The sequence below is a fragment of the Kocuria turfanensis genome (assembly GCF_001580365.1).
In the GTDB taxonomy this organism is placed as follows: Bacteria; Actinomycetota; Actinomycetes; order Actinomycetales; family Micrococcaceae; genus Kocuria; species Kocuria turfanensis.
The window spans coordinates 2,753,612-2,808,797 of record NZ_CP014480.1 but is presented as its reverse complement, the minus strand read 5'-3'; the positions used below and the strand labels follow the sequence as shown (position 1 = coordinate 2,808,797).

The window sequence follows — 55,186 nt, the reverse complement described above, 5'->3', positions numbered from 1 at the left end:
CGTCTGACCGCGGAAGTCCCAGATCGCCTTGTAGGCGTCCGGGAACCGGTCGGTGAGGAAGCCGCCGCCGTTGGTGCGGGCGAAGATCCCGGTGTAGCCCCAGCCCTGTCCGGCCAGCGGCCCGGAGTCCTCCTGCGGGATCGGCCCGACGTCGAGGATGTCGACGACGAGCAGGTCGCCCGGCCTGGCCCCCTCCACCGCGAACGGGCCGGAGAGCTTGTGCACGGTCCGCAGCGGAGCGTTGAGGATGTCGTCCGCGGAGTCGTCGTTGACGATCGCGCCGTCGAACCACTCCCGGCAGTGCACCCGGAAGGTGTCCCCGGGCCGCACGGTCGCCACCGGAGGGATCTCGGGGTGCCAGCGGTTGTGCCCGACGAGCTGCTGGTCCTCGAAGGGCCGTGAGGAGTCGAGGGGAAAGATGAGTTCCGGCATGACGTGCCTCCTGGTGTGCGTGGCGGACGGTGCGGTGCCCCCTCAGGGGCGGGGAAGTCTGCGGTGCAGGGGGTTCGTGCTGTGCCGGGCGGGCCGCCGGGGCCCGGACGGCAGGGCGGCGACGACGTCCGGCTCGCTCGCGGTGGCCTCGGTGCGCTCGATCAGCCGTGCCTCGGGGGATCCGGCCCGGGAGAGCCCGGGCGCGCCCAGCAGCCGGCGCGCCGCGGTCCCGCACTCGGGACAGGACGCTTCGCGCCCGGCCGTGCCCATGCCCAGCAGGAGTTCGAACACCCCGCACGCGGGGCAGCGGTACTCGTAGAGCGGCATGCGCGTCACCTCTCGGCGCGGGGACCGGATGCCCCCGACCGTAGTGCCCGGCCGGGTCGCACGGAAGGGTGCGGAGCGAGTTGCCGCGGAAGATGACGCGGCCGCGCCCGGGCCCGCCGGCGACTCAGCGGGAGCTCAGCGGCGGCTCGGCGCGACGTTGAGGTTGAGCCGGAAGAGGTTGCCCGGGTCGTATCGGTCCTTGAGCCGGACCAGCCGCTGCAGCTTCTCCCGCCCGTACACCTGGTGCACGGCCCGGTCCGTGTTCCCCGCCGACGCGGAGTCGGGACCGAGGAGGTTGAGGTACTGGCCGTGCTCGGCGAACGGCTGCAGCTCCGCGTGGACCGTCCGGGTGAACGCGGTGAGACGCTCGTCCTCCGCGGGGTCCTGGCGGACGCCGTGGGACGTCAACCAGTACGGCGCGGAGCGGTTGGGGAAGGCGGTGGCCTCCTCGGCGACCCGCCCGAACGCGCCCCCGAGGCGGTGGAGGTCGATGCCGGCGCCCCGGTCGGTGATCCCGGACGCCAGGCGCACGACGACGTCGACGACCTCGTCGTCCAGCCGGCCGAGGGGCAGGTTCTGCCAGCGCCCGCGCGAGCCCCTCGGGAAGGCCCCGTCCCGGGCGCTCTGCCAGTCGAGCCACGGCACCGCCGCCACGTCCTCCGCGTCCGGCGGGGCGTCCGCCCGCAGCTCGTCGACCAGGGCCCGGCCGGCGACGTGGTCCTCCGCGACCCAGCAGAACTGCACCGCCATCGACGGCTCGTCGCCGGCCGCGGCCCCCGGAGGCCCGAACCCGAAGGTGACGATCGGGTTGAGCTCGTCGGGCAGGTCGTGCGCCCACCGGGCGAAGGCACGCAGGGCGCCCGTCCAGCGCTGCCGGCGGTAGCGGAGGCTGCCCGCGAGCACGAGGGCCGGCATCCTGCGGGCGCCGAAGGTGAAGGAGGACACCACCCCGAAGTTGCCCCCTCCCCCGCGCAGCCCCCAGAACAGCTCGGGGTTCTCCTCCTCGCTGGCGTGCAGGTGGTCCCCCGTGGCGGTCACGACGTCCGCGGAGTCGAGGTTGTCGAGGGTCAGCCCGTTGCTGCGGGTCAGCCAGCCCATGCCCCCGCCGAGGGCGAGGCCCGCGACCCCCGCCGTGCTGACCGCCCCCAGCGGGACCGCGAGTCCGTGGGCCGTGGTCGCCCGGTCCAGGCCGCCGATGGTGGTGCCCGGTTCCACGCTGACGAGCTGGTTCGCCGGGTCGACGACGATCTGCCGCAGCCGCCCGAGGTCCAGCAGCAGGCAGTCCTCGAGGGCGCCGGAGCCGGCCACCCCGTGTCCCCCGCCGCGGACGGCCAGCGGCAGGCGTATGCGCTGCGCGGCGGCCACGGCGAGATCGATGTCCCGCACCGAGCCGGCCCGCACGACCGCTCGGGGGCGGACGTCCAGCAGGCTGTTCCAGAACCGCCGGGCGCGGTCGTAATCGGGGTCCCCCGGTGCGACCATCCGCCCCGTCAGCCGGTCCGCCAGCTCCTGGAGCGCCCGGGCCGTCGTGTCCTCCGGGACCCTCCGGTGCGTGGTGCTCATCGTCATCACCCCCGCGCGGAATTCCGAACACCGGCGGCAGAATTCTAGTGCGCCCCGGCGCCGTCCGGGCCGGGGGCCGCGTCACTCCTGGATAACTCCGGGCCGCCCCCGGGAACGCACCCGGGAGCCGCCTCCGGATCAGGGGGATCAGGGAACGGGGACCTCGGCGACGGGGCCGTCCACCGCAGCAGCCGGATCGGCTGCGTCGACCGGCGCACCGTTCCCGCCCTCCGCAGGCGGCGCGCCGGCCTCCCCGGCCGGTGCCTGCGCCGTCCGGGCGGCGGGACGTCGCGGCTCGGAGTCCTCCTTGTTGATCAGGCCGTCCCCGTCCATGTCCGGGTCGGCCTCGTTGCGCAGGCCGTCACCGTCCAGGTCGGGGTCGACGTCGTTGAGGAACTCATCGCCGTCGATGTTGTCGTCGACGTCGTTCGGGTTCGTGTCCCCGTCGATGTCGTCCTCGTCGACGTCGAGCGTCCCGTCCCCGTCGGTGTCCCGCACCGCGTCCGCCACGAGAGGCGCCACACCCGGTTCCCGAGCCGGCCCCTCCATCGGCCCCTTGCCGGGATCGGCGGCCTGCTCCGCCGCTTCCCGCTCCGCTGCCTCGCGCTCGGCAGCAGCCTGGTCCGCCGCAGCCTGATCTGCCGCCAGCTTCTCGGCAGCGGCTCGCTCGGCAGCCGCTCTCTCGGCGGCAGCGAGCTCAGCGGCAGCACGCTCAGCGGCAGCACGCTCAGCGGCAGCACGCTCAGCGGCAGCACGCTCAGCAACTGCCTTCTCGGCAGCCGCGAGCTCAGCAGCAGCGAGCTCAGCAGCCATCCTCTCGGCGGCAGCACGCTCGGCGGCAGCACGCTCGGCAACCGCCCTCTCCGCAGCGGCTCGTTCCGCCGCCAGGCGCGCGGCATCCTTCCCCGGATCGGCTTGTCGATCGTCGGTACGGTCCTCCGCCTTGCGTCCCGCCGCCTTCCGTTCCGCGGCGGCCCTCTCCTCAGCGGCTTTCAGCTCCCCGGCCTTCCTGTCGGCGGCAGCCTTCTTCTCGGCAGCCTTCTTCTCGGCAGCTTGCTCGTCGGCCTTCCTGTCGGTCGCAGCCTTCTTCCCGGCGGCAGCCTTCTCGGCTGCCGCTTTCCGCTCCGCGGCGATCCGCTCGTCGTCGGCGGTCTCCGGGACGGGGACCTCCAGGGAGTACTTGCTGCGGGAGGCGGGGATCACGCGCATGCCGTCGACCCAGTCGAAGGACTGCGGGTCCACGGCCTGGCCGTCCACCCAGGTCTCGAAGTGCAGGTGCGGGCCGGTGACGCGGATGCCCGTGGCCCCGACCGCGCCCAGCTGCTCGGAGGCGGCCAGCCGGTCCCCGACCTGCACCCGGACGTCCTCGAGGTGGTTGTAGGTGGTCTTCAGCCCGTCCGCGTGGGTGACCTCCACGCGGTTGCCGCCCCACACGTCCCAGAACACGGCCGTCACCTCTCCGTCCAGGGCCGCCACGACCGGCAGACCCGCCGGGGCGGAGACGTCGGTGCCGTTGTGGAACTCCCGCCCGCCGCGGTCGGGGGCGATCCGCCAGCCGAACTGCCCGCCGGGCAGCACCACACCCGGGGACGTGGGTGCGATGAGCGTGTTGACGGGCAGCTCCCCCTGGTAGAGCCGCGGCGGCTGGCGTCCCGGGCGCACGGTGGAGGCCCCGTGGCGACCGCCCTCGCCGCGGCCCGCGCCTTCCCGCCAGGACCCCTCCCCGGCACCGCCGTCCCGGACCGGGGAGACCGAGCGGGTCTCCCGCAGCGGCCCGGCCGGACGCGGCTGCTCCGGTCCGGCGGCCATCAGGCTCCACCGGCTCTCCGTGCGCTCCACCCGTTCCGCCGAGTCCGAGGGCGTGCCGAAGGCCGAGCCGCGCTGCGGCCCGGCGTCGGGGGCGATGCCGGAGCTGACCGCCACGCTGACGGCGACCAGTGCCGAGAACGCGGTCAGGGCGGTCACCGGAGAGGAGGCGCGCCGGCGCAGGCCGGCGGTGGACGGAGGGCGAGAGGAGTCGCGGGGCATGGCAGTGTTTCCCCCAGGGAGTCGCCGACGGCGACGGCAGGAACGGAGCGGCGGGACGAGGTGCTGGGACCCAGCGTGCTCAGCTTAAGCGAACGGACGGTGACCACCGAGGAAAGCGTCGTCCCCACATCGGCGCCTTGTCACACGACGTCTCGATGCAGACGCAACCACCTGGGGTCGTCGGCGCCGGGCCGGACGGGCTCCCGGGAGCCGTCAGTACGGCCCCGACCACCCGCCGTCGACCAGGCCCCGGACGTAGGCGGCCTGGCCGAGGTGCTGGGCGGCGTCGTCGACCGTGCTGACGAGGCGCACCCCCCGGGTGACGGGCGGGTCCCAGGACCGGTCCACGACCTCGTCGAGCTGCGCGTCCGTGAGCCCTCGCACGTAGTCCACGGTGCGCTCGACGACCGCGTCGAGATAGTCCTGGAGCAGCTCCGCGGACGTCACCCGGACCCGCGCCACGTCCTCCGGCCGGTGGCCGAAGCCCATCGAGGAGTCGGGCAGGTCGAGGCCGAACCGCTCGTTCCAGCCCTGGCCCGACCACACCTCCTCGGTGCCGGCCAGACGGGCCACCTGCGCGTCCTGCTGCCGGGCCGCGTGCCACACCAGCCACGCCACGGAGTTGGAGGTCCCACCGGGCATGGTGTGCAGCACTCCGAGCTGGACGCCCTCGAGCACCTGCCGCGCCACCTGGGTCGGGCGGCGGGCGGCGTCCTCGAACAGCTCCTGCGGTGTCATCGCGATCGCTCCTTCCGGCCCGGGCCGGGACGGGCCCTGTGCGCCGAGCCTACGTCCGCGGCGGCCGCGTCACGCCCGGGAGCCCCGGCGCCCGGCGCAACAAAGCGGTGACTTCCCAGGTCGGGGCACGGGCCGGAGTCCACGGTCCTACCCTGGAGGCCGGACGTCCCCGAGCTGGAGGCGGATCATCCGATGACAGCACCACGCACAGCGCAGACGATCACCCGCCCGTTCCTGGAGACCGGACCGGCGGTCCGGGCCGTGGTGGGGTCCGTGTCCTCCACGGCCGCTCTGCTCGCGGAGCGGCGCCTGCACCAGCCGACCGGCCGCCGGGGAGTGCGCCTGCGCTTCGCCGACGGGACGGGCTCCCGGGTCTACCGCGAGACCACGGTGGACGGCGAGGACCCGCGTGAGCCCGCGGTGCTCGTCGTCGTCTTCCGGCTGCGCGCGGTGCGGGGCAGAGGACACACCCTGTTCCGGTGGGAGAGCGAGCTCAACACCCCGCTGTTCGCGGGCTTCCCGGGGTTCGTCTCCAAGCTGTGGCTGGCCCACGACGACCGGGACCGCTACCGCGGCGTCTACGAGTGGGACGGCCCGGAGCGGGCCCGCGACTACGTGCGGGCCCTGGGGTGGGTGCTCTCCCTGGTCAGCGAGCCGGCGTCGGTGCAGGCGGTGGTCTTCGCCGGACTGCACCGCGACGAGGTGCTCCAGGAGCCGGACCTGCTGGCGGACCACGGCGCCCCGGCGTGGGGCGTGCTCACCGCGGTGGACCCGCCCCCGGTGACATGACCCCGGGCGCCGGGGCGGAGGCCCCCACCGACGTGCTCGTGGTCGGGGCGGGCACGAGCGGCCTGGCCCTGGCCCTGCAGGCGCACGACTGCGGGGCACGGGTGCGGGTGGTCGAGCGCCGGACCGAGGAGTTCCGCCCGTCCCGGGCCCTGATCCTGCACCCGCGGGCCCTCGAGGGGCTGCGCCCGCTCGGGGTCGTCGACGAGCTGCTCGCCCGCGCCGACACCGCCCCGGTGGTGGATCTGCACCTGGGCCCGCGGGTGGTCACGGCCCGGCTCGACGACGTCACGCTGCCGGGCACCGCGTTCCCGCACCCCGTGCTGGCCCGCCAGGCCGAGGTGGAGGCCGTGCTGCGGGCGGCCCTGGACCGGCGGGGCGTGACCGTGGAGCGGGGCACCGAGTTCGTGGGCCGCAGCGGGGAGCGGGCCGTGCTGCACCGCGACGGGGCGCTCGAGGAGGCGTCCTTCCGCTGGCTGGCCGGGTGCGACGGACCGGGCAGCACCGTGCGCACCGCCGCCGGGGTGGCCTGGCGCGGCCGGCCGTACCGGCAGGAGATCCTGCTGGCCGACCTCGAGCTGGAGGGCCTGCTCGAGGGGCGGGCCCACGTGGTGGCCGCGGCGGGAGGACTGGTGTTCCTCTTCGCGATCGGCGAGCGGGCGCCGTGGCGGCTGCTGGCGACCACCCGGTCCTCGCCCTCCGGGGCGCCGTTCGGGCAGCCGGGCCCGCCCGTCCCGGAGGAGGAGCTGCAGGCCGTGCTCGACGCCTCGGGGCTGCCCGTCCGCATGCTCCGCACGGCCTGGTCCTCCCGGGTCCGGCTCCAGCACCGCCTCGCCGGGCGCTTCCGGCAGGGCGACGTGTTCCTGGTGGGGGACGCCGCGCACGCCCACTCCCCCGCCGGCGGGCAGGGCATGAACACCGGCATCCTCGACGCGCTCAACCTCGGCTGGAAGCTGGCCTGCGCCGCGAGCCCGGTTCCCGGGGGTCCGGCGCAGGAGGTGCTGCTGGACACCTACGAGCAGGAGCGCCGCCCCGCGGACCGGCAGGTGCTGGCCCTGACGCACGCCCTGTTCTGGGGTGAGGCGGGCACCGGCCCTCTGTCCCGCACCCTGCGCGGCCGTGTCGCCCCGCTGGCCGCCCCGGCCGCGCCGGCGCTGCTGGGCTGGTCCCGGCTGACGGCGGCGGGGATGGGCGTGCTCGCCCAGTTCCACGTTCGGTACCGGCGCAGTCCGCTCTCCGTGACGTCGGGGCGGGTGCACGGCACGCCGCGGCCCGGCGACCGCCTGCCGGACGCGCTGGTGCGCTGCGGCGGCCGGGCCGTGCGGCTGCACGGACTCACGGCCGTGCCGGGCTTCCACGTCCTGCTGGAGCGCTCGGCCCCGGAGCTGGACGCCGCGGCCCTCGGCGCGGGGCCGGGCACGCCGGGGCCGCGGGTGCACGTCCACCGGCTCGAGGACCGCCCGGGCGAGGGCGGGACGGTGGTGCGCCCCGACGGGCACGTGGGGCTGCGGGCCGGCCGGATCGACGCGGAGCTGCTCAGCGCCTGGCTGGCCGCAGCACGCGGGCGACCGTGAGCCCCGCCAGGGCGACCAGCACGGTCATGACGACTGCCGTCCAGTGCATGCCCGCGGTGAACGCGCCGAAGGCGGCCTCCCGCACGGCCGGGCCCAGCGCCCCGGCGCCCTCGGCGACCTCGACGGCACCGCCGAGGGTCTCGTGCGCGGCGGCGGACGGGCCGGCGCCCAGGGCCGCCGGCAGGTCGAGGTGGCTCTGGTAGAAGGCGGTCAGCAGGCCGCCGAGCACCGCCGTGCCCAGCACCGCGCCGACCTCGTAGCCGGTCTCGGAGATCGCCGAGGCCGCGCCGGCCTTGTGCGGCGGGGCGGCCGTGAGCACGAGGTCGTTGGACAGCGTCTCGGCGAAGCCGATCCCGGTGCCGACCAGGCAGAAGGCGGCCAGGGCCACCAGGGGCCCCGCCGGGGCGGACAGGTCCGCCAGGACGACCACGAGGAAGCCGGCCGCGGACACCAGCATGCCCGCGGTGATCACGGTGCGCGCCGGGAAGCGGCGCACCGCCCGCACGGCCAGGAAGCCGGCGAGGACGGTCAGGGCCAGGCCGGGCACCATGGTCAGGCCCGCGGCCATCGGGTCCAGGCCGACCACGAGCTGCAGGTACTGGGTGAGCATGAACAGGAACCCGTAGAGACCCACGTTGCCCAGCACGTTGACGGTCACCCCGCCCGTGAACTCCCGGGACCGGAACAGTCCGAGGTCCAGCACCGGGTGCTCCAGGGTCGCCTGGCGGCGGACGAAGAGCAGGCCCGCGAGCACGCCGAAGGCCGCACTGAGCAGACCGTGGAAGAGCTCGCCGGAGGCGGTCGCCGCCTTGATGCCGTAGACCACCGGGGTCAGCGCCAGCATGGCGAGCAGCACGGACGGCACGTCCACCGGCCCCGGGCGGGGATCACGGGACTCCGGGACCAGCAGCGGCCCCAGCACCAGCAGCGGGACCAGCACCGGCACGGACATCAGGAACACCGACCCCCACCAGAAGTGGTTGAGCAGGAAGCCGCCCACGATCGGGCCCAGCGCGGCGCCCCCGCTGAACCCGCCGGCCCACACCGCGATGGCGATCCGCCGCTGGGCGGGGTTCAGGAAGATGTTGCGCAGCAGCGACAGGGTGGCGGGCATGAGCATGGCGCCGAAGAAGCCCATGGCGGCCCGCCCCGCGACGAGCGCCTCCGCGGTGGGCGCGAAGGCCGAGGCCGCGGAGACGGCGGCGAACCCGGTCCCGCCGATCAGCAGCAGCCGGCGCCGCCCGATCCGGTCCCCCAGCGTGCCCATGGGCACGAGCAGACCCGCCAGGACGAGCGGATAGACGTCCACGATCCACAGCAGCTGCTCGCCGGTGGGACGCAGGGCCTGCGAGATGGTGGGCAGGGCGAAGCTCAGCGCGGTGTTGTCCACCGACACGAGCAGGACAGGCATCATCAGGACCGCGAGCGCGGCCCATTCGCGCGCGCCGGCCGTGGGGCGGGGCGTCAGCAGAGTGGTCATGGTTCACCTCCGGGGATCGGATCGGGTCGCACAGCTGGATAACTGTACCGTCTAGACGGTACAGTTACCGGCGGGCTGGCACAATGGGCGGCACATCCGATCCAGGGAGGTCTTCCTCACATGCCGCGCCCACCTGCGGCCCGGGACAAGCTCCTGGCCGCCTTCGAGCAGCTCGTCCTCGCCGAGGGCGAGCGCGCCGCCACCCTCGACGCCGTGGCCGGCGCCGCGGGCGTGTCCAAGGGCGGGCTGCTCTACCACTTCCCGCACCGACGGGCCCTCGTGGACGCCACGCTGCAGCGGCTGGAGGAGCTCCTGCAGCTGGACCTCGAGGCGATGGCCGCGGCCCCGGAGGGGGCCGCGCGGTACTTCCTCGTCACGTCGCTGTTCGAGGACAGTCAGCTCGACCGGGCCCTCATCGTGGCCTCCCGGCTGGCCCAGTCGGGGGACGAGAACGCGCGGGCGAGCCTGCAGCGGCTCGGGGAGGCGTGGTACGCGCTGATCCTCGCCGACGTGGGGGACCCCGTGGTCGCCACCGCCGTGCAGCAGATGGGCGACGGGCTCTACCACAACGCGTCGATCGGGCTGCTCCCGGACGGCAGCGCGCAGCGGCACACGATCCTGGAGAACCTCCTGGCCGTGGTGGACCGGCTCAGCCCGCGCTCCTGACGCCTTCGGCGCGGGCGGCGCCGGCGGCCGTGCGCAGCGCCACCAGGATCCGCCGCCGCGTCTCGGCCCGGCGGTGCCCGTTGCGCGGGGACGGGTGCGGGACGCCCAGCACCGGCAGCAGCCGCTGCGGTTCCGCCACGGTGAGCAGCCGCATCATCCCGGTCAGCGCCGGGGCGCCGAACGTCACGACGACGCGCAGCTCGGGCAGGGCCGCGAGCAGCTCCCGGAGGGCGGGTTCGGCCTCCGCGAGGTCGTCGGCCCGCGGCGGCCGGTGCCGGCCCGCCGCGTCGTACAGCGCCCAGGGCACCACGTTCCAGCGCAGGTAGTCACCGCGCGCCAGCCCGGACTCCTCGCGCAGGGCCTTGAACAGCCGGGCGGTGGGGCCGGGGTTGTCCTCCGAGCTGAAGCCCAGGTCCCCGGCCGCCACGGTGGCCGGGCCGGGCGCCTCCATGAGCGCAAGCACCCGGGTGCCGGTGCCGCCGCCGTCGGGGTCGACCCACGGCACGAACCGGCCGCCTGCCCGCCAGCCCCGGACCAGCGCGTTGAGCGGGGCCACGTGGGGCTCGTCCACGCGGGCGCGCCGGTCCTCCCCCGGGATCATCCGCCCCGCGCCCCGTCCCGGGCGCGTGCCCGGGGGCGGACGTGCTCCGGGCGCAGGCCCAGGCCGATGAACCGCCCGGCCAGGTGCGGCAGGACGGGCAGCGCCCGCACCAGGCCCACCGGCAGGGGCGGCTTCGGGGGGCCGCCCCCGGGCCCGGGCACGAGCCGGCGGGCCAGCACGAGCTGGAACAGCTGGGTCACCCGGGCCGGCCACGCGCGCCGGCGCTGCACCCGCGCCAGGTCCCGGGTCCGCACTCCCCCGTCCCGCAGCCGCGGCCCGAGGAGGTTGGCCGCGGCGACCGCGTCCTGGATCGCGAGGTTCACGCCGACCCCGCCGGCCGGGGACATCGCGTGGGCGGCGTCGCCGAGGAACAGGATCCCGGGGCGCCACCAGCGGCGCAGCCGGTCCACCCGGACCCGCAGCAGCCGCACCTGGTCCCAGCTCTCGAGCGAGGCGAGGCCCTCCGCCAGCGCCGGGGCGATCCCGCGCACGCGCTCGCGCAGGGCCTCGATGCCCTGCTGCCGCAGCGCGTCGTGCTGGCCGGCCGGGATGATCAGGGCCGCCTGCCAGTACTCCCCGCGGTTCAGGGCGACCACGGCGCCGTCGCCGGCGTTGAACAGCGGCGCCTCCCGACCCGGGACCCGGGGCACCCGGAACCACAGGACGTCCATCCGCGAGGGCGAGGCGACCGGCCGCAGCCCGGCGGCCTCGCGCAGCACGGAGTCCCGGCCGTCCGTGGCCAGGACCAGCTCGGCGCGCACGTGCACGGGCGCCCCGGCGCCGTTCCGGGCGGTGACGCCGACGCAGCGCCCGTCCTCGACGAGCAGGCCGTCGGCGGGCGTCGAACGCAGGAGCCGGAAGGCGGGCAGCTCCGCGCCCCGGTCTGCGAGGAAGTCGAGGAAGTCCCACTGCGGCATGAACGCGATGAAGGGGCACCGGACGGGCAGGCGGTCGAAGCGGCCGACGACGACGCTCTCCCCGCCGAGCCCGATGGTCGCCCGGTCCACCCGCGTGTGCGGCAGGCGCAGGAAGCCGTCCAGCCAGCCGAGCTCGGCCATGAGCTCCGTGGTGGAGGGGTGGATCGTGTCCCCGCGGAAGTCGCGGAGGAAGTCGGCGTGCTTCTCGAGCACGACCACGTCCACGCCCTGGCGTGCGAGCAGCACCCCGGCCATCAGCCCGGCCGGGCCGCCGCCCACCACGCAGCAGGTGGTGGTGACGATCTCGGGAACGGCGTCGTCCATGCGGGAAACGCTACGCGCTCCCGGCCCGCTCGTGCACCAGCAGCCCGTCCTGCTCCTCGATCAGCCGCAGGGACAGCTCCTTGTAGCCCACCGAGTCGAACAGGACCGTGATCCGGTCGGGCTCCGCGCCCATCACGATCCCGTGGCCCCACTCCCGGTGGGCGACCGGGGTCTGGATCTCCCAGCCGTGCGGCGTGGCGGCGGCCCGCTCCTCGGCCTCGGCCGCGGAGCCCTCCTCCTCGCACTGGTCGCAGTTGCCGCACCACCCGTCGGTCTCCTCGCCGAAGTAGTTCAGCAGCCAGTCCCGCCGGCACCCGTCGGTCTCGGCGTAGCCGCGCATCATGTCGATCCGGGACCGGTCGATCCGGTGCTGGGACTCGGCCTCCTCGAGCGCGGCGGCCACGGCGGGACCGACCTCGGCGCCGGGGGCGGCCCGGTATCCCCGGCGCCGGGCCCGGACGCCGCCGCTGTGCTCCAGCAGGTGCAGGGCCCGGGCCTGGGCGCGCGGGCCCAGGCCGGTGTGCTCGCGCAGCTCGCGCGCGCGGACCGGGCCCTCGCGCCGGACCGCCCGGAAGACCTTCTCCAGGTCCTCCGGGTCCGGGGCGGCGCCGGCGAAGTACTGCTGCAGGCCCAGGTCCTCGGAGCGGTAGTGCAGCTCGGCCAGGGCGGGCGCGCCGTCCCGGCCGGCGCGCCCGATCTGCTGGTAGTAGCTGTCCAGGGAGTCGGGGATGTCCGCGTGCACCACGAAGCGCACGTCCGGCTTGTCGATGCCCATCCCGAACGCGGTGGTGGCCACCACGACGTCGAGCGCGTTGTCGAGGAAGCGGGCGTGCACGTCCTCCCGCTCCGGCTGCCGGCGCCCGGCGTGGTAGGCCTCGGCGCGCACCCCGCGCTCGCGCAGCTCGGCGGCGTACTCCTCCGTCTCCCGGCGGGTGGCCACGTAGACCAGGCCCGGCCCGACCAGGCCCTCGACCTGCCGGAGCAGGGCCCGCCGCTTGTCCGCGGCCTCGTGGTGGCGCACCACCCGCAGCTCGATGTTGGGCCGGTCGAAGCTCTGCACGATCACCAGCGGGTCCCGCATGCCCAGCCGGTCCACGATCTCGGCACGGGTGTGCGGGGAGGCGGTGGCGGTCAGCGCGACCACGGGCGGGTGCCCCAGGCGCTCGACGGTCTCGCTGAGCACGAGGTAGTCGGGGCGGAAGTCGTGGCCCCACGAGGAGATGCAGTGCGCCTCGTCCACCACGAACAGGGACGGCCGGTGCGCGGCGAGGCGCTCGACGGTCTCCTCGCGGGCCAGCTGCTCGGGGGCGAGGAACAGGAACTTCGCCTGCCCGTCCTCCACCGCCGCCCACGCCGCGCGCTCGCGGCGGGCGCCGACCCGGGAGTTCACCGCGAAGGCGGCCTCCGCGCCGAGGTCCTCGTTGATCGCCTCGACCTGGTCGTGCTGCAGGGCGATCAGCGGGGAGACCACCACAGCGGTGCCGGGCAGGGCGGCGCCCACCACCTGGTAGATCGCGGACTTGCCGTGGCCGGTGGGCATCACGGCCAGCACGTCCCGCCCCCCGGCCGCCGCCTCCATGGCCTCGAGCTGCCCCTCGCGGAACTCCTCGATGCCGAAGCGGGACGCGGCGACCTCCCGCAGCTGCCCGTCCGTCCGGTCCATGCTGTCCTCCTGGTGTGTCACGGATGTTCCGCCGGCGGGCCGGGGCCTAGAACGGGAACCGGGCGTGGCCCTCCTCCTGGACGGTGATCCACCGCCGCTCGCTGAACGACTCCACGCCGGCCTGACCGCCGAACTTCCCGTACCCGGACTCCTGGATCCCGCCGAAGGGCGCCTGCGGCTCGTCGGACACGGACTGGTCGTTGACGTGCACGATGCCGGTCTTCAGCCGCTGCGCCACCGAGATGCCCTCGCCCAGGTTCTCGGTGATGACACCCGCCGTGAGCCCGTAGTTGGTGTTGTTGGCGAACTCCACGGCCTCGTCCGGGCCGTCCACCTCGAAGACGGTGGTGACGGCGCCGAAGATCTCGTCGTGGAAGATGTCCATCTCGGGGGTCACGTCCGTGAGGACGGTGGCGGGGACCAGGGAGTTCTCCAGCCGGTGCCCGCCGGCCCGCAGCACGGCGCCCTTGGCCACGGCGTCGTCGATGAGCGCGTACTGCCGTGCGGCCGACCGGGCGTTGACGGCCGGACCGATCACGGTGCCCGGGTCGGCCGGGTCGCCGGTGGGCAGGTCCCGCACCTTGCGCGCGAAGCGCTCGGTGAACTCCTCCGCGATGCTGCGGTCCACGAGCACCCGGTCCACCGACATGCAGATCTGCCCGGCGTTCATGTAGGCGCCGAAGGCCGCGGCGTCCACGGCGTAGTCGAGGTCCGCGTCCCGGAGCACCACCAGGCTGTTCTTCCCGCCGAGCTCGAGCACCGCCGGCTTCAGGTGCTGCGCGGCGAGGGTGCCGATGGTGCGGCCCACGGCGGTGGATCCGGTGAAGTTCACGATCCGCACCCGCTGGTCGGAGATCAGCGCGGAGACCACCTCCGCGGCGTCCGCGCGGTCGTTGGTGACCACGTTGAGCACGCCGGCGGGCAGCCCGGCGTCGACCAGGGCGTCGGCCAGGAACAGCCCGCACGCCAGGGGCGCGTCCTCGCTGGGCTTCAGCACCACGGTGTTGCCCACGGCCAGGGGCACGGCGATGGAGCGCATGCCGAGGATGAACGGGGCGTTCCAGGGCGAGATCGCCGCGACCACCCCGTAGGGCCGGCGCACGGACATCGAGCGCACGCCCGGCATGTCCGTGGCGAGCACCTCCCCCTGGGGCAGGGTGGTGGCCCCGGCGGCCTCGCGCAGGATGTTGGCGGCCAGGTGGGTGTTGAACTCGGCCCAGCCGCGGACGCCGCCGACCTCCTGGGCCATGATCCCGGCGCCCTGCTCGATGCGCTCCTCGAGCAGGTCGGCCGCGCGCAGGAAGATCCGCCGCCGGGCGCTGGGGGTGGTGCCGGCCCACTCCTCCGCGGCCGACGCCGCGGCGTCGACGGCGCGGGTCACGTCCTCGGGGCCGCCGGCGGCGACGGTGGCGAAGACCTCGCCCGTGTAGGGGTTGATGTCCTCGGCGGTCCGGCCGCTGAGGGCGGGCACGTGCTCGCCGTCGATGATCAGGTCTCGGGTGATGCTCATGGCGCACCTTTCGCTGGACGTCGTCCCCCGGGAGGGACCTCGCATGACCGCAAGCTTACTTACCACCCGGGGGATCGCCAACGACACCGGCCGGGTGGACGGAACGGGCCCGGTCGGGGCGCAGAATGGGGCCTGTGGAACTCGTCGTCGTCGCCGCCCTCGCCATCCTCGTGGGCTCGGTGCTCCAGCGCGTCTCGGGCACCGGGGTCGGGCTCGTCGTCGCCCCCACCCTCGCGCTGCTGCTGGGGCCGGCCACCGGGGTGCTCGTCACCAACGCGACCACGACGGTCTCCGGGTTCCTCATCATGCTCTCGGTGTGGCAGCACGTCGACTGGCGGCGCTTCGCGCTGATCGCCCCGGCCGCGGCCGTGGGCGCCGTGCCGGCCGCGCTCGTGGTCCGCGAGCTGCCGGCGGCCTGGCTGCAGGTCGTGGTGGGCGGCGTGGTGCTGCTGGCCCTCACCACCATGTTCGGCCTGCCCCGCCTGCCCGACTGGCCGGGACGGCTGCCGACGGTGCTCGCCGGCACCATCGGCGGGTTCTTCAACACCACCGCCGGAGTGGCCGGGCCGGTGATGGTCATCCACGCCCGGCTGGCCCGCTGGGAGCAGCGCTCCTTCGCCGCGACCCTGCAGCCGGTGTTCATGACGATGGGCGCCCTGTCCGTGCTCACCAAGACGCTGCTCGGGGCCGCCGGGACGGGCGGGCTGCCCCCGTGGTGGGTGGCGCCCGGAGTGGTGCTCACGGTGGTGCTGGGCGTGCGGATCGGCGCCGTCGTCGCCCGCCGCGTGCCGCTGAGCGCGGCGCGCACCACCGCCCTCGTGCTCGCCGGCCTCGGCGGCGGGGTGACCCTGGTGCGCGGGCTGCTCGGCGTCCTGTGAGCGCCGGGCCGGGCGGCTCAGTCCCCGCGGGCCCGGCGGGTCGCGGCGTCGTTGGCCTTCCGGATGGCCTCGACCAGCTCCTTCTTGGTCATGTAGGAGCGGCCCTCCACGCCGAGCCGCTTCGCCACCTCGTAGAGGTGCTGCTTCGAGGCGTTGGCGTCCACGCCCCCGGCGGTCCGCGCCCCGGAGTCCCGCCCGCCCGCGGCGTGCTCGTCGGAGGGACCGTACTCCTCCTTGGCCTCCCAGTGGTCGCCGACCTTCTCGTGGGTGTGCTTGAGCGCGCTGTAGGCGGTGCGGGCCGCGCGCTCCTCGTCGCCGTACTCCTCCAGCGCCGAGTCGTAGGTCTTGGCGAAGGTGTCCTGGGCCTTCCGCCCCGAGCGCTGCAGGGTGGAGGGCAGCTCGGACTTCTTGGCGTGGTCGTCCTTGCCGGTCTTCGGCACGGGATGCTCCTTCCGTCGAGGGTTGTCGGGACGCGGCTCAGAAGACGGGCAGCCCCCCGGTGACGCCGAGGACGGTGCCGCTGACGTAGCTCGCCTCGGCCGGGCAGGCCAGGAAGACGTAGGCGCCGGCCAGCTCGGCCGGCTGCCCGATGCGCCCCAGGGGCGTGTCCCGGCCCATGTGCGCCACCGCTGCGGGCTCCTTGGTGGCCGGCTGCAGCGGGGTCCAGACGGGACCGGGGGCCACGGCGTTGACCCGGATGCCCGCCGGGCCGAGGTCGGCGGCGAGGTTGGCGGTGACGTTGTTGAGGGCCGCCTTCGTGGCGGCGTAGTCGATCATGGTCGCGGACGGGTCGTAGGCCTGCACGGACGTGGTGTTGATGATGCTGTCGCCGCGCCCCAGGTGCGGCAGCGCCGCCCGGCTGATCCACAGGGTGCCGTAGAGGTTGGTGCGCACCGCGCGCTCCAGGTCCTCCGTGCGCAGCCCCTGCAGCCCGGACTCGCCGCGGGCCCAGTGGTACCCGGCGTTGTTCACCACGACGTTGAGCCCACCGAGGCCCTCGACCGCGCGGTCCACGATCTCCTGGCAGCTCCGCTCCTCGCGCAGGTCCCCGGGCACCAGGACGGCCGTGCGGCCGGCCTTCTCGATCCACCCGACGACGTCCTGGGCGTCCTCCTGCTCCTCGGGCAGGTAGTTGATCGCGACGTCGGCGCCCTCCCGGGCGAAGGCGATGGCCACGGCCCGGCCGATCCCGGAGTCCCCGCCGGTGACCAGGGCCTTGAGCCCCTCGAGCCGGCCGCGGCCCTGCCAGGAGGACTCCCCGTGGTCGGGCACGGGGTCCATGGCCGCGGTCAGACCCGGCGGGGTCTGCTGCTGCTCGGGCATCCCGCCCTCGTCGTCGGCCATCGACCGGGCGTGCTGCGAGACGGGTCCTTCGGGCATGTCGGGCTCCTTCGATCAGGCTGCTTACGGTTCATCTGCTCCCACCCTAGGAGCCGCGGGCGGCGTTGTCTGCCCCCGGGGGCCACAAAGTTGCGCGCCGGGCCCGGACGTCCCTCGACGCTCCGCGAGTTCCGTTGATAGGTTCACGGCACGCCCTGCCCCGCGCACCGCCCGGTGCGCCGCCGACCCGGGAGAGACCGCATGAGCCCCGACATCAAGCCCCGCAGCCGTCAGGTGACCGACGGCATCGACGCCACCGCCAGCCGCGGCATGCTCCGCGCCGTGGGCATGGGAGACGCCGACTGGGAGAAGCCCCAGGTGGGCATCGCCAGCTCCTGGAACGAGATCACCCCCTGCAACCTGTCCCTGGACCGGCTCGCCCAGGGCGCCAAGGAGGGCGTCCACGCCGGCGGCGGCTACCCGCTGCAGTTCGGCACGATCTCCGTCTCGGACGGGATCTCCATGGGCCACCAGGGGATGCACTTCTCGCTGGTCTCCCGCGAGGTCATCGCCGACTCGGTGGAGACCGTGATGCAGGCGGAGCGCCTCGACGGCTCCGTGCTGCTGGCCGGCTGCGACAAGTCCCTGCCCGGCATGCTGATGGCCGCCGCCCGCCTGGACCTGGCCTCCGTGTTCCTCTACGCCGGGACCATCGCCCCGGGGTGGGTGAAGCTGACGGACGGGACCGAGAAGGACGTCACCCTGATCGACGCCTTCGAGGCCGTGGGCGCGTGCAAGGCCGGGCTGATGGGCCGGCAGGACCTGGACCGGATCGAGCGGGCCATCTGCCCCGGCGAGGGCGCCTGCGGCGGGATGTACACGGCCAACACGATGGCGTCCGTGGCCGAGGCCCTCGGGATGAGCCTGCCCGGCTCCGCCGCCCCGCCCTCGGCGGACCGGCGGCGCGACCAGTTCGCCCACCGCTCCGGGGAGGCCGTCGTCGAGATGCTCCGCCAGGGCATCACCGCCCGGGACATCCTCACCCGGGAGGCCTTCGAGAACGCGATCACGGTGCTCATGGCCCTCGGCGGGTCCACCAACGCCGTCCTGCACCTGCTCGCCATCGCGCACGAGGCGGGGGTCGAGCTGTCCCTGGAGGACTTCGACCGGATCGGCGACCGCGTCCCGCACCTGGCCGACGTCAAGCCGTTCGGCCGCTACGTGATGAACGACGTCGACCGCCACGGCGGCATCCCGGTGGTCATGAAGGCCCTGCTCGACGCCGGGCTGCTGCACGGCGGCGTCCTCACCGTCACCGGGCGGACGCTCGCCGAGAACCTCGCCGTGATCGACCCCGACCCGGTGGACGGGAAGGTCATCCGCACGCTCGACGACCCGATCCACCGCACCGGCGGGATCACGATCCTGCACGGGTCCCTGGCCCCGGAGGGGGCCGTGGTGAAGTCGGCCGGGTTCGACGCCGAGACCTTCGAGGGCCCCGCCCGGGTGTTCGAGCGCGAGCAGCCGGCGATGGACGCCCTGGAGGCGGGACGGATCACCGCCGGGGACGTGCTGGTCATCCGCTACGAGGGACCCAAGGGCGGGCCCGGGATGCGCGAGATGCTGGCCATCACCGGCGCGATCAAGGGGGCGGGCCTGGGCAAGGACGTCCTGCTGCTCACGGACGGCCGCTTCTCCGGCGGGACCACCGGCCTGTGCATCGGCCACATCGCGCCGGAGGCGGTCGACGGCGGACCGATCGCCCTCGTGCGCGACGGCGACCGGATCCGGGTGGACCTCACCACCCGCCGCCTCGACCTGCAGGTGGACGAGGAGGAGCTGGCCCGGCGCCGCAGCGGATGGGCCCCGCTGCCCCCGCAGTTCGAGGGCGGGGTGCTGGGCAAGTACGCCAAGCTGGTGCGCTCGGCCTCGGTCGGGGCGGTCACCGGCTGAGTCCGCCGTGCGATCCGGCGGTGGCCGGCACGCACCAGGCCCCCGACCGCGGTGCGGTCGGGGGCCCGGTGCGTGCCGGCTGCGGGTCCTAGACCGCGCCGCCGGCGGGACGGCCGTCGATGCGCCCGGAGGCGGGGTCGACGTCCACGTCCGCGTCCACGGCGGGATCGGTCAGCGCGGGGTCGGTCAGCGCGGGACCCGTGGGCGTGACCGGGGGGACCTCGCCCGGCACGGCCGTCTCGGGGGCCACCGGCGTGACCGTGGGGGCCGTGGGGGTCTCGGCCTCGAAGGTGACCGGCTCCGCGTCCTCGTCGGAGTCCTTCTTCTTCGCGGCCGCGGCGGCACCGGCGGCGGCCACACCGGCGGCGGCGACGCCCGCGGCGACCACCTTGCCGGAGATCCCGGCCTTGCCGTCGTCACCGCGGGAGGCGGCGGCGGCCTCGACGCCGGGGGTCCCGACGGGGGCGCCCTCGTTGACCGAGCCGCGCCACGCCCCGGTGGCGTAGCCCTCGTCCTCGATGAACTTCTTGAACCGCTCCAGGTCGCCCTCGGCCTGGTTCTCCACCACGTTCAGCTTGTCCCCGACCTTCTCCACGAGGCCCTCGGGCTCGTACTCCAGGACGAGGTGCACCTCGGTCCGGCCGTTGCCGGCCTCGTGGAACATCACGGTGCCGGCGTTGGTGGCTCCCTCGGTGGCGGCCCAGGAGACGCGGCTGTCCGGGACCTGGTCCACGATCCGCGCCTCCCACTGGCGGCGGACGCCGCCGATCTCGGCGACCCACTCGAGCCGGGAGTCGCTCAGCTGGCGGACGCTCTTGACGCCGTTCATGAACTGGGGGAAGTCCTCGAACTGCGTCCACTGGTTGTACACCGTGCTCAGGGGCACGTCGACCACAACGGTTTTCTCGACCTTGGTGCTCATGGCATCTCCTTCGATCTGTCTCGTCGGTCAGGGGTGGCGGACTCCTGCGAATTCGCCAGTGTGCTTACGGTACCTCCCCGGTCCGGCCGATGGCCAGCGGTCAGAGGTCCTCCGCCAGCAGCGGCGCCACCCGGTACGGGATGACGGTGCGCAGGAACATGCTCGTGGAGGTCCGCAGGATCCCCGGGCACAGCCGGATCTCCTCGGAGACCCGGTAGAGGTCCTCGGGGTCCCTCGCCACCACCCGGCACAGCAGGTCCGTCTGCCCGGCCGGGGCGAACACCTCGATGACCTGGGGAATGGCCTGCAGCCCGGCGATCGCCTGGTCCAGCTGGTGCTGGTCCAGCTCCACCGCCACGCTGGCGGCCAGGCCGTAGCCCAGCGCGGCGGGCGTCACCCGGGTGCTGTGCGGGCGCAGCGCGGCCCCGGTCCGGTACCGCTCGAGCCGGGCGTGGATGGTGCCGCGCGCCAGCCCGGTGCGCTGCGCCAGGGCGAGCACGGTCATGCGCGGATCCTCGTCCAGGGCCGCCAGGATCCTCCGGTCCGTCGCGTCCAGTCCGGCGCCCCCGACCCCGGAGTTCGTCATGCTGACCACCGTCACCCCTCTGCTCTACCCATCCTTGATCGATCTGATCAAGTCAAGACTAGACGTTTGCGCAGGGTGTCGAAGGCATTGTGAACTGGTGATCACACGGTGCACCAGCTGATCGGCGACGGCGCACCCGACCGGCGCGGGCCGCCCACAAAGCGCCTCGCGCCCGGACCGCTCACCACCCCGCAGCGGCAGGTCCTCCCGGCCCGCGGGAGCTCCCCGGAGCTCCCGCGGGCCGAGCACCTCCCGGGACCGCTCAGCGGCGCCCGGCCACCGACCGGCGGCAGGCGAGGAACGTCGCCACGAGGTCCCAGACGGTGATGAGCACCACGACCGCGACGCCGATCCGCGCGAACTCGTCGCCCACCCAGCCGCGCTCCCGGAGGACGGGGTTCACCACCGACTCGGTGCGCAGCACGGTGACGAGCAGCGCGGCCATGGCGAGGTCCAGCACCGCGTTGATCGCAAACAGCGCCCAGGACCAGCGCCGGCGGAGGAAGCGCAGCAGCTCCCAACCCCAGGCCAGCACCACGAGCCCGAGGTAGAGCGGCACCCACGGCGTCCACACGGCGGGGTCGAGCAGGGGCTCGCCGGCGAGCGGGCCCTCCCGCAGCAGCGGGCGCGAGAGCAGGAAGGGCGCGGCGAAGGCCAGCCCCAGGGCGAGGGTGGACCAGACCAGCTCCCCGACCGTCGTGTCCCGCGCGGGGCGCGGCGGCGGCAGCTGCTCGATCGTCCAACGCCGGGCGGGCTCGGTCGCGGGCGCCGGCGCGCCGGCATCGGCCACCCCGGTCCGCTCGGTGCGCTCGGTGCGCTCGGTGCGCTCGGTGCGCTCGGTGCGCTCCACGACCGCGTAGACGACGACGGCGATGCCCGCCCCCATCAGCGCCCCCTGCAGCGCCGCCCCGAGTGCGGGCGCGATCGAGAGCACGAGGTAGACGACCAGGTCCTCCCGGCCCGCCTCCCCGAAGAGCCGGCCCAGCAGGGTGAGCCCGCCGAACACCCCGGCCAGGACGGGCACGAGGATCCGCAGCAGCTGCAGGAAGTCCTGGTAGTGGGCGGGGCCGATCAGGTGCTGCGGGCCGGGCGCGTAGTCCTCGGCCAGCCGGGCCGGGTCGCCGAGCTCCTCGAGGGCCCGCCGCTCGGCCTCCTCCGGGGCGAGCCCGCGCGCCACGCCGTCGTCGACCATGTCGGCGACGGTGCCGCGCAGCTCGCGGGTCACGTCTTCCCGGGCCCGGGGCGGCAGGCGGCGGGAGACCTCGTGGAGGTAGCTCTCGGTGGCCGGGGTGGCGGCAGGGGCGGCGGTGGAGGTCATGGCGATCGGTCCTCGGGACGGGACGGGCGGGACAGGGCCGCGAGCGCGGCGTGCAGCCGGAGCCGCTCGGCCTCGAGGGCGTCCCGGACCCGCGCGCCGGACCCGGTGATCCGGTAGAACTTGCGGGGCCGGGACTCCTCGGTGTTCCAGTCGCTCTCGAGCAGGCCCTGGGCCTCGAGGCGGCGCAGGAGCGGGTAGAGGGTGTTGGCCTCGACGTCGAGCCCGGCGTCGGCCAGCGTGCGGAGCAGGGCGTAGCCGTAGCGGGGCTCGTCCAGGACGAGCAGACAGGCCAGGACCACGGTGCCGCGGCGCAGCTCCTGCTGGTGCGCGGCGACGAGCTGGTCCCCCGGGTCCTCCTCCATGGTTACACAATACTGTGTGGCACACACTATTGGAAGAGGCGCCGAGGCCCCGGCCGTCCGGACGTGCTCAGGCCCCGGGCGGCACGGTGTGGGTGAACGCGGCCTGGGTCCGGACGGGGACGAAGCCCACGGAGCGGTAGAGCGCGTCGGCGCGCGTGGGGTTCGCCGCGTCCACGGTCAGCTCCATCGTGGTCCACGCGCCGTCCGCCGCGGCGGCGGCCACCGTGCCGAGCAGCACCGCCCGCGCCAGTCCACGGCCGCGGGCCTCCTGTCGCGTGCCCACGCGGTCGACGTAGAGGGCGCCCTCGCGCCACTGGCTCACGGAGCAGTAGGCCAGGATCCGGCCGCCGGGCTCCCGGACCACCCGCCACAGGTCCGTGCGGGCGCTGCGGGCGCCCACCAGGTCCGCCCAAACCTCCGGCGAGCGCGCCGTCGAGCCCCAGTGGGTCGAGAAGGCGTCGTTGTGCGCCAGCCGCAGCTCCTCGGCCATGGTGTCCTCGTACGGCTCCACGCGCCCGCCGGCCGGACCGAGGGCCGGGCCGAGGGGCGGGCCGGGCAGCGGGCGGGCCATGTCGGTGAACCACCGCGCCGGGGCGTAGCCGCGCCCGGCGAGGAAGGCCCGGGCGTCCGCGCCGTCGACCCCGCCCGAGGCGGACAGCTGCACGGCGGCACCCGGGTGGCGCCGGCCGGCGGTCCGCAGGGCGCGGGCCTCCATGCGCTCGAACAGCGCGGTGGCGATGCCCCGGCCGCGCCACCGCGGGTGCACCCCGCCGCCGAGGTGCGCGCGGGCCAGGCCCTCGGCGGTCCGGGCCGTGCTCACGTGCACCTGCCCGTAGGCCACGAGGGTGCGGCCGTCCCAGACCCCACAGGTGTCCGCGGAGGCGTCCGCGCCGGCCTGGACGAGCTCCTCGGCCAGGTCGTCGGGCTCGTAGGTCTCCCCGGTGCCGTCCGCCGCGGCCAGCGCGTGGATCAGCGCGGACCACGCGGGCGTGTCCTGGAGGGTCAGCGGGCGGAAGCTCAGGTCCGTGCGGCGGGTCACAGCACGGACGCTAGCCGATCCGCCGCCCGTCCGGGGCGCATCCGGTGCGCGGCGGGGCCGTGCCGCGCCGCGGCGGCGCTCAGTCGTCCCAGCCCTCCTGCGGGGTGGCGCAGGACTCCCGGTAGACGTACTGGGAGATCCGCCGCCGCTCGCGGGAGGACCAGTCGATCGCGGGCCGGCGGTGCGCCTCCGGCACGTAGCCGAGGCGGTAGACGGCCATGAGCTCGAGGTCCTCGGGCACCTCCAGCAGCTCCACGATCTCGGCCCACCGGGCCGGGGCCTCCATGGGGAAGGAGATGAACTGGATGCCCATGCCCAGCTCCACCGTGGTCAGCCAGAGGTTCTCCATCGCCGCGCCCATCGAGAACAGCGAGTAGAACCCGGAGAGCTCCCCGGGCCGGTACTCGCGGCGGTCGAGCATCACGCCCAGCAGCAGCGGCGCCCCGGCGACGAGCTTGTGGTTCTCCGAGCCCAGCGTCTGCGGCACCCGCAGCCGGTTCATCATGGCCTGCCCGCCCGGGGTGAACGCCTTCTTGGTGAACGGGCGCAGCACGGCGGGCAGCTTGTCGAAGAGCATCCCGAAGCGCTGCTCCTCCATCTCCTGCTTGCTGAAGCGGAAGTAGCGCTTGTACCGGTCGAAGAACGTCCCCTCCGCCATCACCTGGGTCATGGACTCGGCGCTGATCCCGGCGATCCGGTCGATGGTGCCCCGGTCCTCGATCAGCACGAAGCGCCACGGCTGGCTGTTGAACTGGGAGGGCGCCGCCGCGGCGGTGCGCAGCAGCAGCCGCTGGTGCTCCGGGGACACCGGGTCCGGCAGGAACGGACCGTTGGTGGTGCGGCGGTTGAAGACGACGTCGAGGAACTCCATGTGCTCTCCGGTTCGGTCGGTGCGGTCAGCGCGCGCGGTCGGCGCGGGCTCGGATCAGGGCGGTGGCGTAGAACGGCGCCGCGGACAGCGCGGCCACGGCGTGCCGGCGCGGGTGGCCCTGGGCGGGGGTGCCCACGTGCGGCAGAGCGGCCAGCGGCAGCAGCGCCGGCGCCAGCGCACGGGCGGCCCCCCGCCGCGCGGCGGAGGACGAGCCGGCACCGAGGAGCGCGGCCAGGGCCGTCGTCGTCGTCGTGGCGATGTAGAGGGCATGGTGGATCCAGCGGAACCGGCCCGTGTGCACGAGCCCGGCCCCCACGGACGCCCCCAGCGCGGCGTTGGCCGCCCAGCACGCGCTCGCGAGGCCGATCCACGGCCCGGGCGGCGGGCCCGGGGTGCGCACGGTGTCTCCCACGGGACTCCCCTTCCGGTCTCCCCGCCCGGCACCGGACGGGAGGCCCAGTCTAGTGACGCCGGGGCCAGGGCTCGCCGGCGCCGCTCCTTGGCCAAACGTGCCGGGCCGCACCAGAATGGACAGATGCCCCGCCCCGCCCCCCGCCCCTGCCCCGACCTCTCGCGGCGGGACCCGGGCCTGCGGGAGCTCATGGACGACCCCGGCTGCGACCTCGGCGCCCTGCGGCGCACCTATGCTCGCTTCGAGGCGATCAACTCCCTGCTCGCCGGGTGGTCGGCCACCTACCGGCGGCGGATCCGCCCGCTGGCCGTCCCCGGCCGGCCCCTGACCGTCCTGGACGTGGGCTCCGGCGGCGGGGACGTCGCCCGGGCCCTGGCCCGCTGGGCGCACCGCGACGGCGTCGACCTGCGGGTCACGGGCGTGGACCCGGACGCCCGCGCCCACGAGTGGGCGGTGGGGCGCACGGCCCGCTGGTCGGCCCGGCGCCCGCACCTGGCGCCCCCGGTCTTCCGGCGCACGACCAGCCGGGAGCTCGTCGCGGCGGGCGAGACCTTCGACGTCGTGGTCTCCAACCACCTGCTCCACCACCTGGACCCCGAGCAGGTGCGGGGTCTCGTGGCGGACTCGGAGCGGCTGGCCCGCCGCCTCGTGGTGCACAACGACCTGGTGCGCAGCCCGGCGGCCTACCGGCTGTACTCGGTCGGCGTCCTGCCCCTGGCCCCGGGCTCCTTCCTGCGCACCGACGGGCTGCGCTCGCTGCGCCGGGCCTACGTCCCCGACGAGCTGCGCGCGCTGGCCGGACCGGGGTGGGAGGTCCGCCCGGGCACGTTCGCGTACCAGCAGCTGGTGCGCGTGCGTTCACTTCCGGTTCAGCCGCGTGGCCCAGGCTGACAGCGACGATCGGACGAGCGGGCCGGACCGGCCCGGGAACGGAGACCACGTGAAGATCGCGATCCTCGGAGGCGACGGCTTCTGCGGCTGGCCCGCCGCCCTGCACCTGTCGGCCCGGGGCCACGACGTGCTCGTCGTCGACAACTTCTCCCGCCGTGCCATCGACGCCGACCTCGGCACCGAGTCGCTGACCCCCATCCGGGACCTCGACGAGCGCCGCGCGGCGTGGGCGGAGGTCACCGGCCGGAGGATCGACGCCGCGCAGCTCGACCTGGCCCAGGACTACGCGCAGTTCCTCGGGCTGCTGCGCACCGAGCGCCCGGACGCCGTGGTGCACTTCGCGGAGCAGCGGGCCGCGCCCTTCTCCATGAAGACCCCCCGGACGAAGCGGTACACGGTGGACAACAACGTCAACGCCACGCACAACGTGCTGTGCGCGATCGTGGAGTCCGGCCTGGACGTGCACCTGGTGCACCTGGGCACCATGGGCGTCTACGGGTACGGCACCGCCGGGATGCGGATCCCCGAGGGCTACCTGGACGTGGAGGTCCCGGGCCCGCACGGCAGCGTCCCCCAGGAGATCCTCTACCCCTCGAACCCCGGCTCCCTGTACCACATGACCAAGGTGCTGGACCAGACCATGTTCGCGTTCTACGCCAAGAACGACGGGCTGCGGATCACCGACCTGCACCAGGGCATCATCTGGGGCACCAGCACCGTGGAGACGTCGCTGGACGCGCGGCTGGTCAACCGCTTCGACTACGACGGCGACTACGGCACCGTGCTCAACCGGTTCCTCGTCCAGGCGGCGGTCGGCCATCCGCTGACGGTGCACGGCACCGGGGGGCAGACCCGGGCGTTCATCCACATCCAGGACATGGTCCGGTGCGTCGAGCTGGCCCTGAGCCACCCTCCGGCGGCCGGGGAGCGGGTGAAGATCTTCAACCAGATGACCGAGACCCACCGGGTCCGCGACCTCGCCCGGCTGGTCTCCGAGCTGACCGGCGCGCAGGTCGAGACGGTGCCCAACCCCCGCCAGGAGTCCGCGGAGAACGACCTGCACGTGGTCAACGAGGCCTTCCTGGACCTGGGCCTGCAGCCCACCACCCTCTCGGAGGGCCTGCTCCTGGAGGTCGAGCAGACGGCCGAGCGCTGGGCGCACCGCGTGGACCTCTCCCGGATCCCGGCCACCTCCGTGTGGAACGGGCGGCGCCGGCCGGGGATCCCCGCCTCGGCGTCCCGCCCGGCACCGGTGGGCGCCTGAGCCGGCGGATGCGGATCGCGCTGTTCACGGACGTCTTCCTGCCCAACGTCGACGGGGTGGTGACCCGGCTGCTGCGCACCCTCGACGAGCTCGGCGACCTCGGCCACGAGGTCCTGGTGCTCACCCCGGGGCGGCCGCCCGGGGCGTACGGGGCGCACCGGGTGGCCCGGGCCCGGTCCGTCACCTTCCCCTGGTACCCGGACATCCGGGGCGGGCTGCCCACCCCGGCGGCCGAGCGCGCCGTGACGGCGTTCCGCCCGGACGTGGTGCACGCGGTCAACCCGGTGTGGTTCGGCGCCTGGGGCACCCTCTCGGCCCGGCGGCGGGACCTGCCGCTGCTGGCCTCCTTCCACACCGACGTGCCGCAGTACATGAGCGCCCTCGGCCTCGGGCCCCTGCGCGGGGGCGTGGAGCGGTGGATCCGCGCCACGCACAACCTGGCCCAGGTCAACCTGTGCACCTCCGGGCCGATGCTCGAGCGGGCCGCCGGGATGGGCGTGCGGGACCTGGCGCTGTGGCCCAAGGGCGTGGACACCCGGCTCTTCTCGCCAGCGAAGGCCTCCCCCGCCGTGCGCCGGCGCCTCACCGGCGGGCACCCGGAGGAGCGGCTGGTGCTCTCCGTGGGGCGGCTGTCCAAGGAGAAGAACCTCGAGGCCCTGCTCGAGCCGATCCGGCGGCTGCCGGGCACCCGGCTCGCCGTGGTGGGCACGGGCCCGCACCGGGCCGAGCTCGAGCGGCGCTTCGCCGGCACGCCGACGACCTTCGTCGGGCCGCTGGCCGGGGAGGAGCTCGCCGCCGCCTACGCCTCCGCGGACGTGTTCGCGTTCCCGTCCACCACCGAGACCCTCGGCCTGGTGGCCCTGGAGTCCCTGGCCAGCGGGGTGCCGGTGGTCGGCGCCCGGGCCGGCGGCATCCCGTTCGCGGTCGCCGACGGGCGCACGGGTCTGCTCGCCGCGCCCGGCAGCGCCGACGAGCTCACCGCGCACCTCGCCCGGCTGCTCGGCGACGACGCCCTGCGCGCCCGCATGGGCGCGGCCGGCCGGGCCGACGCCGAGGGGCACGACTGGCGGGCCGCGACCGAGGCGCTCGTGGGCTTCTACGGCCTGGCGGTCCAGCGGCACGGGACCCGCCGGGAGCGGCCCGGCCGCGCCGTCACCGCGGCCGTGTCCCGGGGAGCCCGGACACGGGCCCGGTCCCGGACGCGGTCCTGACGACCCGGCCGCGGCCGGTGCCGCGGCCCGCCCGTGGCACCGGCGGCCTCCCCGGCGACCGGATCGTTCACTATTGCCAATGAGTGCTACCGGCACGTAGTTTGACGGCACAGCAGTCCTTCGGCCGCCGCCCAGGCGCCCCGCCGCTCGACGGGGCCCTTCCGCGCCGCCGCGCGACCAGCAGCACGACGTCTCCTGTCGCCTCCGCCACCGCGCGCGGACGGGTGACGCCGGAGGGGTCCCGCCGCGCGCTGCAGGCCGCGGGACCGGCCCGGGGCCACGACCGGATTCAGGAGACACACGACATGACCGCTGCCAAGACCTGGGCCGCCGCGGGGTCCGCGGCCACGATGCTGGTGGGGGGCCTGGTCCTGGGCGCCCCGGCCGCCGTCGCCGCACCCGGCGACGCCGCCTGCCTGCAGGCCACGAGCCAGTTCGACGCCGCGCTGGCCGGCGCCGGCATCACCCCCGACGCCATCATGTCCCTCGACCGGACCGCGGACGCCGTGGCCACCGCCGAGGCGCAGTACACCGCGCTGGTGGTGACCGCGGGCGGTCCGAGCCTGGCCGAGCTCCAGGCCGCCGCGGCGGCGCTGGCGGCGGCCCAGGAGTCCGGCGACCCGGTGGCCCTGGCCCAGGCCGAGGCCACGGTCGCCGAGCTGGACGCGGCGCTGGCCGCCGCCCTCGGCACCGTGGACCCCGCCGCCCTCGAGGCGGCGGTCACCGAGACGGGCGCGGCGTTCGACGCGCTCCTGGCGGAGCTGGTGCTCGACGAGGCGACCGTCGACCAGCTCCTCGTGCTGCTCGAGCAGGCCGTCGTGGCCTGCGAGGGCGAGTTCGGCCAGCTCCCCGTCGGCGCCCCCGTGGCCCCGGCACCCGTCGCCCCGGTGGAGGCCGCCCCCGTGGTGGAGGCTCCCGTGGTGCAGGCCCCCGTGGTGCAGGCCCCCGCCGAGGCCGCTCCGGTGGCCGTCAACCCGGGGCTCAACATGCAGACCGCGGCCGCGGAGCCGGCCGAGGGACCGGGCACGGGCCTGCTGGCCGGCCTGTTCGCCGCCGGGGCGGCGCTGTCGGCGGCCGCCGTGCTGCGGCTGCGCCGGCGCGGCCGGGCCTGAGCCGCGCGGCCGCCCCGCGGGCCCGCGCAGGCCCTCGAGCCCGCGCAGGCCCTCGGGGCGGCCGGACCGGACCCGGTCAGCCGGTCAGCCGGTCAGCCGGTCAGGAGAACTCGTACTCGACCTCGGCGAAGTCGTCCGCGTCCAGCACGTAGTGGACCCGCAGCGGCTCGTCCCCGGTGTTGCGCGCGCCGTGCTCGGCCCGGCCCGGCACGAAGACCGTCGAGCCCGGGCCGACCTCGTGCTCGGTCCCTTCCAGCACCACGACGCCGCGCCCGGACAGGACGTAGTAGGTCTCGGCCTGGTCGTGGCGGTGCAGGGCCAGGAAACCCCCCTCGGGAAGCTCCGCGACCCCCGTGACCATGCTCCGCGTGGGGGTCGACCCGGCGGAGAACAGCGTCCGCCAGCGGAGCCGTCCCCGCGCGTCGTCCCACCCGTCGGCCGGGAGGTCGGTCTCGCGCAGCACGAAGGACCCCTCGGCCGTCCGGCCGCTCGCCTCGTCGTCGTCCGTCATGATCCCAGTAAAGCCTGCCGGGCCCGCTGCTGCCAGGACCCGCGCCGGAGCCGTGCGCGGGCGCCCGGAGGGGGTCAGCCGCGGGTCACCGCACTGCTGCCCTGGGTGGGTGCGGTGGGGGGATCCAGCACGGCCACGAGCCGGGCGAGGTCGTGGGCCGCGGTGATCACCAGACGCCCTTCGTGCCCCGAGGGGTCCGTGAGCTCGGCGCTGAGCCGCCCCACCAGGGAGCGGACCCGCTCGGCGGCCTCCGCCGGGTCCTCCCCCGCGGCCCACGCCCGCACGCCGTCGGCGGAGGACTGCGCCGCCTCGGCGAGCCGGCTGCTCAGGGCCGCGGGGATCACCCAGTCGTGCCCCTTGTGGTCGTAGAGCTCGCGCAGCGCGTCCGTGAAACCCCGGAGGTGGAAGACCACGCTCTCGAGCTGGAGCATTGAGGCGTACCCCGGGTCCGCCCGCCGCCCGCGGCGCAGGATCACGCGGGGGTTGCCGCGGGCGCTCTGCGCGGACTCGTCGACCGCCTCGCGGACCTCGGCCGTGATCCGCACCAGCGAGTGGTTGCGCTCCTGCCAGTCCCGCCCGGCGGTGGTCCCGGGTTCGGCCAGCTCCCCGGCGGCGTCCTCGAGGTAGTCCACGACGACGCCCTGCAGCCGGTCCAGCTGCAGGCGGGCGGTGCGGAAGTCCAGCGGCGGGAACACCAGCGCGTTGACGAGCAGGCCGATGGCGACCCCCACGGACATCTGCACCAGGAAGCCGGCGGAGAAGCCCTCGGCGTCCTGGCCGCCGATGATCAGCACGAACAGCGCCCCCACGGGCACGTACTCCGCCCCGGCCCCGAGCCGGCGGATCCCGGCCAGCAGCACGCCGATGCCCACCGCCACGGCGACCGTCACCAGGTTCGGGTCGCCGACCAGCAGCACCCCGGCCGCGAGGACGATCCCGAGGGCGATGCCGGCCACCGTCTGCAGACCCGCGCGCACCGAGCCGAACACGGTGGGGTACATCGCCGAGATCGCCCCGAGGGGCGCGTAGTAGGGGTACTGGTCGATCACCCCCGGCATCCGCTGGGCCACGACCCAGGAGAGGGCCACCGCCAGGGACGTCTTGAGAGCGAGCAGGATCCTGGCGCCGCGTATCGTGTGCACCCCGGACATCCTACGGATTGGTCATTAAGATGGAGCCGCCCTCCCGGATCCCCTCGGGAGCCTCGCGAGGCGCCCGACCACGAGGAGACCCCCATGAGCCGACCGCCGCACCGACGCCTGCTGCTGGTCCTCGCCGTGGGCCTGGGCGGCGCCCTCGGGACCGGTGCCCGCCACGGGGTCGCGGTGGTGCTGCCGGCGGTGTCCGGCTGGCCGGTGGCCACGCTGGCGGTGAACCTGCTCGGGGCCTTCCTGCTGGGGATGCTCCTGGAGGCCCTCCTGCTGCGCGGCGAGGAGACCCCCCGCAGGCTGCTGCTGCGCCTGGGCGCCGGGACCGGGTTCCTGGGCGGGTTCACGACGTTCTCCTCCCTGGCCCTCGAGGTGCAGCGGATGCTCTCGGCCGGGGCGCCCGGCCAGGCGCTGGCCTACGTGGGGCTCTCCCTGGCCGGCGGCTCCACCGCCTGCCTGGCCGGTGCCCTGCTCGCCGCCCGGGGACGGCCCGCGTGACCGCCCTGCTGATCTGCCTCCTCGGCGGGGCCGGGGCGATGGCCCGGTTCGTCGTCGACGGACTGGTGCGGCAGCGGACGGCGACGTCCTTGCCGGTCGGCACGGTGACCGTCAACGTGACGGGGTCCTTCCTCGCCGGGGTGCTCACCGGTGCCGCGCTGGCCGGGGTCCTGGGTGGTCCCGCCGTCACCGCGGCCGTCACCGGCTTCTGCGGCGGCTACACCACCTTCTCCACCGCGATGGCCGACACCGTGCGGCTGGCCCGGGACGGGCAGGTGCGGGCCGCGGTGCTCAACGCCGTGGGGACCGCCGCGCTCACCGTGCTCGCCGTGCTCGCCGGGCTGGCCGCGGCCGCCCCGCTGTTCTGAGCACCGCCCCGCGCGCCGGCCGCGGGCACCCCCGGCGTCGTCCCCGGCGCAGAGGATCACCCACGCAGCGGCGGGGCCACAGCGCGGGCCCGGGGCTCAGGCCTGGACGCGCAGCTCGTTGCCCGGGATGGAGGCCAACAGCCTCCGGGTGTAGGGATGGCGCGGGTTCGTGAAGATCTCCTCGCTCGCGGCCGCCTCCACGAGCTCGCCGTCCTTCATCACGCACACCTCGTCGGAGATGAGCCGGACCACCGCGAGGTCGTGGGAGATGAACAGGTAGGACAGCCCGAACTCCTCCTGCAGCCGGCCGAGCAGGTCCAGGATCTGCTTCTGCACGAGCACGTCGAGCGCGGACACCGGCTCGTCGCACACGATGAGCTCCGGCTGCAGCGCCAGGGCCCGCGCGATCGCCACGCGCTGGCGCTGGCCGCCCGAGAGCTCGTTGGGATAGCGGTTGACCGTCGAGGGCGGCAGGGCCACCTCCTCGAGCAGCCACTTCACCCGGTCCCGCCGCTCGCCCCGGTCACCGCGGCCGTAGGTGGACAGCGGCTCCTCGACGATCCGCCCGATGGTGAACATGGGGTTCAGGGACGAGTAGGGGTCCTGGAAGATCGGCTGCACGCGCTGCCGGAACGCCGCCAGCTCCTTGCCGCGCAGACCCGTCACGTCCTGGCCGTCGAACCGGATCGACCCGGAGGTGGGCTCGTAGAGCTTCAGCAGCATCCGCGCCGTCGTCGTCTTGCCCGACCCGGACTCCCCCACGATCGCCACGGTCCTGCCCCGGGGCACGGTGAGCGAGACGTCGCGCACCGCCGTGAAGTCGGGCTGTCCCAGCCGCCCCTTGAAGACCTTCGTGAGGTCCTCGATCACCACGAGCGGCTCCCTGGCGGACCCGGGGCCGGACGCGTGGTCGGTCCCGGGGACGGGGGCCGAGGGGGCCGCGGCGGGATCGGCCGTCGCGCCCTGCGCCGGGACGGCGGCCGGGCTCCCGAGCGGGCCCGCCGCCGGCTCCACTCCGGCGGGCACGCCGACGCGGGCCGCCGCCACCGAGGGCGCCGCCTGCACGAGCCGGCGCGTGTACTCGTGCTGCGGGTCCTCCAGCACCTGCGCGGACGGACCGGCCTCCACGATCCGGCCCCGGTGCATCACCACGATGTCCTGGGCGCGCTCGGCGGCCAGACCGAGGTCGTGGGTGATGAGCAGCACGGACGTGCCGATCTCCTCGGTCATCCGCTCGATCTGGTCCAGGATGGTGCGCTGCACGGTGACGTCCAGGGCGGAGGTCGGCTCGTCGGCGATGAGCAGCCGCGGCCGGCAGGCGAGCCCGATCGCGATGAGGGCGCGCTGGCGCATGCCGCCGGAGAACTCGTGCGGGTACTGGGCGGCGCGGCGCTCGGGCTCGGGCAGGCCGGCGGCCGCCAGGGCCGCGACCACGTGCTCGTGCACGTCCTTGCGGGTGGCCAGGCCGTGCACGAGCAGCGTCTCGGCGACCTGCTGCCCCACCGTGGTCACGGGGTTGAGGTTGGACATGGGGTCCTGCGGCACCAGGCCGATCTGGCGGCCGCGGACGGCCCGCATCCGGGACTCGTCGAGGCCCACGAGCTCCTGCCCGGCGAACCGCACGGACCCGCCGGTGACCCGGCCGTTGCCGGGCAGCAGGCCGATCACCGACATCGCCGTGGTGGACTTGCCCGAGCCGGACTCCCCCACGATGGCGAGGGTGCGGCCCTGGCGCAGGGTCAGGGACGCCTCGTGGACGGCCTGGACCGGCCCGTTCATCGTCGTGAAGGTTACGGCGAGGTCCTCGACCTGGAGCAGGGGGGCGTCGGCCCGGGGGAAGGGGTTCTCTGCGCTCATCGCTGGGTGCACCTCACGCGGTTCGGGACTTGGGGTCGAGGGACTCCCGCAGGGACTCCCCCAGCAGGGTGAAGCCCAGGGCGGTGACGGCGATGCACAGCCCGGGCAGGAACGCCAGCTGCGGGGCGATCGCCAGCTCGGCCTGGGCGTAGGTCAGCATCCGGCCCCACTCCGCCGTCTGCGGCACGCCGCCGCCCAGCCCCAGGAAGGACAGGGCGGCCGCGTCGATCACCGCGGTGGCCAGGGTCAGGGTGCCCTGCACGATGACCGGCCCGGTGCTGTTGGGCAGCAGGTGGCTCATGGTGATGGTGCTCCGGGACAGCCCCAGGGTCTGGGCCGCCAGGACGTAGTCCGCCCCCTTCTGGGAGAGCATCGAGGAGCGCAGCAGCCGGGCGAAGATGGGCACCTGCGAGGCGCCGATCGCGATCATCACGGCCCACTGGCTCTGGCCCATGATCGCGGCGATGGACACCGCGAGGAGCAGGTTGGGCACGGAGAGCAGGATGTCGACGAAGCGCATGATGACGCTGTCCACCCAGCCGCCGAAGCCGCCCGCCAGCAGCCCGAGCAGCATGCCGCCGGCCAGTCCCAGCGCGGTGGAGACCACGCCGATGACCAGGGAGGCGCGGGCACCCCAGATCAGCTTGGACAGCAGGTCCCCGCCGAAGCGGTCCAGGCCCAGCGGGTAGCCCTCGACGTCGCCGGGGCCGGGGATCCCGGTGGGGGTGATCTCGGTGCGCCCGGGCAGCTCCTCGCCGCCGAACGGGGCGAGCCACGGGGCGAGGAGGGCGACGAGCAGGAACACGCCCACGATCACGGCCCCGGCGATGGCCGCGGGGTTGCGGCGCAGCCGCCGGAAGGCGTCCTTCCACAGGCTCGTGCCGGTCTGCTCGACGGTGCCCGGCACGACCGCGACGGACTCGGGGCCCTCGGTGTGCGCGGGCCCGGAGGGGGCGGGGGGAAGTGTGGCACTCATTGAACACGCACCCGGGGGTCGATGAGGCTGTAGGAGATGTCCACCAGCAGGTTGATCAGGGAGTAGGCCAGGGCGATGAAGATGATGAAGCCCTGCAGGACGGGGTAGTCCAGGTTGAAGATCGCGTCCCGCAGGAACCGGCCGATGCCGTTGAACGCGAACACGGTCTCGGTCAGCACCGCCCCGGAGATCAGCAGGCCGGTCTGCAGGCCGATGGTCGTGATCACGGGCAGCATGGCGTTGCGCAGGATGTAGCGGCCGCGGATCAGGCTGCGCGTCAGTCCCTTGGCGCGGGCGGTGCGCACGTAGTCGGCGCTCTGCACCTCCAGCACCGAGGCGCGGGTGATGCGCACGATGATCGCCAGCGGGATCGTGCCCAGGGCCACTCCGGGCAGGATCAGGTGCAGGAACGCGTCCCACGCGGCGTCCCACTCCCCGGTGAGCAGACCGTCGAGGACGAAGAAGTTGGTGTAGTGCGTCGCGTCGATGCGCGGGTCCTGGCGCCCGTCCGCCGGGAAGAGCGGCACCTTGATGGCGAGCAGCCACTTGAGGATGAACGCCAGGAAGAAGACGGGCACGGTGATCCCCAGCAGGGACAGCACCACGGAGGAGTGGTCGAGGGGCCGGCCGCGGTGGCGGGCGGCCACGTAGCCGAGCGGGACGCCCACGCCCACCGCGAAGACCAGCGCCACGAGGGCGAGCTCCAGGGTGGCCGGGAAGCGGGTGAGGAACTCCTCGACCACGGGCCGGCCGGTCACGATGGAGGCGCCGAAGTCCCCCCGGAGGAGCTGGCCCATGTAGACGAAGTACTGCTCGGCCAGGGGCCGGTCGAAGCCGTAGACCTCGTTGATGCGGGCCACGGCCTCGGGGGTGGCCTTGTCCCCCAGCAGGGCCGTGGCGGGCCCCCCGGGGAGGGCCCGGACCCAGGCGAAGAGCAGGATCGACAGGCCGAGGAGGGTGGGGATCAGCAGGGCGAGCCGCTTGCCGATGACTCGGAGCATTCCGGTCCTTCCGGACGGAGAGGGGCAGGGGGGAAGACCGTCGGGAGACGGGGCGGTCCGGGGGCGGCGTGTGCGCCGCCCCCGGGCCCGGGGCTCACTCGCTGAGCTGGATCCGGTTGAAGACCTCGTCGTTGACCGGGCTCACCGGGTAGGACTCCACGCGGGCGTCGAAGGCGAGCGACGGCGCCGGGTTGGCGAGGGGCACGGCCGGCAGCTTCTGCATGATCTGGTCGTTGATCTCCTCGTAGACCGGGGTCTGCTCCTCGACGCTGGTCAGCTCGCGGGCGTCGGCCAGCGCCTGGAACAGCTCCGGGTCGTCGAAGCCGAACTCGGGCTTCTCCTGGCCGAAGAACACGCCCACGAAGTTGTCGGTGTCGTTGTAGTCACCGGTCCAGCCCAGCAGGTGCAGATCGTGGTCGGAGGTGCCGTTGACCCGGTCCAGGTAGTCCGGGGACCACTTGTCCGGCTGCGGGTTGACGGTGATGCCCACCTCCTCCAGCTGCGCGGTGAGCGTGGTGAACGTCTGCTCCGGGTTCGGCATGTAGGGCCGCGAGACGCCCGTGGGGTAGCTGAAGTCCAGCTCGAGGCCGTCCGCGTAGCCGGCCTCCTCGAGCAGCTGGCGGGCCTTCTCCGGGTCGTGCTCGTACTGGGTGACGTCCTCGTTGTAGCCGTTGACGGACTCCGGGATGAACTGCGTGGCCACGGTGGTGCCCTCGGGCAGCGTCTGGGAGACCAGGGCCTCCTTGTCGATCGCGTGGGCGATGGCCTGGCGGACGTTGGGGTCCGCGAGCTCCTCCTGGGCCTGGTTGAAGCCGAGGTACAGGATGGTGAACGGATCACGGGTGACCACGTTGTAGCCCCCGTCCTTCAGCGCCTGGGTGTCGGCCGGCGCCACGAGGTCGTAGCCGTCCACGCTGCCGGACTCGAGGGCCTGGCGGCGCGCCTGCGGGTCGTCGATGATCCGGAAGATCACGTCGGTGACCTGGCCCTGCTCGCCCCAGTAGTCCTCGTAGGCGGACAGGACCACCTGGTTGCCCACGTCCCAGGACTCGAACCGGAACGGGCCGGTGCCCACGGGGTGGCCCTGCGCGTACTCGGAGAGCTCCGGGGACTCCGCGGTGCCGCCGGCGGTGTCCGCGCCGTACTCCTCGAGCGCCGTGGGGGACTGCATCGCGAAGGCCGGCAGGGACAGGGCGGCGATGAAGCCGGCGAACGGCTTGTTCAGCGAGACCTCGGCCTCCTGCGCACCGGTGGCCTCGCACCCGGCGTAGATGGCCTCCTCCGGGGAGTCCGCGAAGCCCTTGAACAGCGAGCCGTAGTAGTAGGCCATGTTCTCGGACTGCAGCAGGCCCTCGAAGTTGTACCACCGGTCGAAGTTCGCGCAGACCGCCTCCGCGTCGAACGTCGTGCCGTCGTGGAAGGTGACGCCGTCCTTGAGCTGGAACGTGTAGGTCCGGCCGTCCTCGGACTGCTCCCAGGACTCCGCCAGCAGCGGCTCCGGCTCCGCCGAGCCCTCCTGCACGCCCACGAGCCCCTCGAAGATCTGGCGCGAGACGCGGAAGGACTCGCCGTCCTGGGCGAACGCGGGGTCCAGGGACTTGGGGTCGGACGACGCCGCGAAGACGAACGTGCCGTCGACGTCGCCGGCTGCGGCCTCCCCGGACCCGCCCTCCTCCCGGTCCGAGGCGAGGCAGCCGGTGAGCGCCAGGGAGGCCGCGGCGGCCAGGGACGTGACGGCGAGGGCGCGGCGGGCGCGCCCCGGACGGAATGGCGTGGACATGAACGGACTCCTCGGAAGGGCAGGTGGCAGGCCCCGCTCCGGGGTCGTGGAGCAGGGACGTGGTCCCCGGGCTGCCGACAGGTGTGACGGGTACCACACGGTACAAGTGATACCACGAGTAGCAGCCAATTCTTTCCACACGCACATGGCGCGCATGTTTCCGGGACCTCACGTCCCCGATCCGCCGCCCTCCCCCCACCCATACCGCCAGCAGGCTTGCTAGTCTGCTGGGGAAGACACCCGAGCAGGACCGACCGGAGAAAGCAGGGCCCCGTGGCCGACATCAATCCCGAGCAGGCGCGCAACGACCCGGAGAAAGCCCGGGAGGCCTTGAACGAGGAGTCCGGCCGCAGCATCGCCGGCGACACCCCTCCCGACGCCGGCGTGGGCGTCGGGCCCGACAACCCTGACCTGGACGTGGACCACCCCGGGGACTCCGCGAAGGGCAAGATCGCGATCGCCGCCATCCTGGGCCTGGTGCTGCTGTTCGCCGTGCTGTGGTTCGTGGGCGCCGTCGTCGGCCTGTTCTGAGCCGGCGGCACCCGGTCCCCGGGCCGCAGGACGTCGGCGGCAGGCCCTGCGCGGCAGCACCTGAGCCGTCACTCCTGGGCCGCGGCCCGGGCCGGCGGAGCGCCGCGGGCCCGGGCCGCGCTCACTGCTCGTCGTCCTCGTCGTCCGCCTCCGCCCAGTCCTGTGAGGAGGGCCCCATCAGGGCGAAGCGCTCGCCGTCCGGGCCGGCGGCGAACACCAGCTCGCCGTAGCCGAACTCCTCGGGCTCCCCGAGCAGGGTGCCCCCGGCCCCGATGACCCGCTCGGCGGCGGTGTCGGCGTCGTCGACCTCGAAGCACACCCACCACAGGGGCGGCGCCTCCTGCAGGTGGTCGACGTCCTCGGCCGGCACGCCGATCCCGCCCGCGCTGCGGTCCATCCCCGGGACCGTGAACACCGCGTAGGCCTCGTGCCGGGTGCCGATGTCCTGGTAGGTGTAGCCGAACACCTCCGCGTAGAACCGTTCGGCGGCCTGCTGGTCCGAGGTCAGGAGGTCGCACCAGGCCACGGCGCCGTGCCTGCCGATGATGCTGAAGCCCGTGTGGTCCCGGGGCTGCCACACCCCGAAAGCGGCCCCCGTGGGATCGATCCACACGCCCATGGTGCCGAAGCGGCCCACCTCCATCGGCTCGAACAGCTGACGCGCCCCGGCGGCCACGGCGGCCCGGCCGGTGGCCACGATGTCGTCGGAGGCGAGGTAGACCGCCCAGGCGTGGGGGTCGTCCTCCGTCTCCGGCAGCGCCGGGGACAGGCCCGCCACGGGCTCGCCGTCCACCAGGGCGTTGCAGTAGCCGCCGTACGCGGGGTCCGAGGGCGTGAACCGCCAGCCGAGCACGGACGCGTAGAAGTCCATGGAGCGGTCCAGGTCGGAGACCATGATGTCCGCCCAGCACGGCGCCCCCGTGGGTCACCGGTCGATGCGCTCGGCCATGTCTGCGTCCTCTCCTACCGCGCCGGGACAGGGTCCGCCGGGTGCGCGTGGCGCGGACCACGCCCGGGATCCTCCGCCCCCATGGTCGTCCCCCGCGGCCCGGAAAGGAACACCCCGGTCGCGACATCCGCGCGGCCCCCGGGCATTAACATTCCTCCTTTCCCGCCGGGGCCGCGGATCCGTTCCTACACTCGGAACAGGACAGGAACCCGGCCCGCGGCCGGGCCGGCTGCCGGGGGACGGACGGGCAACCATGCGCGCTTGGTGGATCGAGGAACCCGGCCCCGTGGCCGGCGGACCGATGCGGTTCGGGCGGTGCCCCGACCCCGCGCCCGGGGCCGGGGAGCTGCTCGTCGGGGTCCGGACCTGCGGGATGTGCCGCACCGACCTGCACCTGGCCGAGGGCGACCTGCCCCTGCACCGGGCCGGGACGATCCCGGGCCACGAGGTCGTCGGCGAGGTCGTGGCCCGGGGCCCCGGGTGCTCCCGGTTCCGGACCGGCGAGCGCGTGGGCGTCGCGTGGCTGCGCAGCACCTGCGGGCGGTGCCGGTTCTGCCGCCGCGGCCAGGAGAACCTCTGCACGGACCCGCGCTTCACCGGGTGGGACCACGACGGCGGCTACGCGGAGCTGACCCTCGTCCCCGAGGCCTTCGCCTACCGCCTGCCCGAGCAGTTCGACGACGAGCACGCGGCCCCGCTGCTGTGCGCGGGGATCATCGGCTACCGGGCCCTGCGCCGGGCGCAGCTGCCGCCCGGGGGGCGCCTGGGCATCTACGGGTTCGGGGCGTCCGCGCACCTGGCCGCCCAGGTGGCCCTGCACCAGGGCGCCGAGGTGCACGTGATGACCCGCTCGGAGCAGGCCCGTGAGCTGGCCCGCGAGCTGGGCGCCCACTTCGTCGGAGCGGCCGACGAGCCTCCCCCGGCGCCCCTGGACGCGGCGATCCTGTTCGCCCCCGTGGGCACCCTCGTGCCCCCGGCCCTGCGTGCCCTGGACCGCGGCGGCACCCTGGCCGTCGCCGGGATCCACCTCAGCGACATCCCGGCCCTCGACTACGCCGCCGAGCTCTTCCAGGAGCGGCAGCTGCGCAGCGTCACCGCCAGCACCCGGCAGGACGGCGAGGAGTTCCTGCGGCTGGCCGCGCGGACGGGGCTGCGTCCCACCACCGTCCCCTACCCGCTGAGCGGTGCGGACCGGGCACTGGCGGACCTGGCCGCGGACCGGGTCACCGGAGCCGCCGTCCTGCACGTCTGAACGCCGTTCCCGCGCCGCCCGGCCGGGAGGACCACCGAGAGGAGCCCCGCCATGACCGTCGCGGCCGTCCGGGAGCCGGTGCACGGCAGCACCCGCCGGGCCGCCGCGGCGATCGCGCCGGGCCCCGCCGCGCCCTGATCCCACCGGGCCGGGAGTCCCCGGTCCGACCACCGCCCGACCGCAGGGGGTTCCCGTGACCGCGCAGCCCGTCTCCGATCCGCCCGCTCCCGCCGAGCGGCACCCCGGCCCGCGCCCCACCCGGCCCGGGCAGTGGGTGCTGCTGGTGGTCGGCGCCCTCCTGACGGCTCTGGGCCTGGCGGCGCTGGTCAGCGGGCTGGCCCTCGCCGCCGCCGCCTCGGCCCAGCAGGGAGGCCGCTACCTCACCACGCCCCCGGACCGTCACCAGACCATCACCTACGCCCTGGTCGGACCCCCGGCCGTGCTCGACCTCGGGGAGGTCGAGGTGTCCCCGGTGCCCTTCCTGGACGAGCTGGGCAGCGTGCAGGTCCGGGTCACGGCCGTGGACCCGGAGCAGGAGCTCTTCGTGGGCGTCGCCGCGTCGGAGGACGTGGACCGGTACCTGGACGGCGTGGCCCACGCCCGGATGGGCAGCGCCACGGAGGCCGGGGACGACGCCCCGGACCGGGTCCCCGGCGAGCGGGCGCCCGACCGGCCCGGGAACCGGACCTTCTGGGCCGACTCGGACCAGGGGCCCGGCACCCGGGAGCTCACCCTGGACCTGCGCTCGGGCAGCTGGACCCTGGTGGTCATGAACGCCGACGCCACCCGCCCCGTGTGGGCCGACGTCCAGGTCGGGGCGCGCTCGGAGCTGCTGGGCCCGGTGGCCGGCGGCCAGCTGATCGGCGGGCTGGTGGGCCTGGTCATGGGCGTCCCGCTGCTGCTGCTCGGCGCCGCCGGGCTGGGCCGGGACGTCGACCCGGGCACGCCGCCGCGGGGCACGGGCCCGGGCGCGGCCCTCGCCGGGGCCCCGTCCCGGGACGGGACACCGGCACCGCTGTACCCGGTGCGCCTGACCGGCCTCCTCGACACGGGGCTGTCCCGGTGGCTGTGGCTGGTGAAGTGGCTGCTGGTGATCCCGCACCTGATCGTGCTGGCCGTGCTGTGGTTCGCCCTCGTGGTCACCACGGTGGCGGCGGGGATCGTCATCCTGTTCACGGGACGGTACCCGCCCTCGTGGTTCTCCTTCTGCGTCGGGGTGCTGCGGTGGAGCTGGCGCGTGGGGTTCTACTCGTACGCGGCGCTGGGCACCGACCGGTACCCGCCGTTCACGCTGGCCCGCGCGGACTACCCCGCGGAGCTGGAGGTCGCCCATCCGGAGCGGCTGTCCCGCGGTCTGGTGCTCGTGAAGTGGTGGCTGCTGGCGATCCCGCACCTGCTGGTCCTGGGCGTGCTCACCGGCGGGAGCACGTGGACCAGCGTCTCGGAGGACGACGGCAGCACGACGACGACCAGCTGGGGGCCGTCCCTGCTCGGTCTGCTCGTGCTCGTCGCCGCCGTGGTGCTGCTCTTCACCGGCCGGTACCGGCCCGAGCTGTTCGCCCTGGTGGTGGGCATCAACCGCTGGGTCAACCGGGTGCTGGCCTACGTGCTGCTGATGCGGGACGAGTACCCGCCGTTCCGGCTCGACCAGGGTCCCGTGGACCCGCCGCAACGGGAGGCGACGGCGCCCCCGGGGGCCTGCGCTGCCGGACCGTCCGGGTGGCCGACCGGGCGGCGAGGGCCCGCCGGCCTGAGCGGACGCCCTTCCGGACCGGCCCTCCGGGAGGACGCCCGGTCAGGGGCCGGCCCCGGGACGCGGCGCAGTGGGCCGGGCTCCTGGGCCGGCTCAGCGGAACCGGACCTCCTCGATCCGGGCGCGGAAGAACTCGCCCTCGGCCTGCCGGTCGGTCCCCCACCCCCATCCGGCGCGCAGCGCGGTGGGCACCCGCACGCCGGCGAAGGACTCCTCCGCGGACAGCGCGACCCCGAACGGGTGGCGGCCGAATCCGGTGCCGTCGGGATCTCCCCACCGCTGCATGCTCAGTTCCACGAGCCGGCCCTCCGGGTCGACCCGGACCAGGGAGTCCTCGGGCGTTCCGTCCAGGACCCAGGACATGACGGCGGTGTCCGGGACCGGGCCCTCGGACCACGTGGCGCGCACGCAGGCCGGCGGTACGGTGACGCCCTCGCCGGCGAGCCGCCCGGCGGCGCTGCGGGTGATGTCCGGGCCCGCCGCGGACAGCACGGGCACGACGCCCAGCAGCCGCCACCGCAGTTCGCCCCCGCCGGCGCCGTAGCGGTCGAAGCCGGTCACCGGCAGGCCGAGGACCCGGGTGCGGGCGGCCCACACGAAGCCGGCCCCCGGCGCCAGGAGCTGGCGCGCGGAGAAGGCGCGCCACCTGCCGCCCAGCCGGATCTCACCGCGCATCCGCAGCTCCGCCATCGACCACGCCGGGGTGCCGGGCGGCACGGCGCGGGCCAGCCAGCGGCGCGCGGGCTCGGGCAGGCCGGCGAGCGCCGCGGGGTCCGCGGCGGGCGGCGCCGGGGACCCCGTCCGCTCCAGCGCGGCCCAGTGCCTGCGGGCGGACCGCGGCAGCGGCCGGGTCACGACCGGCTCCGGAGCCCCGGGACAGGGCCGGGAGGAGGCTGCGACGGGGTCGGGCGCCGGATCATGCCCCCAGACTAGACCGGCGCCCCGGGGGTCGGTCCCGTCCCGGGCCGCCGGGCCCGGCGGACGCCCGTGATCCTCGGTCACCATCGGTCACGGCCCCGCGGCGGCGTGGGCGCCGCGACCGGGGCGGCGCTGCCGGCCCCGACCCCCGCCTGCGTGCTGGGCCGTGCGGTGGTTCGACGCGCCCGGCGGCCCGGCACCGGTGTGGAAAGCGGTGCGGACCGCGGCGGAGGCGGCGTTGACTGCCGGCGGCGCCCGCTCCACCATGAGGACCGAGGCCGTTGCCCGAGCGGCCGGAGGAGGTCGTCGTGGACGTAGGACGCAGCGGACCGCGCAACGCGCTGGCGGTCGCGCGAATGGCCGGCCACGTCCTGACGGGCCCGCTGCTGCGCCGGCGGCGCACGACCTGGGGCGCCACGGCGGAGGAGGCGCAGGCGTCCTGGCCGGGGGACGAGCTGGTGCCCGCCCCGGCGTGGTCGGCCACCCATGCGGTCACGACCCGGGCCTCCGCGGAGCAGCTGTGGCCGTGGCTGGCCCAGCTCGGTCAGGGCCGCGGCGGGCTCTACAGCTTCGAGCTGCTGGAGAACCTCATCGGCTGCCGGATGCACAACGCCGACCGCGTCCTGCCCCAGCACCAGGAGCTGTCCGCGGGGGACGAGATCCGTCTGCACCCCCAGGCGGCGCTGACCGTGGTGGGCGTGGAGCCGGGCCGGGACCTGGTGCTGGCGGCCCCCACGGGCCCCTCGACCGCCGCGCAGCGCGTCCCGGGCGGGGTGTGGTCCTTCCACCTCCGGCCGGCCCCCGGCGGGGGAACACGGCTCGTCGAGCGCCTCCGCCTGGCCGCGGCGCCGACGTGGCAGGAGCGCTTGGCCACCTCCCCGGCGCTGGTGGAGCCGATCAGTTTCGTGATGACCCAGGAGATGCTGCGCAACATCGTGCGGCTGGCCGAGGGGGACACCGCGTCCCCGAGCACCAGGAGGACGACCATGACCCGCACCGGGACGAGCAGGAGCACCACCCGCAAGGGCTCCCGTGGGAGGAGGACCAGGTGGGAGGACCTCACGGCCGGGCAGCAGACAGCACTGCTGATGCTGGCCTCCGTGCAGGTCTCGCTGGCCGCCACCGCGTGGGCGGACCTCGCCCTGCGCCCCGCGGAGGAGGTCAACGGCGGCAAGGGCAGGTGGGCGGCGATCATCGCGATCAACTTCGTCGGTCCCGTCCTGTACTTCCGGTACGGCATCCGGCGCTGACGCGCTCCGGGCCCCGGGACGGCGGCCCCGCCGCAGGTGAGGCCCGGAACAACGATTCCGCACGGCGCGGAGAACTCTTAACGAGTGCATACGACCGGATCTAGACTGGTGGCACCATCGGGGACGCCGGCACGTACGTCTCCTACGTCTCCGCCCTGGGCGACACGTTCACCCAGCCCGCACTGGAGATCCGCGACTTCGGCCACGCCCAGGGCTGGCGGGTCGACCAGCACCCCCGGGAGGTCGGCAACGTCAGCGGCCACCTGCCGCCGGACGTCGTCGGGTTCGGCCGCGGCGGCGTCCTGGCCGCCCACTCCCGGCCCTCCGGCCCCGGCGAGCCGAAGTACCTGCCGGTCTCGCTGGAGCTCGCCGACTTCGGCACCGCCCAGGGATGGCGCGTGGACCGGCATCCCCGGGACCTGGCCTACATCGACGGCGACGGGATCCTGGACGTGGTCGGCTTCGGCAACGCGGGCGTGCACGTGGCCTACGGGGACGACAACGTCTTCGTCGGACCGGAGCTGGCGTCCACCTCCTTCGGCTGGGCGGACGGCTGGGACCCGGCACGGTACCCGCGCCTGCTCGGGGACGTGAACGGCGACGGCCGCGACGACGTCGTGGGCTTCGGGCACTCGGCCACCTACGTCGAGCTCTCCTGAGCCCGGGGACGGGGCCTCGCGGTGAGGTCCCGTCCCGTCCTGCCGTGCCCTCGGCCAGGCCGTGCGGGCGGAACCGCCTCAGGACAGGAACGAGCGCAGGTTCCGCTCGGCCGCCCGGTAGGTGTCGGCGTCGATGGTCTCCCCGTGGTGGAAGCGGTCGACCACCCGCGGGTCCACGTAGGAGCTGCGGGCCACCGTGGGGGTGTTCCCCAGGTGCTCGGCGACCTCCCGCATGGCCGCGGAGACGGCCTTCCTGCGGGCGCTCTGGCTGGGGCGCGTGTCCGCGCGGGCGGCCAGCGCGAGGGCGGCGCTCACCGTGCCCTGCCACGTGCGGAAGTCCTTGGCGGTGAAGTCCTGCCCGCACCGGTCCCGGACGAAGTCGTTGAGCCGGGCGCTGGTGATGGTGGCCCACTGCCCGTCCTCGTCCCGGTAGGCCAGGGCCGGCTCGTCCGGATCCCGCCCGAGCATGGGGGCCAGCGCGGCGGCGAGGTCGGCGTCCCGGAGGGTCAGCGACCACTGGTGCCCGCTCTTGCCGGGGAAGTCCAGGTGCACGTCGTCCCCGTCCACCCGCACGTGCCGCACCAGCAGGGTGGTCACCCCGTAGGAGCCGTTGGACTGGGCGTACTCCTCGTTGCCGATCCGCAGGGCCGCGTCGTCCATGAGGCGGAAGGCCGCGGCGCACGCCTTCTCCTCCGTGGGGCCCTCCGCGCGCAGCAGCCGCGTCACCGCCGGCCGGGCCCGGGGCAGGGTGTCGCCGAAGTCCAGGACCCGGTCGAACTTCTCCCGGTCCTTCAGCTCCCGCCACCGGGGGTGGTAGACGTACTGGCGCCGCCCGGCGTCGTCCATCCCGGTGGCCTGGATGTGGCCGTTGGGCTGCGGGCTGATCCACACGTTCTTCCAGGCCGGGGGGATCGCCAGGCCCCGGATCCGCTCGAGCTCCTCGGGCGCCTCCACCTTGGTCCCGTCCGCGTGCCGGTACACGAAGCCCTTCCCGTGGCCGCGGCGCGTGATGCCGGGGCGGTGGCAGTTGCTGCGCCGGAGCCGCGGCCGGCGCGGGGTGCGGGGCGTGGGCGAGGTCTGCTGCGTGGCGGTCATCGTGTCCTCCCGGGATGAGTTCCCGGACCACGCCGGGGACACCAAGTCTACTGATCACTGTGGCTGCGACGCACTGCGTCACCCTGGGCCGTGTCCTGGAGCGCGGCCGCGGCGCGGCGGAGACTGGAAGCACGCCCGCCGAGCGGAAGGATCCACCATGAACGTCCTCGTCGCCTACGCCACCCGGCACGGCGCCACCGCAGGGATCGCCGAGCGCATCGCCGGGGCCCTGCGCGGGGCGGGCCTTCCCGCCGAGGCCCGCCCCGTGGCCGACGTCCGCGACCTCGCACCCTACGACGCGGTCGTGCTCGGCGGCGCCGCCTACATGTTCCACTGGCTCAAGGACGCCACCGTCTTCGCCCGGCGCCACCGCGAGGAGCTGGCCGACCGGCCGGTCTGGCTCTTCAGCAGCGGCCCGCTGGGCACCGACCGCGTGGACGCGGAGGGCGAGGACGTCCTGGAGGCCGCCCGGCCGAAGGAGTTCGACGAGCTCACCGCGCTGCTGCACCCCCGCGGGGAGCAGGTCTTCCGCGGGGCCTACGACCCCGACGCCCCGCCGATCGGCCTCGGTGAGCGGTTGACCCGCCACCTGCCCGCGGCGAGGGAGGCCACCCCGGCGGGCGACTTCCGCGACTGGCCGGCGATCGACGCCTGGGCCGAGGGGATCGCCGCGGAGCTCCGCTCCGGCGGCTGAGCGCCGCGGCGCTCAGGGCTCCGAGCGGGTGTACGCGGCGGCGCGCACGGCGTCGTCGTCCTCGAGCCCGGCGCCGAGGGCCCCGCCCACGGTGGCGAGCGTGGCCGTCAGCCACGCCAGCTTGCCGTACTCGGCCGCCCCGGCCGGGGCGCCGATCACCGCTGCGAAGACGTCGCCGTCCACGAGCAGCAGGGCGCCGAGCCAGGACAGGGCGAAGACCGCGGCGTAGAACACGGCCACGCCGATGGCCACGGTCGCGGCCGTGGCCAGGTTGAACAGCGCCACCTGCTCGCGCTCGGCGGGCCGTCGCGGACGCTCCCAGAGCCGGGCGCCCACGATCAGCGCACCGGTCACCGCACCCACCGAGAGCAGGCCCAGCAGTCCCAGGCGCCACGGCCCGTAGGCGGCGGCGAGCAGCCACAGGTCCGAGGCCACCAGGGTCAGCACCCCGGTGGCCGCGGCCAGGGCGAGCAGCCGGGACAGCCGCACCACCAGGGTCCAGGGCCGGTTGGCCCGGATCATCCCCAGCAGCAGGCGCACGTTGCCGCCCAGCACCCGGGCGGTGAACTGCACGGCGTTGTCCTCCGGGCGGTCCTCGAGGTCCTCCGCGCGCTGCCGGGCGCGCCGGACGAGCTCCTCCTGCGCCTCGGCGTCGTCCGCGTCCTCGGCGTCGTGGCCCAGCAGGTGGCCGACCACCCGGACCACGGTCTGCCGGACCTTCTGCCCCACGTGCACCGGTCCGAGGGCCGGGACGGCGACGAGGCCCACGCCGTGCACGGGACTCAGCTGCGTGAGCACCGGGCTGCGGCCGTCCTTGAGGGGGACGTCCGTGAGGACGACGACGAGGTCCCAGTCCTCGTCGAGCATCCGGTCGCGGGCGGCCTCCAACAGGTCGAGCCCGTCGGCCGGCGGGACCACCAGCCGGTCCTCGGCCGCGGCCACGCGCCAGCGCACCCCGGGATAGCGCTCGCGCAGCGGGCCGGGCAGGGAGCCGGCGAGGTCCCGGGGCAGGACGCCGGCGATCTGGGGCGAGAGGACGAGGCCGACCAGCAGCTCCGGCACGGGCTCGTGGGCGGCATCGGGATCGGCGGCGGTGGCGGAACGGTCGTCGGGCACCGCTCAATCCTGGGCCAGGACCCGCGGAAACGCCACTCGCCGCGGGTCCCGCGGTGCGCACGTCCGCCCGGCGCAGGAGGAGTCCCCGGCGTCGACGCGGGGACACCGCCGGCTCCGGCGGCGGAGTGCGGAACGGAGCCGGGGCCGCTCAGGCGGCCACGGCGGTGCGGGGCGCGGGGTCCCGGAGCGGTCGGACCGGCAGCTCCCCCAGCGGATGGGCGCGGGGCCCGGCGGGAGCGCTGATGCTCACGGCCCCGAGACCGGGCGAGGCCGCCTCGTGGTCGACGGCCGCGCGCAGCAGCGTCACCGCGGCGGGCTGCAGGTGCCGGACGGAGTCCAGGTCGACCCGCACGTGCACGGCGGGGCCGAGCGTGCGGGCGCGTCCGATCACGGGCTGGAGCACGTGCTGGTTGGCCTCCGTGAGGCATCCCGTGACGAGGACGCGGACGTCGGTGGCGTCGAGGTCCACCTGGACCAGGACGGACATGGTGTGTTTCATGATGAGAACTTTCAAGGATGGGGGACCGGCGACCGTGGTGGTCGCCGGTGCGGAACGGGCGGGCCGGCGACGCCGGCCGGCCCGAGGGGCCGAGCGGACGGGCCGTGCGGCCCGGAGGGTGCAGGGCGCTGCCGGGTTCGAGGCGCCGTCGGGTGCCGTGGCAGTGCTGGAGCACGGGCACCGCAGCACCGGGTGCGGAGCGACGAGCGGGTGTCGGCCTCGGTGGGCCGGTGCTCCCCGAGGAAGCGGCACCGCCGGAGTCGGTCACCGGGACGTGCGTGCACGTCCTGCGAGCGGTCCGCCGGGGTGTTGCGGCCGACGCCCTCGGTGGCGTCGACCCGTTGCGCGGTCCGCTCCTCGAGTGCGGCCTGTCGTCCGGGACCACGGCCGGTTCCCCGCGTCAGGGGAACCCGGACGCTGCGATGCGTGCCGTGGCCGGCCGTACGGAGGTCCTGCTGCGCCCGGACGGGGCGGACCGCCGGACGGGCGGGAACGAGAAATCCGACAACCGAGAAAGCATACACGAGCCGGCCGGGACGCGCAGGGAACCACGGCCCCTCCGCCCGGAAGCGCCGGGCGGGCGGCGTCGGGATGGCCAATACCGGCGGTCTCGCCTACCGTGGAGGCAGGTCGAGCACACGGCCTTTCCCCGTGGCGGCTGCACACCAGGAGATCCCGGACCGCCGTCCCTGCGCCCTCGTCCCGCGCGCCCCCGCCGGTGGCTCCTCCGGACCACCCGTCCTTCCCCGATGAACGGGTCGACGGACCGGGCACCGCCGCTTTCTCTGCACTGCGACCCTCACCGTGACCATCACCGCGTCCCCTCGGGCCGCCACCCGCGCATCGGGTGCGGCCCCCTCTCCACACATCTGCACCGCACTTCCCGCGAAGGACATCACCATGAGCGCACCCACCACCGTGACCCAGCACAGCCACAGCTCCGCTCCGTCCCCGCACGACCGGCCCTGCTCCTGCCTGGGCCCGGACGAGGAGTTCCCGGCCGCCCTGGCCGCCCTGAGCATGGACGAGCTGCAGGTGCTGCACTCCCGGATCTGCCGCCAGCTCGACCGGGAGTACCTCAGCGCACCGGACGGCCCCCACCCCTGCACCACCGACCGGCTCCAGGAGGTCGTGCACGAGCTCGACGCCCGCGACGCGGCCTGAGCCCCCCGCTCCGTCCGCCCCGCAAGGGGCGGGGCGGACGGGTCAGCGGACGGGCACCGGGGCCGCCACCGGGTTCTCCAGCGTCCCGGCGTACTGCAGGGACGCGGCCTGGTCCGTGAGGTCGACCATCTGCAGGGTGTTGAGCAGCTGCAGCCGGTTGAGGCAGGAGTGCTCGAAGCGGGGCGCGAAGAGCGGCACCCGTCCCGCGCCGGCCGGGTCGGCTTCGGCCACCTCGTGGAGGCACCGTGCCGCCAGCTCCCAGAAGGCGCCGGCCGCCAGCAGCCCGTCGGCCTCGAGCAGGCCCGCCAGGTGGCGCAGCACGCCGTCGAACACGTCGGTGTGCACGGACAGGGCCGCCGTCGCGGGGTCCACGACGTGCCGGATCCGGTCGAGGCCCTCCGGCAGGGGACGGTCGGTGACCACGGCGACCTCCTCACCGATGTCCTTCATGATCGCCCGCCGCGGGACGTGCTCGTGCAGCACGAGGACCACGTTCTCGCCGTGGGGCATGAACACGAGGTCGTGGGCGAGCAGGCACCGGGCGACCGGGGCGAGGTAGGCGTCCAGCAGCCGCCGGACCCACTCCTCGGCGCTCAGCCCGGAGGCCCGCACGTGCACGGAGACCAGCGGGGTGCCCAGGGCGTCCACGTGCAGCAGGGACGCGAGGGTCGCCAGCCGCTCCCCCGGCCCGGTGCGCCCCACGGGGCTCTCCCGCCACAGCGCCGCCAGCATCTTGGTGTGCGGGCCCTCCTCGCCGTGGCCCGAGGCGGCCGCGCGGTGGTAGGCGTCCCCGGTGTAGCCGATCGCGGCGACCTCCCGCAGGACCGAGAACCCGGCCCCGGCCAGCACCGGATCGGCGGCCACGAGCTCGGCCACCCAGTCGTTGATCGCGGGGGTGTCGCGCATGTACCGGGGGGAGAGCCCGCGCAGGAAGCCCATGTTCTGCACGGCCAGGGCCGTCTTCACGTAGTGCCGCTCCGGGCGGGTCGTGTTGAAGAAGGTGCGCACCGACTGCTGGGCGCGGTGCTCGTCGCCGCCCTCCCCCAGCAGCACGAGGTCCCGGCGGGCGAGGTCGGGGGCGAAGGTCACCGTGACGCGGTGCTCCCACTGGTGCGGGTGCACCGGCAGGAAGCGGTAGTCCCGCGGGTCCAGGCCCAGCCCGGTCAGCCGGGCCCGGAAGCGCGCGCGGGTCCCGGGGTCCAGCTCCGCGGCGTACAGGGCGTCCTCGTCGAGGCCGCGCCCGGTGTCCAGGCGGCTGAGCGAGCGGCGCGCGGCCACCCACACCAGGCGCACCGGCCGGGCCGCCTCGGGGGCGTACCGGTCGTGCTCGGTGACGCCCAGGCCGATCCGCCCGTTGTTGGCCACGAAGCCGGGGTGCCCCTCGGTCATGGCGGCCTCGACCTCCTGGAAGCCGGCGCCCGCCAGCGCCGTCGCCGGGCGGGTGCGGTGCACCAGCTTGTAGGCCGCGGAGGCGAGGGTGCTCGCGATCTCCTCGAGGTAGGTGGCCAGCAGGTGCGCGGGGATGCCCAGCTGCGGGGCGAACTCGGTGACCAGGGCCTGGGCGTCGGGCTCGGCGGCGGCGCCGGCCACCGTGCGGCGCAGCGAGCCCTCGTCGAGCAGCCAGTGCTCCAGCGCGGTGCGCCGCGCCCGGAACCGGTAGCGGGCGGCCCCGGCCCGGACCTCGAAGACGCCCTCGCCGACCGGTTCGGGGTGCACCAGCCGCTCGTGGGCGAACTCGGCCAGGGCCTTGCAGCACAGGTGGCGGTGGGCGACGCGCATCGGGTGCAGGCCCAGGTGGCCGGCCGCGGCGGGGCCGGCGGGGCCGGCGGCGGCCGGGACCGGGCGGGCGGTGTCCCCCAGCTCCGAGGCCTCGAACTGCTTCCGGGTGCAGGTGCTGAGCAGCGCCGTCTTGTCCGGCAGCGGCAGGGGCCCGTGGACCTCGAAGCCCGCCCGGGCGTTGAGCCGGTGCACGGCCTCGTTGCGGACGTCGGGCTCGACGACGACGCGCCGGGTCCCGGGCCGCTCGAACAGCCCGCGCAGCGTGGCGGCCATCAGGGCGGCGCTCGTGCCGGGCACCGGGGTCCGGGCCGGGGCGAGGAGCAGGTGCATCCCCACGTCGCCGGCGCGGTGTGCGTAGCGGCCGGCGAGCAGCACCTCGGCGGGGTCGTAGGTCTCCACGACGCCCAGCGGGACCCCGTCCAGGCGGGCCAGCCGGGCCTCGCAGCGGGGGTGGGCCGCGACGGCCTCGAAGGCGCGGCGGACGGTGGCGGGGTCGGCGTCGAGCAGGCCCCAGAAGCGGGACCGGGGGTGGGTCAGCCACGCGTGGAGCAGCTCCACGGTGGGCCCGTCCAGCGCCAGCGGCTCGAGGGTGAGGACGCCGCCGGGGGTGGCGAAGCGCTCGGCGGGGGCGGGGTGCGGGGTGCTCATGCGGTCTCCTGGGGAATGCCGAAGGTCTGGAAGGCGATGGCGGGCTCTACCGGATAGACCTCCCGGCCCGTCACGGCCCGGAGGATCACGCTGTTGCGGTAGGCGCCCATGCCGAGATCGGGGGCGGTCAGGCCGTGGGTGTGCACCTCGGCGTTCTGCACCCAGATCCGGCGGCGCTCCCGGTCGATCGCGTAGTCGCGGGAGACGTCGTAGCGCCCGGCGGCGTCCCAGGCGATCTCCTCGCGCACCGGGTCCAGGAAGGCCGGGACCTCGGCGCGGTAGCCGGTGGCGAGCACCAGGGCGCCGGTGGTGTGCCGCCAGCAGCGCTCGAGCTCGTCGTCGCGCAGCGCCAGTTCCACCGTCCCGGCCGAGGCGTCCCACCGGGCGCCGGTCAGGGAGGTGTTCGTGGTGAGCAGCCCCGCCGGGTGCCCGTGCACCGAGCGGCGGTAGAGCAGGTCGTGGATCTCGTTCACCAGCTCCGCGCTGATGCCCTTGTAGAGCGTCGTGTGCTCGCGGTTGAGCCGGTCCCGCCGGTGCCGGTCGAGGCCGTGGAAGTGGTCGACGTACTCGGGGGAGGTCATCTCGAGGGTGAGCTTGGTGTACTCCATGGGGAAGAACCGCGGGGAGCGGGTGATCCAGTCGACCCGGGGGCCGTCCGCCCCGGCGCGCTCGAGCAGGTCCCGGTAGACCTCCGCGGCGGACTGGCCGCTGCCGAGCACGGTCACGCTCTCCCGCCCCAGCAGCTCCTCGCGCCGGGGCAGGTAGTCGCTGGTGTGCAGGACCGGACCGGTCCCGGGCTCGACGCCGGCGGGCACCCACGGCACGGTGCCCACGCCGAGGACCAGGCGCCGGGTCCGCCACTGCTCCGTCCCGGTCCGGGTGCGGGCGGTGACCGTGTACGCGTCCGCGGCGGCGTCGCGCTCGACGGCGACGACCTCGCGGCCCCAGTGCAGGCTCTCCAGCTGCTCGCTCGCCCACCGGCAGTAGGCGCTGTACTCGGCGCGCAGCGGGTTGAAGTCCTCGCGGATGTAGAAGGGGTAGAGCCGCCCGGTCCGCTTGAGGTAGTGCAGGAAGGACCAGGGGGAGGTCGGGTCGGCCAGCGTGACCAGGTCGGCGAGGAACGGGACCTGGATGGTGGCGTCCTCGAGCATCAGCCCGGGGTGCCAGTCGAAGCCCTCGCGGGCGTCGAGGAACACCGCGTCGAGGTCCTCCAGCGGCGCCGCGAGGCAGGCCAGGCCCAGGTTGAAGGGGCCGATCCCGATGCCCAGCAGGTCGTGCACGTGCTCGGTCGCGGTGGCCATCAGCGCGCCCCCGCCGCGGCGGCCAGCGGCGCGGTGTCCCGCGCGGCGGCGCGGACCAGGTCGAGCACCCGCTCGACGTCCGCGGCGGTGGTCACCGGGTTGAGGAACGTGAACTTCAGGCAGCGGCGGCCGCCGACGACGGTCGAGGCCACGACCGCGCGCCCCGAGTCGAACAGCGCGGCCCGGACCGGCTCGACGAGACGCTCCGCCGCGTCGTCGTCGGTGCCCGGGGGCCGGTGCCGGAACAGGACGGTGGAGAGCACCGGCCGGGCCACGAGCTCCATGTCGGGGGCGTCCGCCACGACCCGGCCGGCCTCCTGCGCGAGGTCCAGGACCCGGTCCAGGGTCCGGCCGAGCTCCGGGGCCCCGACGGTGCGCAGCGTCATCCACAGCTTGAGCGCGTCGAAGCGCCGGGTGGTCTGCAGGGACTTGTCCACCAGGTTGGGCCGCACCGCGTGGCGGGGGTTGAGGTACTCGGCGCTCCAGGTCGAGAAGCGCAGGTCCCGCCCCCGGGCCAGCAGCAGCGCGGAGGCGGCCACCGGCTGGAACCAGGACTTGTGGAAGTCCACGGTCACGGAGTCGGCCCGCTCGATCCCGTCCAGCAGGTGCCGCCGGGTGGGCGAGACGAGCAGGCCCCCGCCGTAGGCGGCGTCCACGTGCAGCCACACGTCGTGCGCCCGGCACAGGTCCGCGACCGCCGGCAGCGGGTCGATCACGCCGAGGTCCGTGCTCCCGGCGGTGGCCACGACGGCGGCGACCTCGTCGCCGGCCGCCGTGACCTCGTGCAGGGCCCGTTCGAGGGCGACCGGGTCCAGCGCCCCGTCCCGGCCGGCCGGCACGGGGACGACCGCGTCCGCGGGCAGCCCGAGCAGGTGGGCGGCCCGGTCCACGCTGAAGTGCGCGTGCTCGCCCGCCACGATCCGCAGCCGGCCGAGGCGCTCCTGCCGCGGGGCCGCGTGCGGGCGGGACAGCCGCTGCTCGCGGGCGGTGAAGAGGGCCTGGAGGTTGGACTGGGTGCCCCCGGTGGTGAACACCCCGTCCGGCTCCCCCGCCGCGGGGAAGCCGATCCGGGCGGTGGTCCAGTCCACGAGCCGCTGCTCCACCAGGGTCGCGGTGGTGGACTGGTCCCACGTCTCGACCGCGGTGTTCACGGCCGCGGTGAGGGCCTCGGCGGCCACGGCGGGGATGGCCACCGGGCAGTTGAGGTGAGCCATGTAGCCGGGGTCGTGGAAGTGCACCGCGTGGTCGAGGTAGAGCCGGCGCGTCTCCTCGAGCACGGCGGCGACGTCCCCGAGGGGGCGGTCGAGGTCGACGCGCGCGACGAGGTCCTCGAGCTCGGCGGGCGTGGCGGCGGAGCGGGGGCGCTCCGTGCCGGCCAGGTGGATAGCCACCGCGTCGACGGTGCCGTGCAGGGCACTGGCGTACTGGGCCGGGGTCCGGCGGGTGAACAGGAAGTCGTTCATGGGCTCCTCGCAGGGGGGATCGATGGGGCCGGGGGCACGCCTCGGGGTGAGGCAAGCCTTACCTAACCACATCGGCACCGCGATTACATCATGCCCGTGTTGCGTATTCGCCGTCGCCCATCCTAGGGTGATCCCTGTCCGGTGGTTAGGCAAACCTTCCCTAACCGCATTCGCACCGACGGCGCCGCCGTCGTCCGTCGAAAGGGTGGCCGTGGCCCCTCTCCTTCCCCGCGCTCCGCGCCCGCTGTCCTCCGCCCGCCGCGCCCTCACCCCGGCCGCCCTGCTGGCCACCGGGGCCCTGCTGCTCACCGGGTGCTCGACCGGAACGGCGGGCGGGGAGTCCGACGGTGGGTCCACCGCCGCGGCCGGGACCACCGGCGAGTTCCCCCGCACCGTCACCCACGAGTTCGGCGAGACCACGATCGAGGAGGCCCCCGAGCGCGTGGCCACGGTGTCCTGGGTCAACCACGACGTGGCGACCGCCCTCGGCGTGGTCCCGGTCGGGGTGCCCGCCCTGGACTTCGGCGCCAACGAGAACGGGTCCACGGACTGGTTCGACGCCGCCCTCGAGGAGTCCGGCGCCGAGGCCCCGGAGACCTACTCCGAGACGGACGGCATCAACTTCGAGGCGATCGCCGCACTCGAGCCGGACGTCATCCTGGGCGCCTACTCCGGGCTGACGCAGGAGGACTACGACAAGCTCTCGGAGATCGCCCCCGTCATCGGCTTCCCCGAGGACGCCGTGGCCTACGGGACGTCCTGGCAGGACTCCACGGAGCTCATCGGCCAGGCCCTGGGCCGGGAGGAGCGGGCCGCCGAGGTCGTGGCGGACGTCGAGCAGCAGATCGCGGACGCCGCCGCCGAGTACCCGGAGCTGGAGGGCACCTCCTTCGTCTACGGCACGCTCGACCCGTCCGCGGCCGACCAGATCTTCGCCTACACCGCGGTGGACAACCGCCCCAAGTTCCTCCAGTCCCTGGGCATGGTCCAGTCCGAGGCGGTCGAGGAGGCCGCCCGGGGCAAGGAGGACGAGTTCTACGTCACCTGGTCCCCGGAGCGGGCCGACGAGCTGACCTCGGACGTCTTCGTGAGCTGGGCCGAGGACGAGGGCGTGCGCGAGGCCATCGAGAACGACCCCCTGCTCAGCCGCGTCCCCGCGGTGGCCGACGGCGCCCTGGTGCTCCAGAGCGACCAGCAGGAGGTGCTCTCGGTCTCGGCGGCCTCCCCG

Annotated in this window: 51 protein-coding genes and 1 pseudogene (2 of these 52 cut by a window edge); 19 read left to right on the top strand and 33 right to left on the bottom strand. The window is 75.0% G+C overall.

The window, feature by feature from the left end; all coding sequences use genetic code 11:
- The 5 genes from fmdA to AYX06_RS12880 all read right to left on the bottom strand — a co-directional run.
- Positions 1 to 432, bottom strand: the start of a protein-coding gene (fmdA, locus tag AYX06_RS12900; RefSeq protein ID WP_062736114.1) for a formamidase. 822 nt of this gene lie to the left of the window's left edge; 432 of the gene's 1,254 nt are visible here — the first part of the coding sequence; the start codon lies at positions 430 to 432; its stop codon lies off the left edge, out of view.
- A gap of 42 nt (positions 433 to 474) precedes the next feature.
- Complete coding sequence (locus tag AYX06_RS12895; RefSeq protein ID WP_062736113.1) at positions 475 to 759, bottom strand: FmdB family zinc ribbon protein; 285 nt, start codon at positions 757 to 759, stop codon at positions 475 to 477.
- A gap of 135 nt (positions 760 to 894) precedes the next feature.
- Positions 895 to 2,322 (bottom strand): FAD-binding oxidoreductase, encoded by a 1,428-nt coding sequence (locus tag AYX06_RS12890; protein WP_062737056.1) that lies wholly within the window; start codon positions 2,320 to 2,322, stop codon positions 895 to 897.
- Positions 2,323 to 2,469: 147 nt separating this feature from the next.
- Complete coding sequence (locus tag AYX06_RS12885) at positions 2,470 to 4,287, bottom strand: M23 family metallopeptidase (protein ID WP_186815651.1); 1,818 nt, start codon at positions 4,285 to 4,287, stop codon at positions 2,470 to 2,472.
- 276 nt (positions 4,288 to 4,563) lie between these two features.
- Positions 4,564 to 5,088, bottom strand: a complete 525-nt coding sequence (locus AYX06_RS12880; RefSeq protein ID WP_062736111.1) for a mycothiol transferase — start codon at positions 5,086 to 5,088, stop codon at positions 4,564 to 4,566.
- Between the two features lie 192 nt (positions 5,089 to 5,280).
- Here AYX06_RS12880 and AYX06_RS12875 point away from each other — a divergent pair, with 192 nt between their 5' ends.
- Positions 5,281 to 5,877 (top strand): hypothetical protein, encoded by a 597-nt coding sequence (locus AYX06_RS12875; RefSeq protein ID WP_062736110.1) that lies wholly within the window; start codon positions 5,281 to 5,283, stop codon positions 5,875 to 5,877.
- A complete protein-coding gene (locus AYX06_RS12870) occupies positions 5,874 to 7,448 on the top strand; it encodes an FAD-dependent monooxygenase (RefSeq protein WP_062736109.1) in 1,575 nt (524 codons plus the stop codon). Before AYX06_RS12875 ends, AYX06_RS12870 begins: the two co-directional genes overlap by 4 nt.
- Here AYX06_RS12870 and AYX06_RS12865 read toward each other — a convergent pair.
- A complete protein-coding gene (locus AYX06_RS12865) occupies positions 7,411 to 8,928 on the bottom strand; it encodes an MFS transporter (RefSeq protein WP_062736108.1) in 1,518 nt (505 codons plus the stop codon). The two genes, AYX06_RS12870 and AYX06_RS12865, sit on opposite strands and share 38 nt — an antisense overlap.
- A gap of 120 nt (positions 8,929 to 9,048) precedes the next feature.
- On the opposite strand from AYX06_RS12865, the gene AYX06_RS12860 reads away from it, so the two are divergent.
- Positions 9,049 to 9,594, top strand: a complete 546-nt coding sequence (locus AYX06_RS12860; RefSeq protein ID WP_062736107.1) for a TetR/AcrR family transcriptional regulator — start codon at positions 9,049 to 9,051, stop codon at positions 9,592 to 9,594.
- Here the strand turns inward: AYX06_RS12860 and AYX06_RS12855 are convergent.
- The 4 genes from AYX06_RS12855 to AYX06_RS12840 are packed head-to-tail and all read right to left on the bottom strand — an operon-like array spanning position 9,578 to position 14,609.
- Positions 9,578 to 10,165, bottom strand: a complete 588-nt coding sequence (locus AYX06_RS12855) for a uracil-DNA glycosylase (RefSeq protein ID WP_186815650.1) — start codon at positions 10,163 to 10,165, stop codon at positions 9,578 to 9,580. The genes AYX06_RS12860 and AYX06_RS12855 overlap by 17 nt on opposite strands.
- A gap of 26 nt (positions 10,166 to 10,191) precedes the next feature.
- A complete protein-coding gene (locus AYX06_RS12850; RefSeq protein ID WP_062736105.1) occupies positions 10,192 to 11,436 on the bottom strand; it encodes an FAD-dependent oxidoreductase in 1,245 nt (414 codons plus the stop codon).
- A gap of 10 nt (positions 11,437 to 11,446) precedes the next feature.
- Positions 11,447 to 13,099 (bottom strand): RecQ family ATP-dependent DNA helicase, encoded by a 1,653-nt coding sequence (locus tag AYX06_RS12845; RefSeq protein ID WP_062736104.1) that lies wholly within the window; start codon positions 13,097 to 13,099, stop codon positions 11,447 to 11,449.
- Between the two features lie 46 nt (positions 13,100 to 13,145).
- Complete coding sequence (locus tag AYX06_RS12840; protein ID WP_062736103.1) at positions 13,146 to 14,609, bottom strand: aldehyde dehydrogenase family protein; 1,464 nt, start codon at positions 14,607 to 14,609, stop codon at positions 13,146 to 13,148.
- 125 nt (positions 14,610 to 14,734) lie between these two features.
- Between AYX06_RS12840 and AYX06_RS12835 the strand changes: the two genes are divergently transcribed.
- Positions 14,735 to 15,487 carry a TSUP family transporter gene (locus tag AYX06_RS12835; RefSeq protein ID WP_062736102.1) on the top strand — a complete coding sequence of 251 codons (753 nt, stop codon included), beginning with the start codon at positions 14,735 to 14,737 and terminating at the stop codon, positions 15,485 to 15,487.
- A gap of 17 nt (positions 15,488 to 15,504) precedes the next feature.
- Here the strand turns inward: AYX06_RS12835 and AYX06_RS12830 are convergent, their stop codons facing one another.
- On the bottom strand, positions 15,505 to 15,927 hold the full coding sequence (locus tag AYX06_RS12830; RefSeq protein WP_062736101.1) for a ChaB family protein: 423 nt from the start codon (positions 15,925 to 15,927) through the stop codon (positions 15,505 to 15,507).
- 37 nt (positions 15,928 to 15,964) lie between these two features.
- The gene (locus tag AYX06_RS12825; RefSeq protein ID WP_062736100.1) at positions 15,965 to 16,867 is read right to left on the bottom strand and encodes an SDR family oxidoreductase; all 903 of its coding nucleotides are present in this window, start codon (positions 16,865 to 16,867) and stop codon (positions 15,965 to 15,967) included.
- Positions 16,868 to 17,068: 201 nt separating this feature from the next.
- On the opposite strand from AYX06_RS12825, the gene ilvD reads away from it, so the two are divergent.
- Complete coding sequence (gene ilvD, locus AYX06_RS12820) at positions 17,069 to 18,760, top strand: dihydroxy-acid dehydratase (RefSeq protein WP_062736099.1); 1,692 nt, start codon at positions 17,069 to 17,071, stop codon at positions 18,758 to 18,760.
- Positions 18,761 to 18,848: 88 nt separating this feature from the next.
- On the opposite strand, the gene AYX06_RS12815 is transcribed toward ilvD, so the two are convergent.
- The 7 genes from AYX06_RS12815 to AYX06_RS12785 form a co-directional block, all read right to left on the bottom strand.
- A complete protein-coding gene (locus AYX06_RS12815; protein WP_062736098.1) occupies positions 18,849 to 19,682 on the bottom strand; it encodes an SRPBCC family protein in 834 nt (277 codons plus the stop codon).
- 100 nt (positions 19,683 to 19,782) lie between these two features.
- Positions 19,783 to 20,268, bottom strand: coding sequence for an Lrp/AsnC family transcriptional regulator (locus tag AYX06_RS12810; RefSeq protein WP_062737055.1), 486 nt, complete (start codon positions 20,266 to 20,268; stop codon positions 19,783 to 19,785).
- Between the two features lie 262 nt (positions 20,269 to 20,530).
- Entirely contained in the window at positions 20,531 to 21,586 is a 1,056-nt protein-coding gene (locus AYX06_RS12805; RefSeq protein ID WP_062736097.1) for a permease prefix domain 1-containing protein, read from the bottom strand.
- Positions 21,583 to 21,948 (bottom strand): PadR family transcriptional regulator, encoded by a 366-nt coding sequence (locus AYX06_RS12800; protein WP_062736096.1) that lies wholly within the window; start codon positions 21,946 to 21,948, stop codon positions 21,583 to 21,585. The genes AYX06_RS12805 and AYX06_RS12800 overlap by 4 nt, the downstream gene beginning before the upstream one ends.
- A gap of 67 nt (positions 21,949 to 22,015) precedes the next feature.
- A complete protein-coding gene (locus tag AYX06_RS12795; protein WP_062736095.1) occupies positions 22,016 to 22,987 on the bottom strand; it encodes a GNAT family N-acetyltransferase in 972 nt (323 codons plus the stop codon).
- Between the two features lie 79 nt (positions 22,988 to 23,066).
- Positions 23,067 to 23,858, bottom strand: a complete 792-nt coding sequence (locus tag AYX06_RS12790; protein ID WP_062736094.1) for a nitroreductase family protein — start codon at positions 23,856 to 23,858, stop codon at positions 23,067 to 23,069.
- Between the two features lie 25 nt (positions 23,859 to 23,883).
- Positions 23,884 to 24,270: a hypothetical protein gene (locus AYX06_RS12785; RefSeq protein ID WP_232319310.1), complete on the bottom strand. Its 387-nt coding sequence runs from the start codon at positions 24,268 to 24,270 to the stop codon at positions 23,884 to 23,886.
- Between the two features lie 123 nt (positions 24,271 to 24,393).
- Here AYX06_RS12785 and AYX06_RS12780 point away from each other — a divergent pair, with 123 nt between their 5' ends.
- The 4 genes from AYX06_RS12780 (at position 24,394) to AYX06_RS12765 (ending at position 28,748) form a co-directional block, all read left to right on the top strand.
- Complete coding sequence (locus AYX06_RS12780; RefSeq protein WP_062736093.1) at positions 24,394 to 25,161, top strand: methyltransferase domain-containing protein; 768 nt, start codon at positions 24,394 to 24,396, stop codon at positions 25,159 to 25,161.
- 49 nt (positions 25,162 to 25,210) lie between these two features.
- Entirely contained in the window at positions 25,211 to 26,425 is a 1,215-nt protein-coding gene (locus AYX06_RS12775) for an NAD-dependent epimerase/dehydratase family protein (RefSeq protein WP_062736092.1), read from the top strand.
- Between the two features lie 8 nt (positions 26,426 to 26,433).
- Entirely contained in the window at positions 26,434 to 27,636 is a 1,203-nt protein-coding gene (locus AYX06_RS12770; protein WP_062737053.1) for a glycosyltransferase family 4 protein, read from the top strand.
- 305 nt (positions 27,637 to 27,941) lie between these two features.
- Positions 27,942 to 28,748, top strand: a complete 807-nt coding sequence (locus AYX06_RS12765; RefSeq protein ID WP_062736091.1) for a hypothetical protein — start codon at positions 27,942 to 27,944, stop codon at positions 28,746 to 28,748.
- Between the two features lie 100 nt (positions 28,749 to 28,848).
- On the opposite strand, the gene AYX06_RS12760 is transcribed toward AYX06_RS12765, so the two are convergent.
- Together AYX06_RS12760 and AYX06_RS12755 are read right to left on the bottom strand one after the other, a co-directional pair.
- The gene (locus tag AYX06_RS12760; RefSeq protein WP_062736090.1) at positions 28,849 to 29,259 is read right to left on the bottom strand and encodes a cupin domain-containing protein; all 411 of its coding nucleotides are present in this window, start codon (positions 29,257 to 29,259) and stop codon (positions 28,849 to 28,851) included.
- Between the two features lie 74 nt (positions 29,260 to 29,333).
- Positions 29,334 to 30,401: an FUSC family protein gene (locus tag AYX06_RS12755; protein WP_186815649.1), complete on the bottom strand. Its 1,068-nt coding sequence runs from the start codon at positions 30,399 to 30,401 to the stop codon at positions 29,334 to 29,336.
- A gap of 93 nt (positions 30,402 to 30,494) precedes the next feature.
- On the opposite strand from AYX06_RS12755, the gene AYX06_RS12750 reads away from it, so the two are divergent.
- Positions 30,495 to 30,905, top strand: coding sequence for a fluoride efflux transporter FluC (locus tag AYX06_RS12750; RefSeq protein WP_062736088.1), 411 nt, complete (start codon positions 30,495 to 30,497; stop codon positions 30,903 to 30,905).
- Complete coding sequence (locus tag AYX06_RS12745) at positions 30,902 to 31,273, top strand: fluoride efflux transporter FluC (RefSeq protein WP_084271615.1); 372 nt, start codon at positions 30,902 to 30,904, stop codon at positions 31,271 to 31,273. Before AYX06_RS12750 ends, AYX06_RS12745 begins: the two co-directional genes overlap by 4 nt.
- A 96-nt stretch (positions 31,274 to 31,369) precedes the next feature.
- Here AYX06_RS12745 and AYX06_RS12740 read toward each other — a convergent pair whose 3' ends face one another.
- The 4 genes from AYX06_RS12740 to AYX06_RS12725 all read right to left on the bottom strand — a co-directional run bounded on the left by AYX06_RS12740 (position 31,370) and on the right by AYX06_RS12725 (position 36,887).
- Positions 31,370 to 33,130, bottom strand: a complete 1,761-nt coding sequence (locus AYX06_RS12740; RefSeq protein WP_062736087.1) for a dipeptide ABC transporter ATP-binding protein — start codon at positions 33,128 to 33,130, stop codon at positions 31,370 to 31,372.
- Between the two features lie 13 nt (positions 33,131 to 33,143).
- On the bottom strand, positions 33,144 to 34,106 hold the full coding sequence (locus tag AYX06_RS12735) for an ABC transporter permease (RefSeq protein WP_062736086.1): 963 nt from the start codon (positions 34,104 to 34,106) through the stop codon (positions 33,144 to 33,146).
- Positions 34,103 to 35,107: an ABC transporter permease gene (locus AYX06_RS12730; protein ID WP_062736085.1), complete on the bottom strand. Its 1,005-nt coding sequence runs from the start codon at positions 35,105 to 35,107 to the stop codon at positions 34,103 to 34,105. The genes AYX06_RS12735 and AYX06_RS12730 overlap by 4 nt, the downstream gene beginning before the upstream one ends.
- A gap of 94 nt (positions 35,108 to 35,201) precedes the next feature.
- On the bottom strand, positions 35,202 to 36,887 hold the full coding sequence (locus AYX06_RS12725; RefSeq protein ID WP_062736084.1) for an ABC transporter substrate-binding protein: 1,686 nt from the start codon (positions 36,885 to 36,887) through the stop codon (positions 35,202 to 35,204).
- Positions 36,888 to 37,160: 273 nt separating this feature from the next.
- Here AYX06_RS12725 and AYX06_RS12720 point away from each other — a divergent pair, with 273 nt between their 5' ends.
- Positions 37,161 to 37,418 carry a DUF6480 family protein gene (locus AYX06_RS12720; protein WP_062736083.1) on the top strand — a complete coding sequence of 86 codons (258 nt, stop codon included), beginning with the start codon at positions 37,161 to 37,163 and terminating at the stop codon, positions 37,416 to 37,418.
- 121 nt (positions 37,419 to 37,539) lie between these two features.
- Here the strand turns inward: AYX06_RS12720 and AYX06_RS12715 are convergent, their stop codons facing one another.
- Entirely contained in the window at positions 37,540 to 38,313 is a 774-nt protein-coding gene (locus tag AYX06_RS12715; protein WP_232319309.1) for a VOC family protein, read from the bottom strand.
- Between the two features lie 307 nt (positions 38,314 to 38,620).
- Here AYX06_RS12715 and AYX06_RS12710 point away from each other — a divergent pair, with 307 nt between their 5' ends.
- Positions 38,621 to 39,619, top strand: a complete 999-nt coding sequence (locus AYX06_RS12710) for a zinc-dependent alcohol dehydrogenase family protein (RefSeq protein WP_062736082.1) — start codon at positions 38,621 to 38,623, stop codon at positions 39,617 to 39,619.
- 604 nt (positions 39,620 to 40,223) lie between these two features.
- Positions 40,224 to 41,198 (top strand): annotated as a pseudogene (locus AYX06_RS20955) (DUF4389 domain-containing protein); the annotation flags it as partial.
- Between the two features lie 267 nt (positions 41,199 to 41,465).
- Here AYX06_RS20955 and AYX06_RS20950 read toward each other — a convergent pair.
- Positions 41,466 to 42,377 carry a DUF6544 family protein gene (locus AYX06_RS20950; protein ID WP_371860073.1) on the bottom strand — a complete coding sequence of 304 codons (912 nt, stop codon included), beginning with the start codon at positions 42,375 to 42,377 and terminating at the stop codon, positions 41,466 to 41,468.
- Between the two features lie 221 nt (positions 42,378 to 42,598).
- Between AYX06_RS20950 and AYX06_RS20545 the strand changes: the two genes are divergently transcribed.
- A complete protein-coding gene (locus AYX06_RS20545; protein WP_232319307.1) occupies positions 42,599 to 43,540 on the top strand; it encodes a hypothetical protein in 942 nt (313 codons plus the stop codon).
- 398 nt (positions 43,541 to 43,938) lie between these two features.
- Positions 43,939 to 44,199 (top strand): hypothetical protein, encoded by a 261-nt coding sequence (locus AYX06_RS20225; RefSeq protein ID WP_186815648.1) that lies wholly within the window; start codon positions 43,939 to 43,941, stop codon positions 44,197 to 44,199.
- Between the two features lie 78 nt (positions 44,200 to 44,277).
- On the opposite strand, the gene AYX06_RS12690 is transcribed toward AYX06_RS20225, so the two are convergent.
- Positions 44,278 to 45,294 carry a DNA topoisomerase IB gene (locus AYX06_RS12690; protein ID WP_062736081.1) on the bottom strand — a complete coding sequence of 339 codons (1,017 nt, stop codon included), beginning with the start codon at positions 45,292 to 45,294 and terminating at the stop codon, positions 44,278 to 44,280.
- A gap of 157 nt (positions 45,295 to 45,451) precedes the next feature.
- On the opposite strand from AYX06_RS12690, the gene AYX06_RS12685 reads away from it, so the two are divergent.
- The gene (locus tag AYX06_RS12685) at positions 45,452 to 45,988 is read left to right on the top strand and encodes a flavodoxin domain-containing protein (protein ID WP_062736080.1); all 537 of its coding nucleotides are present in this window, start codon (positions 45,452 to 45,454) and stop codon (positions 45,986 to 45,988) included.
- Positions 45,989 to 46,000: 12 nt separating this feature from the next.
- Here the strand turns inward: AYX06_RS12685 and AYX06_RS12680 are convergent, their stop codons facing one another.
- Entirely contained in the window at positions 46,001 to 47,104 is a 1,104-nt protein-coding gene (locus AYX06_RS12680; RefSeq protein ID WP_062736079.1) for a hypothetical protein, read from the bottom strand.
- A gap of 148 nt (positions 47,105 to 47,252) precedes the next feature.
- Positions 47,253 to 47,603: a hypothetical protein gene (locus AYX06_RS12675; protein ID WP_147017657.1), complete on the bottom strand. Its 351-nt coding sequence runs from the start codon at positions 47,601 to 47,603 to the stop codon at positions 47,253 to 47,255.
- Positions 47,604 to 48,503: 900 nt separating this feature from the next.
- On the opposite strand from AYX06_RS12675, the gene AYX06_RS12670 reads away from it, so the two are divergent.
- Positions 48,504 to 48,767 carry a hypothetical protein gene (locus tag AYX06_RS12670; protein WP_062736077.1) on the top strand — a complete coding sequence of 88 codons (264 nt, stop codon included), beginning with the start codon at positions 48,504 to 48,506 and terminating at the stop codon, positions 48,765 to 48,767.
- Positions 48,768 to 48,809: 42 nt separating this feature from the next.
- On the opposite strand, the gene AYX06_RS12665 is transcribed toward AYX06_RS12670, so the two are convergent.
- From AYX06_RS12665 to AYX06_RS12655, 3 genes are read right to left on the bottom strand one after another with little or no spacing between them, the layout of a single operon-like run.
- Positions 48,810 to 51,194: a GNAT family N-acetyltransferase gene (locus tag AYX06_RS12665; RefSeq protein WP_062736076.1), complete on the bottom strand. Its 2,385-nt coding sequence runs from the start codon at positions 51,192 to 51,194 to the stop codon at positions 48,810 to 48,812.
- Complete coding sequence (locus AYX06_RS12660) at positions 51,191 to 52,495, bottom strand: lysine N(6)-hydroxylase/L-ornithine N(5)-oxygenase family protein (protein ID WP_062736075.1); 1,305 nt, start codon at positions 52,493 to 52,495, stop codon at positions 51,191 to 51,193. Before AYX06_RS12660 ends, AYX06_RS12665 begins: the two co-directional genes overlap by 4 nt.
- On the bottom strand, positions 52,495 to 53,958 hold the full coding sequence (locus AYX06_RS12655; RefSeq protein ID WP_062736074.1) for a pyridoxal phosphate-dependent decarboxylase family protein: 1,464 nt from the start codon (positions 53,956 to 53,958) through the stop codon (positions 52,495 to 52,497). The genes AYX06_RS12660 and AYX06_RS12655 overlap by 1 nt, the downstream gene beginning before the upstream one ends.
- Before the next feature lie 211 nt (positions 53,959 to 54,169).
- Here AYX06_RS12655 and AYX06_RS12650 point away from each other — a divergent pair, with 211 nt between their 5' ends.
- Positions 54,170 to 55,186: the 5' portion of an iron-siderophore ABC transporter substrate-binding protein gene (locus AYX06_RS12650; RefSeq protein ID WP_084271768.1), read on the top strand. 75 nt of this gene lie beyond the right edge of the window; the window shows 1,017 of its 1,092 coding nt (coding positions 1–1,017); its start codon is at positions 54,170 to 54,172; the stop codon falls past the right edge of the window.

Excerpts from the sequence above, each read along its gene's own strand:
- AYX06_RS12850 (WP_062736105.1), bottom strand. The coding sequence starts at position 11,436 with ATGGACGACGCCGTTCCCGAGATCGTCACCACCACCTGCTGCGTGGTG.
- AYX06_RS12810 (WP_062737055.1), bottom strand. The coding sequence starts at position 20,268 with ATGACGAACTCCGGGGTCGGGGGCGCCGGACTGGACGCGACGGACCGG.
- AYX06_RS12815 (WP_062736098.1), bottom strand. The coding sequence starts at position 19,682 with ATGAGCACCAAGGTCGAGAAAACCGTTGTGGTCGACGTGCCCCTGAGC.
- AYX06_RS12765 (WP_062736091.1), top strand. The coding sequence starts at position 27,942 with ATGACCGCTGCCAAGACCTGGGCCGCCGCGGGGTCCGCGGCCACGATG.
- AYX06_RS12840 (WP_062736103.1), bottom strand. The coding sequence starts at position 14,609 with ATGAGCATCACCCGAGACCTGATCATCGACGGCGAGCACGTGCCCGCC.
- AYX06_RS12860 (WP_062736107.1), top strand. The coding sequence starts at position 9,049 with ATGCCGCGCCCACCTGCGGCCCGGGACAAGCTCCTGGCCGCCTTCGAG.
- AYX06_RS12690 (WP_062736081.1), bottom strand. The coding sequence starts at position 45,294 with ATGACCGCCACGCAGCAGACCTCGCCCACGCCCCGCACCCCGCGCCGG.
- AYX06_RS12660 (WP_062736075.1), bottom strand. The coding sequence starts at position 52,495 with ATGGCCACCGCGACCGAGCACGTGCACGACCTGCTGGGCATCGGGATC.
- AYX06_RS12835 (WP_062736102.1), top strand. The coding sequence starts at position 14,735 with ATGGGGCCTGTGGAACTCGTCGTCGTCGCCGCCCTCGCCATCCTCGTG.
- AYX06_RS12750 (WP_062736088.1), top strand. The coding sequence starts at position 30,495 with ATGAGCCGACCGCCGCACCGACGCCTGCTGCTGGTCCTCGCCGTGGGC.
- AYX06_RS12865 (WP_062736108.1), bottom strand. The coding sequence starts at position 8,928 with ATGACCACTCTGCTGACGCCCCGCCCCACGGCCGGCGCGCGCGAATGG.
- AYX06_RS20950 (WP_371860073.1), bottom strand. The coding sequence starts at position 42,377 with ATGGTGACCGAGGATCACGGGCGTCCGCCGGGCCCGGCGGCCCGGGAC.
- AYX06_RS12715 (WP_232319309.1), bottom strand. The coding sequence starts at position 38,313 with ATGGTCTCCGACCTGGACCGCTCCATGGACTTCTACGCGTCCGTGCTC.
- AYX06_RS12870 (WP_062736109.1), top strand. The coding sequence starts at position 5,874 with ATGACCCCGGGCGCCGGGGCGGAGGCCCCCACCGACGTGCTCGTGGTC.
- AYX06_RS12760 (WP_062736090.1), bottom strand. The coding sequence starts at position 29,259 with ATGACGGACGACGACGAGGCGAGCGGCCGGACGGCCGAGGGGTCCTTC.
- AYX06_RS12790 (WP_062736094.1), bottom strand. The coding sequence starts at position 23,858 with ATGGAGTTCCTCGACGTCGTCTTCAACCGCCGCACCACCAACGGTCCG.
- AYX06_RS12665 (WP_062736076.1), bottom strand. The coding sequence starts at position 51,194 with ATGAGCACCCCGCACCCCGCCCCCGCCGAGCGCTTCGCCACCCCCGGC.
- AYX06_RS12685 (WP_062736080.1), top strand. The coding sequence starts at position 45,452 with ATGAACGTCCTCGTCGCCTACGCCACCCGGCACGGCGCCACCGCAGGG.
- AYX06_RS12800 (WP_062736096.1), bottom strand. The coding sequence starts at position 21,948 with ATGGAGGAGGACCCGGGGGACCAGCTCGTCGCCGCGCACCAGCAGGAG.
- AYX06_RS12825 (WP_062736100.1), bottom strand. The coding sequence starts at position 16,867 with ATGCCCGAAGGACCCGTCTCGCAGCACGCCCGGTCGATGGCCGACGAC.
- AYX06_RS12710 (WP_062736082.1), top strand. The coding sequence starts at position 38,621 with ATGCGCGCTTGGTGGATCGAGGAACCCGGCCCCGTGGCCGGCGGACCG.
- AYX06_RS12805 (WP_062736097.1), bottom strand. The coding sequence starts at position 21,586 with ATGACCTCCACCGCCGCCCCTGCCGCCACCCCGGCCACCGAGAGCTAC.
- AYX06_RS12675 (WP_147017657.1), bottom strand. The coding sequence starts at position 47,603 with ATGAAACACACCATGTCCGTCCTGGTCCAGGTGGACCTCGACGCCACC.
- AYX06_RS12880 (WP_062736111.1), bottom strand. The coding sequence starts at position 5,088 with ATGACACCGCAGGAGCTGTTCGAGGACGCCGCCCGCCGCCCGACCCAG.
- ilvD (WP_062736099.1), top strand. The coding sequence starts at position 17,069 with ATGAGCCCCGACATCAAGCCCCGCAGCCGTCAGGTGACCGACGGCATC.
- AYX06_RS12670 (WP_062736077.1), top strand. The coding sequence starts at position 48,504 with ATGAGCGCACCCACCACCGTGACCCAGCACAGCCACAGCTCCGCTCCG.
- AYX06_RS12845 (WP_062736104.1), bottom strand. The coding sequence starts at position 13,099 with ATGGACCGGACGGACGGGCAGCTGCGGGAGGTCGCCGCGTCCCGCTTC.
- AYX06_RS12890 (WP_062737056.1), bottom strand. The coding sequence starts at position 2,322 with ATGAGCACCACGCACCGGAGGGTCCCGGAGGACACGACGGCCCGGGCG.
- AYX06_RS12780 (WP_062736093.1), top strand. The coding sequence starts at position 24,394 with ATGCCCCGCCCCGCCCCCCGCCCCTGCCCCGACCTCTCGCGGCGGGAC.
- AYX06_RS12770 (WP_062737053.1), top strand. The coding sequence starts at position 26,434 with ATGCGGATCGCGCTGTTCACGGACGTCTTCCTGCCCAACGTCGACGGG.
- AYX06_RS12895 (WP_062736113.1), bottom strand. The coding sequence starts at position 759 with ATGCCGCTCTACGAGTACCGCTGCCCCGCGTGCGGGGTGTTCGAACTC.
- AYX06_RS12730 (WP_062736085.1), bottom strand. The coding sequence starts at position 35,107 with ATGCTCCGAGTCATCGGCAAGCGGCTCGCCCTGCTGATCCCCACCCTC.
- AYX06_RS12740 (WP_062736087.1), bottom strand. The coding sequence starts at position 33,130 with ATGAGCGCAGAGAACCCCTTCCCCCGGGCCGACGCCCCCCTGCTCCAG.
- AYX06_RS12725 (WP_062736084.1), bottom strand. The coding sequence starts at position 36,887 with ATGTCCACGCCATTCCGTCCGGGGCGCGCCCGCCGCGCCCTCGCCGTC.
- AYX06_RS12875 (WP_062736110.1), top strand. The coding sequence starts at position 5,281 with ATGACAGCACCACGCACAGCGCAGACGATCACCCGCCCGTTCCTGGAG.
- AYX06_RS12655 (WP_062736074.1), bottom strand. The coding sequence starts at position 53,958 with ATGAACGACTTCCTGTTCACCCGCCGGACCCCGGCCCAGTACGCCAGT.
- AYX06_RS12735 (WP_062736086.1), bottom strand. The coding sequence starts at position 34,106 with ATGAGTGCCACACTTCCCCCCGCCCCCTCCGGGCCCGCGCACACCGAG.